General features: G+C 37.8%; 55 protein-coding genes and 1 pseudogene (1 of these 56 running past the window's edge). 19 read left to right on the top strand and 37 right to left on the bottom strand.

Features of this window, described 5'->3' with window-relative positions; genetic code table 11:
• The 4 genes in view from RM539_RS11830 to RM539_RS11815 are tightly spaced (each overlapping or abutting the next) and all read left to right on the top strand, a layout consistent with a single transcriptional unit that may run on beyond the window.
• On the top strand, positions 1–40 hold the 3' portion of the coding sequence (locus RM539_RS11830; RefSeq protein WP_311503611.1) for a class I SAM-dependent methyltransferase. It extends 683 nt beyond the left edge of the window; only the last 40 of its 723 coding nucleotides appear in the window; its start codon lies beyond the left edge, outside the window; it ends in the stop codon at positions 38–40.
• A complete protein-coding gene (locus RM539_RS11825) occupies positions 40–1095 on the top strand; it encodes an AIR synthase family protein (RefSeq protein WP_311503610.1) in 1056 nt (351 codons plus the stop codon). The genes RM539_RS11830 and RM539_RS11825 overlap by 1 nt, the downstream gene beginning before the upstream one ends.
• Complete coding sequence (locus RM539_RS11820) at positions 1095–1748, top strand: thiamine phosphate synthase (protein ID WP_311503609.1); 654 nt, start codon at positions 1095–1097, stop codon at positions 1746–1748. The genes RM539_RS11825 and RM539_RS11820 overlap by 1 nt, the downstream gene beginning before the upstream one ends.
• Complete coding sequence (locus RM539_RS11815) at positions 1745–2035, top strand: Trm112 family protein (protein ID WP_311503608.1); 291 nt, start codon at positions 1745–1747, stop codon at positions 2033–2035. Before RM539_RS11820 ends, RM539_RS11815 begins: the two co-directional genes overlap by 4 nt.
• 143 nt (positions 2036–2178) lie before the next feature.
• Here RM539_RS11815 and surE read toward each other — a convergent pair whose 3' ends face one another.
• Positions 2179–2904: a 5'/3'-nucleotidase SurE gene (gene surE, locus RM539_RS11810; protein WP_311503607.1), complete on the bottom strand. Its 726-nt coding sequence runs from the start codon at positions 2902–2904 to the stop codon at positions 2179–2181.
• Positions 2905–3127: 223 nt separating this feature from the next.
• On the opposite strand from surE, the gene RM539_RS11805 reads away from it, so the two are divergent.
• Positions 3128–4063, top strand: a complete 936-nt coding sequence (locus tag RM539_RS11805; RefSeq protein ID WP_311503606.1) for a diacylglycerol/lipid kinase family protein — start codon at positions 3128–3130, stop codon at positions 4061–4063.
• Between the two features lie 2 nt (positions 4064–4065).
• On the opposite strand, the gene RM539_RS11800 is transcribed toward RM539_RS11805, so the two are convergent.
• On the bottom strand, positions 4066–4959 hold the full coding sequence (locus RM539_RS11800) for a carbohydrate kinase family protein (RefSeq protein ID WP_311503728.1): 894 nt from the start codon (positions 4957–4959) through the stop codon (positions 4066–4068).
• Between the two features lie 179 nt (positions 4960–5138).
• Between RM539_RS11800 and RM539_RS11795 the strand changes: the two genes are divergently transcribed.
• The 4 genes from RM539_RS11795 (at position 5139) to mgrA (ending at position 8387) form a co-directional block, all read left to right on the top strand.
• On the top strand, positions 5139–5720 hold the full coding sequence (locus RM539_RS11795) for a VOC family protein (protein WP_311503605.1): 582 nt from the start codon (positions 5139–5141) through the stop codon (positions 5718–5720).
• A 129-nt stretch (positions 5721–5849) separates the two neighbouring features.
• Positions 5850–6491, top strand: coding sequence for a deoxyribose-phosphate aldolase (gene deoC / locus RM539_RS11790; protein WP_311503604.1), 642 nt, complete (start codon positions 5850–5852; stop codon positions 6489–6491).
• Between the two features lie 4 nt (positions 6492–6495).
• A complete protein-coding gene (deoD, locus tag RM539_RS11785; RefSeq protein ID WP_311503603.1) occupies positions 6496–7194 on the top strand; it encodes a purine-nucleoside phosphorylase in 699 nt (232 codons plus the stop codon).
• A 194-nt stretch (positions 7195–7388) separates the two neighbouring features.
• Positions 7389–8387 carry an L-glyceraldehyde 3-phosphate reductase gene (gene mgrA, locus RM539_RS11780; protein ID WP_311503602.1) on the top strand — a complete coding sequence of 333 codons (999 nt, stop codon included), beginning with the start codon at positions 7389–7391 and terminating at the stop codon, positions 8385–8387.
• Between the two features lie 178 nt (positions 8388–8565).
• On the opposite strand, the gene RM539_RS11775 is transcribed toward mgrA, so the two are convergent.
• The 24 genes from RM539_RS11775 to RM539_RS11660 all read right to left on the bottom strand — a co-directional run bounded on the left by RM539_RS11775 (position 8566) and on the right by RM539_RS11660 (position 33544).
• Positions 8566–9543 (bottom strand): type I phosphomannose isomerase catalytic subunit, encoded by a 978-nt coding sequence (locus tag RM539_RS11775; RefSeq protein ID WP_311503601.1) that lies wholly within the window; start codon positions 9541–9543, stop codon positions 8566–8568.
• 55 nt (positions 9544–9598) lie between these two features.
• Complete coding sequence (locus RM539_RS11770) at positions 9599–11212, bottom strand: ArnT family glycosyltransferase (RefSeq protein ID WP_311503600.1); 1614 nt, start codon at positions 11210–11212, stop codon at positions 9599–9601.
• Between the two features lie 132 nt (positions 11213–11344).
• The gene (gene hisIE, locus RM539_RS11765) at positions 11345–11962 is read right to left on the bottom strand and encodes a bifunctional phosphoribosyl-AMP cyclohydrolase/phosphoribosyl-ATP diphosphatase HisIE (protein ID WP_311503599.1); all 618 of its coding nucleotides are present in this window, start codon (positions 11960–11962) and stop codon (positions 11345–11347) included.
• A gap of 159 nt (positions 11963–12121) precedes the next feature.
• A complete protein-coding gene (hisF, locus tag RM539_RS11760) occupies positions 12122–12877 on the bottom strand; it encodes an imidazole glycerol phosphate synthase subunit HisF (protein ID WP_311503598.1) in 756 nt (251 codons plus the stop codon).
• 105 nt (positions 12878–12982) lie between these two features.
• Positions 12983–13717, bottom strand: coding sequence for a 1-(5-phosphoribosyl)-5-[(5-phosphoribosylamino)methylideneamino]imidazole-4-carboxamide isomerase (gene hisA / locus RM539_RS11755; protein ID WP_311503597.1), 735 nt, complete (start codon positions 13715–13717; stop codon positions 12983–12985).
• Positions 13718–13814: 97 nt separating this feature from the next.
• Complete coding sequence (gene hisH, locus RM539_RS11750; RefSeq protein ID WP_311503596.1) at positions 13815–14396, bottom strand: imidazole glycerol phosphate synthase subunit HisH; 582 nt, start codon at positions 14394–14396, stop codon at positions 13815–13817.
• A 66-nt stretch (positions 14397–14462) separates the two neighbouring features.
• Entirely contained in the window at positions 14463–15602 is a 1140-nt protein-coding gene (gene hisB / locus RM539_RS11745) for a bifunctional histidinol-phosphatase/imidazoleglycerol-phosphate dehydratase HisB (protein WP_311503595.1), read from the bottom strand.
• Positions 15603–15615: 13 nt separating this feature from the next.
• The gene (gene hisC / locus RM539_RS11740) at positions 15616–16662 is read right to left on the bottom strand and encodes a histidinol-phosphate transaminase (RefSeq protein ID WP_311503594.1); all 1047 of its coding nucleotides are present in this window, start codon (positions 16660–16662) and stop codon (positions 15616–15618) included.
• A gap of 38 nt (positions 16663–16700) precedes the next feature.
• Positions 16701–17984, bottom strand: coding sequence for a histidinol dehydrogenase (gene hisD / locus RM539_RS11735; protein WP_311503593.1), 1284 nt, complete (start codon positions 17982–17984; stop codon positions 16701–16703).
• 10 nt (positions 17985–17994) lie between these two features.
• On the bottom strand, positions 17995–18858 hold the full coding sequence (gene hisG, locus RM539_RS11730) for an ATP phosphoribosyltransferase (protein WP_311503592.1): 864 nt from the start codon (positions 18856–18858) through the stop codon (positions 17995–17997).
• 256 nt (positions 18859–19114) lie between these two features.
• Complete coding sequence (locus tag RM539_RS11725) at positions 19115–19933, bottom strand: prohibitin family protein (protein WP_311503591.1); 819 nt, start codon at positions 19931–19933, stop codon at positions 19115–19117.
• Positions 19934–19965: 32 nt separating this feature from the next.
• Positions 19966–20769, bottom strand: a complete 804-nt coding sequence (gene fabG, locus RM539_RS11720) for a 3-oxoacyl-ACP reductase FabG (protein WP_311503590.1) — start codon at positions 20767–20769, stop codon at positions 19966–19968.
• 10 nt (positions 20770–20779) lie between these two features.
• Positions 20780–22816 (bottom strand): VWA domain-containing protein, encoded by a 2037-nt coding sequence (locus tag RM539_RS11715; protein WP_311503589.1) that lies wholly within the window; start codon positions 22814–22816, stop codon positions 20780–20782.
• Positions 22817–22969: 153 nt separating this feature from the next.
• Entirely contained in the window at positions 22970–23716 is a 747-nt protein-coding gene (fabG, locus tag RM539_RS11710; RefSeq protein WP_311503588.1) for a 3-oxoacyl-[acyl-carrier-protein] reductase, read from the bottom strand.
• A gap of 134 nt (positions 23717–23850) precedes the next feature.
• Positions 23851–24726: a succinate--CoA ligase subunit alpha gene (gene sucD, locus RM539_RS11705; protein WP_311503587.1), complete on the bottom strand. Its 876-nt coding sequence runs from the start codon at positions 24724–24726 to the stop codon at positions 23851–23853.
• A gap of 187 nt (positions 24727–24913) precedes the next feature.
• The gene (locus RM539_RS11700) at positions 24914–26575 is read right to left on the bottom strand and encodes a M56 family metallopeptidase (protein WP_311503586.1); all 1662 of its coding nucleotides are present in this window, start codon (positions 26573–26575) and stop codon (positions 24914–24916) included.
• A complete protein-coding gene (locus tag RM539_RS11695) occupies positions 26572–26943 on the bottom strand; it encodes a BlaI/MecI/CopY family transcriptional regulator (protein WP_311503585.1) in 372 nt (123 codons plus the stop codon). Before RM539_RS11695 ends, RM539_RS11700 begins: the two co-directional genes overlap by 4 nt.
• A gap of 129 nt (positions 26944–27072) precedes the next feature.
• A complete protein-coding gene (locus RM539_RS11690; protein WP_311503584.1) occupies positions 27073–27441 on the bottom strand; it encodes a nuclear transport factor 2 family protein in 369 nt (122 codons plus the stop codon).
• A 5-nt stretch (positions 27442–27446) separates the two neighbouring features.
• Positions 27447–28376 (bottom strand): UDP-3-O-(3-hydroxymyristoyl)glucosamine N-acyltransferase, encoded by a 930-nt coding sequence (locus RM539_RS11685; protein WP_311503583.1) that lies wholly within the window; start codon positions 28374–28376, stop codon positions 27447–27449.
• A gap of 127 nt (positions 28377–28503) precedes the next feature.
• Complete coding sequence (efp, locus tag RM539_RS11680) at positions 28504–29070, bottom strand: elongation factor P (RefSeq protein ID WP_311503582.1); 567 nt, start codon at positions 29068–29070, stop codon at positions 28504–28506.
• Between the two features lie 6 nt (positions 29071–29076).
• Positions 29077–29862 carry an acyl-ACP--UDP-N-acetylglucosamine O-acyltransferase gene (lpxA, locus tag RM539_RS11675; RefSeq protein WP_311503581.1) on the bottom strand — a complete coding sequence of 262 codons (786 nt, stop codon included), beginning with the start codon at positions 29860–29862 and terminating at the stop codon, positions 29077–29079.
• 6 nt (positions 29863–29868) lie between these two features.
• Positions 29869–31269, bottom strand: coding sequence for a bifunctional UDP-3-O-[3-hydroxymyristoyl] N-acetylglucosamine deacetylase/3-hydroxyacyl-ACP dehydratase (locus tag RM539_RS11670; protein WP_311503580.1), 1401 nt, complete (start codon positions 31267–31269; stop codon positions 29869–29871).
• Positions 31262–32290 (bottom strand): UDP-3-O-(3-hydroxymyristoyl)glucosamine N-acyltransferase, encoded by a 1029-nt coding sequence (lpxD, locus tag RM539_RS11665; RefSeq protein ID WP_311503579.1) that lies wholly within the window; start codon positions 32288–32290, stop codon positions 31262–31264. Before lpxD ends, RM539_RS11670 begins: the two co-directional genes overlap by 8 nt.
• Before the next feature lie 24 nt (positions 32291–32314).
• The gene (locus RM539_RS11660; protein WP_311503578.1) at positions 32315–33544 is read right to left on the bottom strand and encodes an HD domain-containing protein; all 1230 of its coding nucleotides are present in this window, start codon (positions 33542–33544) and stop codon (positions 32315–32317) included.
• A gap of 234 nt (positions 33545–33778) precedes the next feature.
• Here RM539_RS11660 and porX point away from each other — a divergent pair, with 234 nt between their 5' ends.
• The 5 genes from porX (at position 33779) to RM539_RS11635 (ending at position 38575) form a co-directional block, all read left to right on the top strand.
• A complete protein-coding gene (gene porX / locus RM539_RS11655; protein WP_311503577.1) occupies positions 33779–35329 on the top strand; it encodes a T9SS response regulator signal transducer PorX in 1551 nt (516 codons plus the stop codon).
• Positions 35330–35466: 137 nt separating this feature from the next.
• Positions 35467–35871 (top strand): tRNA (adenosine(37)-N6)-threonylcarbamoyltransferase complex ATPase subunit type 1 TsaE, encoded by a 405-nt coding sequence (gene tsaE, locus RM539_RS11650; RefSeq protein ID WP_311503576.1) that lies wholly within the window; start codon positions 35467–35469, stop codon positions 35869–35871.
• A 356-nt stretch (positions 35872–36227) separates the two neighbouring features.
• A complete protein-coding gene (locus tag RM539_RS11645) occupies positions 36228–36836 on the top strand; it encodes a hypothetical protein (protein WP_311503575.1) in 609 nt (202 codons plus the stop codon).
• A gap of 63 nt (positions 36837–36899) precedes the next feature.
• Positions 36900–38102 (top strand): alanine dehydrogenase, encoded by a 1203-nt coding sequence (locus RM539_RS11640; RefSeq protein ID WP_311503574.1) that lies wholly within the window; start codon positions 36900–36902, stop codon positions 38100–38102.
• A 92-nt stretch (positions 38103–38194) separates the two neighbouring features.
• Positions 38195–38575, top strand: a complete 381-nt coding sequence (locus RM539_RS11635) for a hypothetical protein (RefSeq protein WP_311503573.1) — start codon at positions 38195–38197, stop codon at positions 38573–38575.
• 44 nt (positions 38576–38619) lie between these two features.
• Here the strand turns inward: RM539_RS11635 and bcp are convergent, their stop codons facing one another.
• Complete coding sequence (bcp, locus tag RM539_RS11630; RefSeq protein WP_311503572.1) at positions 38620–39069, bottom strand: thioredoxin-dependent thiol peroxidase; 450 nt, start codon at positions 39067–39069, stop codon at positions 38620–38622.
• 30 nt (positions 39070–39099) lie between these two features.
• Between bcp and RM539_RS11625 the strand changes: the two genes are divergently transcribed.
• Entirely contained in the window at positions 39100–39765 is a 666-nt protein-coding gene (locus RM539_RS11625) for an endonuclease III domain-containing protein (RefSeq protein WP_311503571.1), read from the top strand.
• A 53-nt stretch (positions 39766–39818) separates the two neighbouring features.
• Here RM539_RS11625 and RM539_RS11620 read toward each other — a convergent pair whose 3' ends face one another.
• Positions 39819–39971: a hypothetical protein gene (locus RM539_RS11620; RefSeq protein ID WP_311503570.1), complete on the bottom strand. Its 153-nt coding sequence runs from the start codon at positions 39969–39971 to the stop codon at positions 39819–39821.
• A gap of 55 nt (positions 39972–40026) precedes the next feature.
• Positions 40027–40614, bottom strand: a complete 588-nt coding sequence (locus tag RM539_RS11615; RefSeq protein WP_311503569.1) for an RNA polymerase sigma factor — start codon at positions 40612–40614, stop codon at positions 40027–40029.
• Positions 40615–40841: 227 nt separating this feature from the next.
• Between RM539_RS11615 and uvrA the strand changes: the two genes are divergently transcribed.
• Both uvrA and RM539_RS11605 read left to right on the top strand, forming a co-directional pair.
• Positions 40842–43628 (top strand): excinuclease ABC subunit UvrA, encoded by a 2787-nt coding sequence (gene uvrA / locus RM539_RS11610; protein ID WP_311503568.1) that lies wholly within the window; start codon positions 40842–40844, stop codon positions 43626–43628.
• Positions 43629–43852: 224 nt separating this feature from the next.
• Positions 43853–45034, top strand: coding sequence for a hypothetical protein (locus RM539_RS11605; protein WP_311503567.1), 1182 nt, complete (start codon positions 43853–43855; stop codon positions 45032–45034).
• Positions 45035–45112: 78 nt separating this feature from the next.
• Here the strand turns inward: RM539_RS11605 and RM539_RS11600 are convergent, their stop codons facing one another.
• The 4 genes from RM539_RS11600 to RM539_RS11585 all read right to left on the bottom strand — a co-directional run bounded on the left by RM539_RS11600 (position 45113) and on the right by RM539_RS11585 (position 50704).
• Complete coding sequence (locus RM539_RS11600) at positions 45113–46576, bottom strand: oligosaccharide flippase family protein (protein WP_311503566.1); 1464 nt, start codon at positions 46574–46576, stop codon at positions 45113–45115.
• A 3-nt stretch (positions 46577–46579) separates the two neighbouring features.
• Positions 46580–47866: a glycosyltransferase family 4 protein gene (locus RM539_RS11595; protein WP_311503565.1), complete on the bottom strand. Its 1287-nt coding sequence runs from the start codon at positions 47864–47866 to the stop codon at positions 46580–46582.
• A 3-nt stretch (positions 47867–47869) separates the two neighbouring features.
• Positions 47870–50296 carry a YfhO family protein gene (locus RM539_RS11590; protein ID WP_311503564.1) on the bottom strand — a complete coding sequence of 809 codons (2427 nt, stop codon included), beginning with the start codon at positions 50294–50296 and terminating at the stop codon, positions 47870–47872.
• Between the two features lie 135 nt (positions 50297–50431).
• Complete coding sequence (locus tag RM539_RS11585) at positions 50432–50704, bottom strand: DUF4834 family protein (protein WP_311503563.1); 273 nt, start codon at positions 50702–50704, stop codon at positions 50432–50434.
• Positions 50705–50810: 106 nt separating this feature from the next.
• On the opposite strand from RM539_RS11585, the gene RM539_RS11580 reads away from it, so the two are divergent.
• Entirely contained in the window at positions 50811–51770 is a 960-nt protein-coding gene (locus RM539_RS11580) for a transporter (protein ID WP_311503562.1), read from the top strand.
• Between the two features lie 128 nt (positions 51771–51898).
• Here RM539_RS11580 and capB read toward each other — a convergent pair whose 3' ends face one another.
• From capB to RM539_RS11565, 3 genes are all read right to left on the bottom strand, one after another.
• Complete coding sequence (capB, locus tag RM539_RS11575; protein ID WP_311503561.1) at positions 51899–53164, bottom strand: cysteate-C-fatty acyltransferase; 1266 nt, start codon at positions 53162–53164, stop codon at positions 51899–51901.
• 134 nt (positions 53165–53298) lie between these two features.
• Positions 53299–54339 (bottom strand): cysteate synthase, encoded by a 1041-nt coding sequence (gene capA, locus RM539_RS11570; RefSeq protein WP_311503560.1) that lies wholly within the window; start codon positions 54337–54339, stop codon positions 53299–53301.
• Between the two features lie 107 nt (positions 54340–54446).
• Positions 54447–56513, bottom strand: a complete 2067-nt coding sequence (locus RM539_RS11565; protein WP_311503559.1) for a S9 family peptidase — start codon at positions 56511–56513, stop codon at positions 54447–54449.
• Positions 56514–56638: 125 nt separating this feature from the next.
• Here RM539_RS11565 and RM539_RS11560 point away from each other — a divergent pair.
• Positions 56639–56961 (top strand): annotated as a pseudogene (locus tag RM539_RS11560) (YbaB/EbfC family nucleoid-associated protein).
• Between the two features lie 105 nt (positions 56962–57066).
• On the opposite strand, the gene RM539_RS11555 reads toward RM539_RS11560, so the two are convergent.
• Entirely contained in the window at positions 57067–57582 is a 516-nt protein-coding gene (locus RM539_RS11555; RefSeq protein WP_311503558.1) for a redoxin domain-containing protein, read from the bottom strand.
• Positions 57583–57671 lie beyond the last annotated feature (89 nt).

The following is a 57671-nucleotide window of genomic DNA, read 5'->3' as shown; positions in this document are numbered from 1 at the left end:
TTTCTTCGGACTATATGTGCAATTTAAAGATGTTGACTAATGAGTAAAGAAACCGGAAAAATTGACAATGATATTTTTAAAGAAGTTATTTTCGATAACTGTGGATTTCCACGAAAAGAGGTAAGCGTTGGCCCCGGCTTTGGTGTAGACGTTTCTTTGGTAGATTTACCCAATGGCCTGGCAATGGCTTCAACAAGTGACCCGCTTTCGCTCATTCCTTCTCTGGGGTTGGAAGAATCGGCATGGCTTTCGGTGCACCTTATGGCCAATGATATGGCTACTACAGGATTTGCGCCCATGTACGCACAGTTTGTATTGAATTTACCGGGGAATTTTCCGCAGAAAGATTTTAAAATTTACTGGGAATACATCCACAAATTCTGCCAGGAAATTGGAACTGCAATTACCGGTGGGCATACCGGATTTATTGAAGGCCAGAACTCCACCATCGCCGGTGGCGGTACTTTTACAACCATAGCTCCCAAAAAGGATATTTTGGTATCAAAAAATGCCGCGCCCGGGGATGTGATCCTGGTAACAAAAACCTGCGCAATTTCTTCGTCTTCCATCCTTGGGATGAGTTTTCCGGAGACCGTAAAGAATAAACTTGGCAAAGAAGTTTTTGAGGAAAGCTGCAGGATGTTTTATAAAACCTCTTCTTTAAAAGATGCACTTACTGCCGTAGGAGAAAATGAGAAACATAAAGATGTTACCGCCATGCACGATGTGACTGAAGGTGGCGTTTTAGGCGCTATTTACGAATTGGTAAAAGCATCTGGTAACGGTGCCAGTATTAATGATGACTTACTTCCCATAGCCCATACCCAGCAGGAAATTTGCAGGTTGTTTTCTATAGATCCGCGATATAGTATAGGCGCGGGCTCCATGATTATCACCTGTAAAAAGGGAACAGAAAAGGAGGTTATTAAAAGACTTGAAAAAGAAGATATTCCCTGTAAGGCGGTTGGTAAAATCACTAAAAAGGAAGAAGGAATTAAGTTGGTTGAAAATGGAGAAAGTAAGGGTTTGCCTTATTTTGAACAGGATCCATACTGGGCGGCATTTTTTAAAGCATATAATGAAAAATGGAAATAATGAAGAAGCAGAAGCAGAAAAGGCAAATCTCAGGAGGTGTTTACCTCGTGATCGATCCGTCTATGAATGAAGAAGAATTAATCCTGAAGCTGGAACAAGTTCTGAAAGAGAAAATAGCCGCGGTACAGATTTGGGATCATTTTTCAACTTCAGGAGATGAGCAGGTGAAACTGGTAAACCGCATTTCTGAAATTTGTCATGAAAGGGATGTTCCTGTTTTTTTGAATAACCAATGGGAACTTCTAAAAAAGACCAAAGCTGATGGGGTTCATTTTGACGAAATTCCTAAAGATTTCGAGAATATCAGAAATAATTCAGAAGAAAATGCGCTTTTCGGCTTAACCTGTAACAACGATCTATTTATTATAAAATGGGCAGAAGAGCATCATTTGGATTATATTTCCTTCTGCTCCGTTTTTCCTTCCCCAACAGATAATAGTTGTGAACTGGTAACGTTCGATGCTATTAAAAAAGCGAGGGGAATTACCGATATGCCTATATTTCTTGCGGGAGGAATTCAGCATTCTAATATTAGAGAATTAAAAGACCTAGATTTTGACGGCATAGCTGTAGTTTCAGGAATAATGAGCGCGGAAGATCCTGAAAGCTCCACCAAAGATTATTTATCTGAATTAAAAAAACTTAAAAAATGAAATTAGCGACCATAAATAAATTATGCTGCCCTTTTGATAAAAAAGAAATCGAACTCACAAGTATTTCAAAAGATCTGGAAGAGAATGTAATTGAAGGTTTTCTTACCTGCAATAATTGCAAACGCATCTATCCTATCATAAAAGGCATTCCAATAATGAATCCCGATGAATACCGGGAATTTAAACTGGAACAACCAATCCTTGAAAAATGGCAAAGTCATCTAAAAGGCAGGAAAATTGAAAATTTCAGGCTTGTGGAGGGTGAAAATTTCAAAATTAAGGAGTAAAAGTAGAAAACGAAAAGTGCTGAAGTTCTTAAAGCAAGATCTGTTTTTAAGAAATTTTTGAACAGAAATAGAAGCTTTGAAATAGTTGCTTAAGATACCTTCCCCAAAAAGGGAAGGTACCATTTTTTAAAAATAGATCATTTCTATTCTTTTCTTCTATTTAAGTAATTATGATCTGTGAGGTCGAGAATCATGGGTGTAATACTGGTTTTACCGTTCCTTATTGCCCATCGATCGGTTCCTTCTTCCACATTTTCAATTTGCACCACCGTAAACCAATAATGTTGCCTGCCCATTGGGTCTTTGTTAGCGATCACTTTGCCATCATAATGCCTAACAGACTGGTTGGTCCAGATGATTTCTCCTTCAGGAGAACGCGGGAAGTTTATATTCAGCAATTTTCGCTCGTCTTCATGCACAACTTCCTTTAAAGCATCAGAAACAAAAGGTTCCAGCGCTTCAAAATCTGGCTCATCTTCTCCTACCGAAACGCTCAATGCAATTCCCCTAATATCAAAAAGAACCGCCTGTCGTGCCGCAGAAAGGGTTCCCGAATGCCAGGCTGAATTCCCCAAATTTGAGCCTATATTGATTCCGGAAAGTACGAGGTCTATATCTTCAAATAGATGAGTCCCCAGTGCCACGCAATCGGCGGGAGTACCACTTACCCGATAGGCTTCAATTCCTTCAAAATGAATAGGAGACTTTTTATAAGTTATAGGTTTTCCGGAAGTAATCGCCTGTCCCATAGAAGATTGTTCCACATCAGGCGCCATTACAATCACCTCTCCATATTTTGCTGCTACTTTTGCCAGGCAGGCAAGCCCGGGACTGTAAATTCCGTCATCATTTGTTACCAGTATTCTCATAATATATTGATTTGTTTTTCTTTCCAATTAATTTACAAAAAACTGCTCTTCCCGCATCCTATACCTTGTAAAACAGCAAAAAATTATATTTCCTATAACAGGAGTCTAACAAATATTCTTAAAGATTTTATTGGATACTTTTATAAAATCATAACTTCTCGTTAATCAGCTTACCTGTACAATTATTGTGTTTATATTTATTTGGAAATGAAACCAGCCAACCATGAAGACTATACAAATTGTGCATAATCCAACTGCCGGGGATGGCAGTCATGATAAAGAAGAATTAATTAAAATTGTAGAAGACTCCGGCTACAAAGCCGACTATATTTCTACCAATTATGTATTTTGGAAGAAACATTTTAAGCCCCAGGACGCCGCTGCCATTCTACTTGCCGGAGGGGACGGGACTGTAAGAAAATTGGCAAAAAACCTTATTGCAATAAAGGACCTTCCAAAGCCGCTGCCTATTCATTTAATACCCCTAGGTACGGCTAACAATATTTCCAAAGTACTTCGGGTACCGCAAAATAAAGAGCAACATAAAATAAACCTGGAAAGGAAATTTACCACTTTTAGCTACGGGAAAATAAAAAGCACTGGAAAAAAGGATTTCTTTCTTGAGAGTTTCGGGTTTGGGATTTTCCCAAAACTTATTGCAGAAATGAAGAAACTTGAGACACCGGATAATCCAAAAGAAGAACTGCAGAAAACGCTGGAAGTACTGCTGGAAATCGTTAAAGGTTATAAGGCTAAAAATGCTAAAATTAAGACAGGTGGAATAACTATTAAAGGATCTTTTTTGCTGGTAGAGCTTATGAACATAAAGTTGATAGGACCAAACTTTAAACTGGCTCCCGCTGCCCATCCCGGAGATGATCATTTTGAACTTGTACTAATTCCGGAAGAAAAAAGAAAAGCGCTGGAAGTTTATTTAAGTAAATTAATAACAAACCAGGCTACCGATGAAGATCTTAATAAGTTAGTAACCGTACTCCCTGTTCAAAAAGTAAAAATGAAGTGGAGCGGATCTCAAGCACATGTTGATGATGTTCTTATTTCCAATTTTTTTGGTAAAAAATTCAAGATAAAATTAGCTGCAGATCATCTCCAATTTTTTACCGATATTCCTGAAGATTCTTCCGAAGAAAAAGAATAAAATTATTCGGGATTAATGAATTGCTCAATTTCTTGAGTTGAAAATTTTGGATTGGCTCCTTCTCTCCCCGCTACAAGAGCACCCACTGCACAGGCAAAATCCAAAGCTTTTTGTGGTTTCTCCCCCTGCAGCAGTTTTGCAATAAGAGAGGCCAGGAAAGAATCTCCCGCACCCACAGTGTCTTTTACCTTCATTTTAAAACCGCTGTTATAATATAATTTACCCTCATTTAGAAAAACTGCTCCATGACTCCCTTTAGTTACACAAATAGAAGAAGCCATAGTCTTTCCGGAAATAAAATCCAGGTTCTGCTCAAGGGAATTATATTTGGAGCCAAGCATTGCGGCGATTTCGAATAATTCGTCATCATTGAACTTGATAAAACCAGCCTGCTGAATAAGTTTAAACAAAACTCCTTCTTCGTAATGCGGCGGTCGCAAATTGATATCAAGAACTTTAAAATTTCCTTCAGGAAGAAGTTGAAAAAGTGTTTTTCTGCTAACCTCATCACGACATACCAGGCTTCCAAAAATAAAAGCATCTGCTTCCTTTACCAATTTCTTCATTTCTTCGGAAATTTCAATTTTATCCCAGGCAGCAGGATGTTTGATTTTATAAGTAGCCGAGCCCGATGAAGATAGATTTACCTGTACAATCCCGGTAGAAAAGCCTTCATCTTCAGAAATATTTCTTGTGCCAATTTTATTGTTCTTGAGATAATTGATCAATTTTTGCCCTTTTTCATCTTTTCCAGTTTTACTAATCATTTCAGTTTCAATTCCCATGCTGCTTAACCGGGAGGCAACATTCAAAGGCGCCCCGCCAATTCGCTCTTTATCCGGGAAAACATCCCACAAAATCTCCCCAAAACAAACCGCTTTTATGTCTTTCCTCATTTTCATATTTTAAAATTTTTACACAATTCCGCAGTGGAAATTATACATAAATTCCCGATTGATCTAAAAGAGAGGGCAAAACCATAAACTTAAATATACATTTGGAAAAACTTCACCTATAAAATTAGAAGATGTTGTCCCGGTAGGGACTTTTTGATTACCTTATAGTAAAAATCGCTATGACCATATTCTTTTACAAAATCAGCAATATTTTGTTTACAATGACTATAGGAAGGACACTTTTGGTGATTTTTAGCCTATATTTTATATCATGCAATAAAACACAAGAATCTTCAACTAATAAATATGATCAAAAACTTGGTCACATTGTCCTTCAGGTTTCGGACTTGCAGGAATCTCAAAAATTTTATGAAGATGTACTGGATATGACCACTCACGAAGAAGCGGTATATAACAATGCCAAAAGAATTTTTCTGAGTGCTACCGACAGTCATCACGAACTGGTTCTTAAAGAAGGATTGGAAGAAAAGATTCCAACAGATAAAAGATATCTACAGCAGCTGGCTATTCAGGTAAAAGACCATGAGGAGTTGGTGACGTATTATGAAAATCTGAAAAGCCGTAATATTCCAATGGAATTAAAAGATAACCGAATAAGCTGGTCCATCTATATTTATGACCCTGACAGTGTCTCCGTGGAAATTTACTGGGATGTTAGAAAGGAGCCATTTGGGGAACAAAAATTAAAAGGCATTCAGGATGAACTTACCCCTGAACTACTATTTAACCCTTCCTTTTAAATAGGTTAAATTTTAAGAATTAGATGCTGGGCATTTCATATTAATTAGAAGCATTATCTTCCTGAAAAATGATAATTCACAGCACTTAATTTGGAGGTTTTATTTAATATTACATTACAAAATAATATTATGCAATTAAATAACTATATAGACCATACAAATTTAAAGCCGGTGGCGAATCAGCAGGATATTATCAATCTTTGCAAAGAGGCTAAAGAACATCTGTTTTATGCCGTTTGTGTGAATGGCTGTTATGTAAAACTTGCCGGGGAAGCTTTAAAAGGGTCTAAAGTTAAAATAGCTGCTGTAATAGGTTTTCCTCTTGGTGCGATGGACACCGGGTCTAAAATTTTTGAAGCAAAGGAATGTATTGCCAACGGTGCCGATGAAATAGATATGGTAATTAATATTGGTGAGCTTAAAGACGGAAATTTGAAGTTTGTGGAAGATGAAATTTCAGAAATAAAAAAAGCAATAGGAACAAAAATCCTGAAGGTGATAATTGAAACCTGTTATTTAGATGACGATGAAAAAAGAGCCGCCTGTACCTGCGCATTAAAAGCAAGTGCCGATTTTGTAAAAACTTCCACAGGTTTTGGCAACGGTGGAGCTACTCCTGAAGATGTAAAAATAATGAAATCTATAGTTGGAGATAAAATGCAGATAAAAGCTTCCGGCGGAATAAAAGATCGTAAAACAGCAGAAAAATATATTGAACTGGGAGCAAGCCGCCTTGGCACCTCTTCAGGAATTTCTTTAATAACAACATAAGAGAATGAGTATTCACATTGAAGCCGAAAAAGGCGAAATTGCAGAAACAGTATTATTACCCGGAGATCCCCTGAGAGCAAAATGGATTGCCGATCATTTTCTGGAGAATCCGAAACAATATAACAACATCCGCGGAATGCTTGGTTTTACCGGAACCTACAACGGAAAGAAAGTTTCGGTACAAGGTACCGGAATGGGCATTCCTTCTACCCTTATTTACTGTCATGAACTCATTAATGAATATGGAGTTAAAAACCTCATTCGTGTAGGCTCGGCAGGATCTTACATGAAAAAGGTAAAAATTAATGATATTGTTGTGGCTATGGCAGCTTCCTCTACTTCAGGAATAAATGCAGCACGTTTTCCCGGAGCTAATTTCGCTCCAACGGCAAATTTTCAATTGTTTACCAAAGCTGTAAATTTTGCCGCCAGAGAGAAAATTAATATTCATGCAGGGAATATCCTTACATCTGATGCTTTTTATGAAGATGACGCTGAAGATTACAAGAAATGGGCAAAATTTGGTATTCTTTGTGTAGAAATGGAAACCGCTGGATTATATACTGTTGCCGCACAATATGGAGTTTCAGCTTTATCTTTATTAACTGTCTCAGACTCCATGGTTACAGGTGAAAGCCTTTCTTCGGAAGAACGGGAAAAGGCATTTTCTGAAATGATTAAAATTGCTTTAAATATTCTGTAATTTGTTGATCAAAGTCAGATGAATAACTACGTTTATTTACCCTATTTAATGTTTCAGGATGTTATTTGATAAACCCAACATACATAAAGTTGCTGAAATAATTTGCAGGAGTAAGAAATAATAGGCTTTTCAGGTAAGGCAAACTTATTTACTTAACTTTAGATTTCACAGAAACTAATCAGTAATTGCCAAATATGAAGAAATATACAGCCGATGAAAATCGTTATGAAAATATGCAATACCGCCGTTGCGGAAAAAGTGGAATAATGTTGCCGCTTATTTCGCTGGGGCTGTGGCATAATTTCGGGGACAAAGATAATTTCGATAATGCCAGGACTATTTTAAGAACGGCATTTGATAATGGAATTACCCATTTTGACCTTGCTAACAATTATGGGCCTCCCTATGGTTCCGCAGAAAAAAACTTTGAAAAAATCTTTAAGGAAGACTTTAAGCATTACCGCGATGAGTTGCTAATTTCAACAAAAGCAGGTTGGGATATGTGGCCTGGCCCTTACGGAAATTTTGGTTCAAGAAAATATCTTATTGCCAGCCTGGACCAATCCCTGCAAAGAATGGGATTGGATTATGTGGATATTTTTTATCATCACCGGCCAGATCCTGATACTCCGCTTGAAGAAACCATGGGCGCGCTGGACCAGATTGTAAGAGATGGTAAGGCTTTATATATAGGGATTTCTCAATATTCGGCAAAAGAAACCTCCAAGGCCGCCGAAATTCTCCGGGAGCAAAAAACGCCTTTCCTAATTCATCAGCCACGATATAACATGATGGATAGATGGGTTGAAGAGGGACTTCTAAACACGCTGGAACACGAAGGAATAGGCAGCATTGTTTTTTCTCCGCTGGAACAGGGAATTCTTACAAATAAATATTTGAACGGAATTCCTGAAGATTCCCGCGCAGCTACAGAAGGAAGTTATTTAAGCGAATCCCAAATTACAACAGAAGTAGTTGAACAGGTTCAAAAACTTAATGATATAGCTCAATCCAGGGGACAGAGCCTTGCACAAATGGCTGTAGCCTGGCTACTTAAAGACCAAAGAGTTACATCAGTTCTTGTTGGGGTAAGTAAAGTTTCTCAATTAGAAGATAACATAGGAGCACTGGAAAACCTGGAATTCAGCCAAAATGAGCTGGAAGAAATTGACAGGATTCTGAAGAAAGATTGAAAATTTTCTAAGAATTATCAAAAGAAAAGAGGCTGTTTAAAAGCTTTAAATAATTATTCTGAAGTGATTTCAAAATCTCAGAAATCTGATTTTGTACCTATCAAAACCTCTGAAACGGATTCAGGTTCACGAAAAATAAGTTTTTAAACAGCTTCTTAATTTAATATTATCCCGGGGATTAATTTATATACACTTCCAGAAGTTCACATTCTTTTGCCTGAATATGAACTTTTTCAATATTTGAAGGAATAAGAACGGTTTGTCCCTGCTGAATGTTTTCTACATTCCCATTGGTAGCAATTTCAGCCCTGCCGCTTACGCACATATAAATAACAAATGAATCGGTTTCACTATAGTCTTTATTTACCTTGCCAGCTACCGGTAAATAATTAGTTGTAAAATACTGGCACCGGGCAACGTTGGAAGATTCGTTCACCTTTTTGTCATAGGTTAGCTTAAAATCATCTTTTTTTTCAAAATCTATGGCATCTATAGCAAGGGCAGTATGCAGTTCCCTTGAATTACCCTCGGCATCTACCCTGTCCCAATCATAAATACGGTAAGTAATATCTGATGTTTGCTGAATTTCGGCAAGTAAAACACCGGCTCCAATTGCGTGGACTTTTCCGGTATTAATAAAGAAACTATCCCCTTTTTTGACTTCTTCAAAATTGAGAAGTTTAGTAATCTCATTGGCCTCCAAAGCTTCAAGGTATTCATCCCTGCTGATGGTTTCCTGAAAGCCTATATTAATTTTAGCATTTTCGTCTGCCTGCATGATGTACCACATCTCTGTTTTTCCGAAGGAATTATGACGTTTTTTAGCTAAACGATCATTTGGATGTAATTGCACGGAAAGTTCTGTTCTTGCATCTATAAATTTAATTAGCAGCGGAAAATCATCTCCAAATTGCTTATAAATTTTTTCTCCAAGAAATTTCCCTTTAAGTTCTTCTATAAGCTTCTTTAAAGAAGTACCACGAAGATCGCCATTTTCAACCACCGAAACATTATCGGCTACACCCGATATTTCCCAGCTTTCCCCCAAATTCTCTACAATGGAGTGTTTGTTCAGGATATCTTTTAGTTTATTTCCTCCCCAGATTTTCTCCTTCAGAATTGGGGTAAATTTCAGCGGGTAATCAGGCGTTTTCATTGTTTGATTCTTTTTAGGTCATTCAAATATAGTTTTTAATCTCTATAGATGAAAATCAATATTTTCTCAGTAAATAAAGGTCACGGTAAAGTCTTGATTTATGTGTGGAAGAAACCGGATTCATATCAAAGCTTTCCACTTTTTTTAATTCATATCCTGGAAATTCTTCTTCTAAAGTTTCTTTCATCCCCTCCTCTGCCAAAAGATAAAAAGCATTTGCCGGTGGTAAAGCTTCACCTTCTTCCAGAAGAGGAATGGACTGCCCATACTCCCAAATGATTTCCGGAGAGAACCCCCTGAATTCATACAGCAACAGATTCTCTTCTTCAAGAAAAGGTTTCACATTGGTGATGCTGTTGTAATTTTCATTAACCTGAATATATTTAGCCATAGGTAATCCAAACCAGATAATGCTTACCATAAATGCCACAGTTAGATAAAAGACCTTTTCAATATTTTTCCTGCGAAGATTAATCAAAATAATCAGCCCTATCCCGGTAAGAAATATTGCGGTAAGACCAAACCATACAGGAAAATCTGCGATAGCACTTCCGAAGTAAATATATCCTGCCACCGGAAAAGCAAGACCAATAAGAGCGATAAGGCCAAAATTAAAATAGACAATCCAAACCTCCTTTTTTGGCATCTTCAATCCAAAATTTCTAAAGAGATATTCTATATAAAAAGCAGTGTTTAATGCAAGCGGAATAAAAACAGGCAATAAATACCTCACTTTCTTTTCAGGAATAACAGATAATAGTAAAACTGAAGCGAGGGTCCAGAAAAGAGCAAATTTATAAGCTTTTTTATCAAAAACTTTGTTCTTCAGGTAAGGGTACAGCAGACTTATTAATGCCGGGATAGCCCAAATCCCGCTGTGCACAAAAAAGTTCCAATAGTAGTAGAAAGGCCGTACATTATAATCCAGCCATCTGCCGGTTTCCCTTTCGGTTATTTTGGCCACTGCCCGGGTGTCAAAAAGATAAACGTACAAATTCCACCAGCCTGAAATAATGATGGTAAGCAGCAACAAAAGCAATAAAGGTTTCCACCGCGTGCGCAGGGATTTAAATTTATAAACCCATCCAAAAGCAACTAGAAAAGGCAAAAGCAGGGCATAATGCGATACAGGACCCTTGCTCAAAAATGAAAATCCGAAAAATATTGCGGCAAAAATTACATTTCTGTATTGCTGCTCTTCTGAAGTAAAAAACAGGTAGAAAAAATAAATACCTGCCATCATAAAAGCGTGGGCAAATATATCCCACTGACCATTCCGGCCGGAAAATATGATATAAAAAGAGGTCATTAAAATGAGTGAAGCTATCCAGGCAAATTTTTTCTGTTTTGTCAGGCTTACTACAAGTCGATAGAAAAATAAAACCAATAGCAAAGTTGATAACGCAGCAGAAAGACGAAGTGCAAAAAGATTTTCCATACCGAAAACAGACATCGATAAAGCCGTCATCCAGGTTGGCAACGGCGGCTTCTCATACCGTGGTTCGGCATTCATCGTGGTAAAAATCCAGTTTCCTTCATTCAGCATTTCCCGGGCCGTAATGAAATTCCTGGCTTCCATGATGTTCACATAAACAGCATCCAGATTGATAAAAAAAATAGCAACACAAATTGCTGTCAATGGGAAAAGATAGTTACGCCTGAGTTTCATCTTTGCAGAATTATTTTGCGAACTTACACAAATGCTTTAAAACCTTAGTATTGGTCGAGACAAAACAAAAACCCATAAATATAAAATTTGCGGGGAAGGTTTAATTGCAATCTTAATGCAATAGGAAAACGTTTAATGCCGTTCTTCCAATACTTTTACCACGTCTTTTAAAGAATAGCCTTTAGCTTTAAGCAATATGAGATAATGAAAAAGTAAATCGGCACTTTCATTCAGAAATAATTTTTCATTATCATCTTTGGCTTCAATAACCGTTTCAACAGCTTCCTCCCCTACTTTCTGGGCAATTTTGTTGATGCCTTCATCAAAAAGGGAAACCACATAACTGGATTTATCTTCCCGCAATTCCGGCTCTACTTCGCTCATTCTTTTACGCTTTGCGATAATTCCTTCAAGTTGAGATAAAAATCCAAAATATGGATCATTTTCTTCTCCCCAGCAGGTGTCTGTTCCTTTATGGCAGGTAGGGCCTTCTGGATTAACGCTTACCAGCAAAGTATCATTATCACAATCATTTTTAATATCGACGAGATGAAGAAAATTTCCGCTCTCCTCACCTTTTGTCCATAAACGGTTTTTACTCCTGCTGAAAAAGGTCACTTTTTTAGTCTCGCTTGTCTTTAAAAAAGCTTCTTCATTCATATAGCCCAGCATAAGCACATTCTTTGTTGAAGCATCCTGAATGATGGCAGGAACGAGTCCGTCGTTGTTTTTATTAAAATCTATATTCATCTTATTTTTTTCTGCTATTAAATATCACAATTTTTTATCTCTTCTACCTACGGAAGCTTATGGACAATAAGCCTTATTAAAATTTTTTAGTTACCTATTTTCAATTTTTCTCCTATCCGAAGTCTTTTCCCTATTGTCTAATATCCAGGTTCTAACTTCCTAAAGTCTTACCGCAATTCCGTTATTTTTCAATTCCTCCTTTAAATCCTTAATTTCTACTTCTTTAAAATGAAAAACACTCGCAGCCAAAGCAGCATCAGCTTTTCCTTCTTTAAATGCCTCGGTAAAATGTTGCATATTTCCAGCACCGCCAGAAGCGATAATTGGGATATTTAAATCCGAAGATAATTTTGCCAGGGCAATATTGGCAAAACCATCTTTAGTGCCATCATTATTCATGGAAGTAAACAGAATCTCTCCTGCCCCACGTTTTTCCACTTCCTTTGCCCAATCAAAAAGGTCGAGCTCTGTAGGAACTTTTCCGCCAACCAAATGAACAATCCATTTCCCTTCAATCTGTTTTGCATCTATTGCAATGGTAATACACTGACTCCCGAACTTTTGCGCCAGTTCGTTGATAAGATCCGGGTTTTTTACTGCGGAAGAATTTATGGAAACCTTATCGGCGCCATTCTGAAGCAAAACATCTACGTCCTTTACGGAAGAAATTCCGCCGCCAACAGTAAACGGAATATTCACTTTTTCGGCTACTCGTAACACAAGATTTGCCAGGGTTTTTCTTCGCTCTTCGGTAGCTGAAATATCCAGAAAAACGAGTTCATCTGCACCAGATTCAGCATATTTCGCGGCAAGTTCCACAGGATCTCCCGCATCGCGTAGGTCTACGAAATTGATTCCTTTGACGGTTCGCCCGTTTTTTATATCGAGACAGGGAATTATTCTTTTCGTTAACAATAGTTCTAATTTTAAAGTATTAAAGTAGAAAGTATTCGCTTTAGTTCCTTTACATAACAAGCATTAATCAGCATTTTCAATTAGCACATTTTCAATATTCTAATGCTATTGATTCAAAATAAAATTTTCCAATTGTTTCAGGCTTATCCTTCCTTCATAAATAGCTTTTCCAATAATTGTCCCTTCACAGCCTATTTCTGCCAGTTTGGGAAGTTCATGAAATTCTGAAATCCCACCGGAAGCAATTAAATTCAGCTTTCCGATTTCTGAAATTTCTTCCAAAATCTTTCTATAGAGATCAAAAGAAGGTCCCTCCAGCATTCCGTCTTTAGAAATATCGGTACAAATTACATATTTCACGCCTTCCTGCTGGTATTCCTTCATAAAAGGAATCAGCTCCTTTTCCGATTCTTCCTGCCATCCGCTGATTGCTACCTTTTCATTATTGGCATCGGCACCCAGAATAATTTTTTCTGGCCCAAACTTCTGAAGCCAGTTTTTGAATGTTTCGGGATCTTTAACGGCAATACTACCACCGGTAACCTGATTCGCACCACATTCAAAAGCGGTTTCCAGGTCTTTATAAGATTTTAATCCACCGCCAAAATCAACTTTTAAAGATGTATTTGAAGCGATTTCTTCCAAAATCCTATGATTTACAATATGTTTTGACTTCGCTCCATCCAGATCTACCAGGTGAAGGTATTCAATCCCATGTGCTTCAAACTTTTTAGCAACTTCCAAAGGATGCTCATTGTAAATCTTTTTAGTATTATAATCACCTTTGGAAAGCCTTACGCATTTTCCTTCAATGATGTCTATTGCGGGAATGATTCTCATTCTTAGATGTTAGACTGCTTCGCTGCCAGATATTAGACCGCTACGCTATTAGATTTTCTATTTTTTTCTATTCCTGATGCTTTCTATTCTCTCCACTTCAAAGCTTCAAAAAGTTTTCCAGTATCTTCTCTCCGGCATTACTGCTTTTTTCAGGATGGAATTGGACTCCGTAAAAGTTGTTCTTTTTAATTGCTGAAGTATATTCCACACCATATTCGGTAGAAGCTATGGTTTCTTCACACTCCGGAATATAAAAGCTATGCACTAAATAGACATATTCCTGTTCTTTAATTCCTTCAAATAGTTCCGATTGCAGGTCATAAATCTGGTTCCAGCCTATCTGCGGCACCTTTTCTTTATCACTGAATTTCACCACCTGCGCATCAAAAATACCCAATCCGGTAGTATCGCCTTCTTCGCAATATTCACACATCAATTGCATTCCCAGGCAGATTCCCAGCACCGGCTGGTTCAGCTCAGGAATAACGTTATGCAAACCTGTAGATTTCAGCATTTTCATTGCGCTGCTGGCTTCTCCCACTCCCGGAAAAATCACTTTATCGGCAGCCTTTATTTCTTCAGCATTGCTGCTTAGAACAGCTTCAAAACCTAGGCGTTTCACGGCAAATTTGATGCTTTGTATATTTCCCGCGCCGTAATCTATAATTGCTATTTTCATATCCGGATATTAGATTTTAGACAGAGATTTTAAATTCTAACTTCTCAAGTCTTACCTCTTACTTCTCTAAAGCATTCCCTTTGTTGATGGCAAAATCATCTTTTCAGCATCACGCTTTACCGCCATTTTAATGGCTTTGGCAAAAGCTTTGAAAATCGCTTCAATTTTATGATGTTCGTTAGTACCCTCCGCTTTTACATTTAGATTGGCTTTTGCGCCATCGGTAAACGATTTAAAGAAATGATGAAACATTTCGGTGGGCATTTTTCCTACCATTTCGCGCTTAAATTCCGCTTCCCAAACCAGCCAGTTTCTGCCGCCAAAATCAATCGCCACCTGGGCCAGGCAATCGTCCATGGGAAGACAAAAACCATAACGCTCAATGCCCAATTTGTTTCCCAGAGCTTTGCTAAAAACTTCTCCCAGTGCAATTGCTGTATCCTCTATGGTATGATGCTCATCTACTTCAAGATCGCCATTAACTTTTATCTCAAGATCCATTTGACCGTGGCGGGCAATCTGGTCCAGCATATGGTCGAAAAAAGCAATTCCCGTCGATATTTGAGATTTTCCGGTACCGTCCAGGTTTAGTTTAATAAAAATATCAGTTTCATTAGTTTTACGACTTATTTCCGCAGTGCGGTCATTCAGCTTTAAAAACTCATAAATTTCTTTCCAGCTATTGGTTTTCAGGGCGATGCAAGCTTCCAGTTTTTCTTTCTTATTCTTCACTTCTTCCGCGCCCAAATCCTCATGAGTATCAATAAAAATTCCTTTCCCACCAAAGTTGAAAGCGAATTCAATATCGGTTAAACGGTCACCGATCATAATTGAATTTTTCAAGTTATAATCTTCATTATCCAGGTACTTTTCTTTTAAAAGGCCAATATTTGGTTTCCTTGTAGGTGCATTATCTTTAGCAAAAGTCCGGTCAATTAAAGCGTCAGAAAACTTTATTCCTTCATTTGCCAGGGTTTTGGTAATGAAATTCTGAATTGGCCAAAAAGCAGTTTCTGGGAAAGAATCGGTGCCCAAGCCATCCTGATTAGTGACCATTATCATCTCGTAATCCAGTTCTTTGGCAATTTTCGTAAGGTAATATAGAGCCTCGGGATAAAATTCCAGTTTATCGAGACTGTCGATTTGATAATCTTCCGGTTCGTGGATTAAAGTTCCGTCCCGATCTATAAAAAGTATTTTTTTCATTTTTCTGAAATCTTTAATTTAAGGCCTTTAAGGCTTGTAATAACTTTTCATTTTCTGCTTTTGTGCCTATTGTAAATCGCAAAGTATTTTCGCATAGTGGCTGAGTGGTACGATTGCGAATTACAATCCCTTGCTTAATCAATTCCTCATATCTTAGAGTTGCATCGTCCACTTTTACCAGCACAAAATTGGCATCTGAATGATAAATTTTTTCAACAAAATCTACTTCATCTAACACTTTAATTAATTCTCCTCTTTCCTTTAATATATCAGTTACTTCCGCATTAATTTTTACTGAATCCAAAACCCGTAATAGCGCCCGCTGCTGAGTAAGTTCGTTTACATTGTAAGGTGGTTTTATTTTGTTCAGAATCTGAATAATTTCTTCGGAAGCATAGCAAATTCCCAACCGTATTCCCGCCATTCCATAAGCTTTGGAAAGGGTTTGAGTAACCACCAGATTTGGATAACTCCCCAGTTTGGAAAGCCAGCTTTCTTTTTCAGAAAAATCAATATAAGCCTCATCAATAACCACTAATCCGCTGAAATTTTCAAGAATCTGCAACACGTTTTCTTCGGAAAAAGAATTGCCCGTAGGATTGTTGGGCGAACACAAAAAGATCATTTTAGTGTTTACATCTACTGCTTTCAAAATTTTCTCTACATCCGGTTCAAAAGAAGTGGTGAGTAAAATTTCCCTGTTTTCGATATTATTAATATTTGCCAGCACCTTATACATTCCGTAGGTTGGCGGCAAAGTGATTACATTATCCATTCCCGGCTCACAAAACGCCCTGAACAGCAAATCCAGCACTTCATCGCTTCCGTTTCCCAGTAAGATATTGGCACTGTTTACAGATTTTAACTTTGCCAATTCAGCTTTTAAGCTGCGCTGCTGCGGATCGGGATACCGGTTTACATCGGTTTGAAACGGATTTTCATTGGCATCCAGAAAAATCATTTCTGTCCCGGTACTTTGATATTCGTCCCTGGCCGAAGAATATGGTTTCAAGTCCTTTACATTAGGACGAACTAAATTATTTATATTGAAATTTTCCATTTCCAAATTTTCAAATTGGCACATCTTTAATCAGCACATTACTCCAGCTCTTTTAAACGTAAGCTAACTGCGTTTTTATGCGCCTGCAAACCTTCGGCTTCAGCCATTAATTCTATCGCCGGGCCAATATTCTTAATCCCTTCTTCTGATATTCTCTGAAAAGTCATACTCTTCATAAAACTATCCAAATTAACACCGCTATACTGCTTGGCGTAACCGTTAGTGGGTAGCGTATGGTTTGTCCCCGATGCATAATCTCCCGCACTTTCAGGGGTGTAATTTCCTATAAAGACAGAGCCCGCATTTTGCACATTTTCGGCATAGAAATCATTGTTACCGGTGCAAATAATAAAATGCTCAGGTCCGTATTCATTAATCATCTCCAAAGCATCATTTTCATTATCCAAATAAATAAGTTTCGAATTTGCTATAGCTTTTTCTGCAATTTCTTTCCTTGGAAGGTCCTTTAGCTGATTTTCGATCTCCTTTTCCACTTCATCTATCAGATTTTTTGAAGTAGAAACCAGAATCACCTGGCTGTCGGCTCCATGTTCTGCCTGGCTCAATAAATCTGAAGCAACAAAAGCAGCATTTGCAGTCTCATCTGCCACCACTAATAATTCTGATGGGCCCGCCGGCATATCTATAGCAACATTATGGCGTGTGGCCAGCTGTTTCGCTACAGTCACAAATTGATTTCCGGGGCCAAAAATCTTATAAACTTTAGGAATAGTTTCGGTTCCGAAAGTCATTCCCGCAATTGCCTGAATTCCGCCAACTTTATACATTCTGGTTACACCACATAGATCGGCCGCATATAAAATTGCCGGATGTACTTTCCCTTCCCTGTCTGGTGGTGTACACATTATAATTTCTTTGCACCCAGCCAAAGCCGCCGGTACAGCAAGCATCAGGATTGTGGAAAATAAAGGTGCCGTACCGCCGGGAATATATAATCCAACTTTTTGAATAGGACGCTTTTCCTGCCAGCATTTCACTCCCGGAGAAGTTTCCACGGAAATCCTCTCTGTTTTTTGTGCGGCGTGAAACTTCTCAATATTAGTTTTGGCCAAAAAGATAGCATCCTTTAATTCCTGAGAGATCCGGTTCCTGCTTTCATCAACTTCCATGGCGGTAACACGGGTTTCTTCAGGTCTAAAACCATCAAAAAGCTCTGTATATTTTGTAATGGCTGCATCCCCGTTTTTAACAACTTCAGAAAAAATCTGGCTGACAGTTTCTTCAATATCTTCCACAGTTTTCGTGGGCCGTTTGAGGATTTCCAGCCATTGGGAAGGATCAGGATTATATATTTTATTCATAAGCTGAATTTTAAATCACCATTTTTTCAATCGGTGCAACAAGAATTCCCTCCGCACCATTATTCTTCAGCTCATCAATAACTTCCCAAAATCGCTCTTCATTAATCACAGTATGAACAGAACTCCAGCCTTCTTCAGCTAAAGGAAGAACAGTTGGACTGCGCATTCCCGGTAAAAGCTTAATTATTTTTTCCAGGTTTTCATTAGGAGCATTCAGCAAAATATACTTTGAAGTCCGCGCATTAAGTACCGATTTAAACCTGAACTGAAGTTTTTCCAGAACCGCTTTCCTTTCCGCAGAAATTTCGGGAGAAATAGCCAAAACTGCTTCACTTTTCAGCATTACTTCCACCTCTTTCAAATTATTTTTAAAGAGCGTACTTCCACTGGAAACAATATCACAAATTCCGTCAGCAAGTCCAATATTCGGTGCAATTTCAACTGAGCCATTAATAATATGAAGTTCTGCCGTAATACCTTTCTTCTCCAGAAATTCATTTACCGTATTCGGGTAGGAAGTAGCAATCTTTTTACCGTCAAGATCTTCAATTCCCTTGTACTTCATCGATTTTGGAACCGCCAGGGATACGCGGCACTTCGAAAAACCCAGTTTTTCACCCTGAATAATATCCTTCCCCTTCTCAAGAAGCACATTTTCACCTATTATGGCTGCATCCACCACACCATCACGAAGATACTGCGGAATATCTCCATTCCTTAAATACATCACTTCCAGCGGGAAATTACGGGCAGAAGCTTTAAGCTGCTCTTTTCCATTATCTATAGAGATTCCAGCGTCTTTTAAGATTTTCAGGGAATCTTCATTAAGCCGTCCGGACTTTTGAATCGCTATTCTTAATTTTTCTGTACTCATAATCTTGTTTGGTGTTCTTTACTTTATTTTTCTGCAAAATTTCAACTTAAAAGGCAATTTTAAACAAACAAAAAACCCGTTTGATTAGCTCAAACGGGTTTTGAAATATGGTAAAATTACAACATACCAAATCTACCTCGCCTGAGCGCAGAAGTAAATATGATGGTGATGATGTAATTGCATTGCTTTCATAACTGTCACAAATCTAAACATTAATTTTAAAAAGCAAAACTGCTTTTTAAAATTTTATAAAAAATTATTGATTTCCGCCTAAAATTAAAGGCATCCCTCCTTCTCCGGCACCAATAATAACAGTTTTCGCATTATTGGAATTTGCGAGCTCCAGGGTTGCCTGGATTCCTTTTTCCTGTAAAACTTTATCGGTAAGAGACTCGCTTAAAATTTTATTGGCACGCGCTTTACCTTCAGCATCAATACGCTGGCGTTCTGCTTCCTGTTCGGCTTTTGTAAGGCGGAATTCATATTCCAGGGACTCCTGCTCCTGCCTTAGTTTTCGCTCAATCGCTTCTTTAATGGTTGGCGGAAGCGAAACATCACGAACCAGGACTTCGTTCACCTGCACATACTGCTCTTCAAGCAGCACACGGGTCTCCTCCTGTATTTCCTTTTGAATTGCTTCCCGTTTACTTGCATAAAGCTGCTCAGGGTCGTAACGACCAACAACAGCACGCGCTGCCGATCTCACCGCCGGCTGAAGCAAACGCTGAATATAAGCTTCTCCTTTTTCTTTATGTAATTTCCCAAGATCCTCATAGGATGGCTGGAACCAAACGGAGGCATCGAGCTTAATCTCCAAACCGTTTGAAGACAACACCTGCATCTTTTCGTCAAGTGACTGCTGGCGCACTTCATAAACAAAAACTTTATTCCAGGGAGCAACAATATGAAAACCTTCTCCCAATGGAGGCTCATCTGTAACAACACCACCTCCAAAAGTTTCATAGAGCACTCCGGCTTCACCGGAATCTATAGTCACAGTAGATTTGGCAAATAAAATAATAACAAATACGGCTACAATAAATAAAGGGATTGCAATTTTCGGTAATCTTTCCATTCGATATTTTTAAATTAAAATAAATTCTATTTTTAACCATTCCCAATAAACCCGGGGTAGAGTGACATTCCGCCATCTACAAAAATGGTAGTTCCATTTACATATTCAGATTTATCTGAAGCAAGCCATAAAGCAACTTCAGCCACATCTTCCGGTTCTCCCAATCGATTATAAGGAATAAGTTTCAGTAGCTCTTTTACCTGCTTTTCATCCTTCCATACATCTTCGTTAATGGCCGTTTTTATGGCTCCGGGAGCAATACTGTTTACACGGATTTGCTTATTGGCAACTTCCTGAGATAAAGTTCTCATAAACTCGGTTAATCCACCTTTGGCCGCGGCATAATTAATATGCCCCGCCCACGGAATTTCCTGGTGTACTGAACTCATAAAAATGATCTTTCCGGCAGATTTACTAATGCCTTCCACTACACCACGCTTCAGAAAATATCTTACTGCAAGACGGGAACATAAAAACGCGCCGGTAAGATTTGTCTTTATTACAAGCTCCCAGTCCTTTAAAGACATTTCATCCAGGGGTGCATCTTTCTGAATTCCGGCATTGCTTACCAGTATGTCCAGGTTATCATAAGTAGCAAACACTTTTTCAAACATTTCTTCTACAGATTTCTCGTCACCCACATCTGCCTGTATGGCAAAAGCCTCGCCACCTTCTTTCTTTATAGCTTCTACAGTAAAATTGGCGCCCTCTTCATCGCTATGGTAATTCACTGCCACCTTTGCCCCCGCTCTTCCAAGATAAATACAGATACCCTGTCCTAGTCCCGAACTACCTCCGGTTACAAGCGCAACCTGATCTTTTAAGCTCTTCTCCATAATTTGCAATTTAAATTAGTCCGATATATTTCCTGTAAAACCATTCGCCGGCAAGAAGTAAAACCAACAGGAACAACAAATAATACCAGTCGACCAAAGGTACTGTTTTTTCATGGCTTTTCTGTACCGGAACGAAGCGTTTGTCGCTGATCAAATCATTGATAAGACTTTCTGCGGAATTCGAAAAATACAGATTTGCATTGTTGTTATTTGCCAGGAATTCTAATTTTTCCAGATTAGCCGAAACAAACTGTTGTTCCACATTATAATCTACAATCCTAAAATTTCCTGTTTCTGAAATTGCTGAATTTTGAACCTTTACCGTAAACTGATATTCCCCCGGTTCCAAACTTCCTAAATCTACTTTATAATAATTATTTTGAAGCAGTAAAGGAGCTTCCACCACATCTCCGGTTTCTGTATTGGTAAAATTAATATCTAATTGTGCACCCGGATCAAACTGGTAATTTTCATCAAAATATTGAGCCGAAACTGCAATTTCACTATTCCCATAATAGAAAGATTCATATTCCACCCGTAGCCTGTCCCTTCTGGCTTGTGAGGATAAATTCTGAATTATCTTTCCGAAGAAATTATCGAACTCCTCAAAATTCTGATTTTCGACATAAGACTGGGCACGCCATTTCCAAATATTCTCCCCCAGAAGAAAACCTGATTTTGAAGAAGTCGCTTCAGAAATGCCTAATAATATCTCTCCGGTTTCCACTCCTTCTATTTGCTGAAACAAAAGTGGCTCGATGGAACTGGAAAGAATTTCCACTATTCCAAATTGATCCAGCAAAGGCGGGAAATCCTCAAAACCTATATCTTCAAACTGAAAATTATTAAAATTTGGATTGACCACGGCAAAAATTTCCTGTTCCTGAAAAGCTGCATCTTTTTGAAAAATATTCTGAAAATTGTTTAAAAAATTCCAGTCGGTTTCTGTACCGGTAATGACGAAATAATTCTGATTATCCTCTAAAATTTTTTCAAAAACAGAGTTAAAGCTCCTGTTTGGCTGATAAATTATAACTAATTGAAAATCTTCAATTTCCAAATTATCATCTTCTAAATATTTAATCTCGGCCTGACGTTGTTCATTAGCCTCAATAGATTTTTTAAGCGCTCCTAAATCTGGATGAGGCCTTGCGGAAAGAATAAGAGCTTTGGTGCGCTCATCGATTACTTCAACCGCAAATTTTTCGACATTGTTTAGCTGATTTTTTTCATTTTCCGCAGGAATAACTTCAGCTTCATAAGTGAGCAAACCCAAACTGGAAGCCGGCAAAGTGGCATTGATCACTGCGGAATTTTCTTCCGCAGAAAAATTGAGATTCTCTGTAAACAGGACATTTTCCCCTGAACGAATCTCAAATCTTGTTCTCACAGGTTCTTCTCCGGAATAATTTATAAAAGCTTCAACGGGAAAACGGTTATTCAGAAAAGCGTAACGATTTACATTTATAGCCGCCAAACTGAGATCGCTGTATTGGGTGGTATCTCCAATCACAACCGGAAAAAGGGAAATATTATCCGATGATTTAAAATAACTGAAATCGCGGCCAATGCTCTGGTTTCCGTCAGAAATTAAAAGAAGAGCGGCATTATTATTCTTATAAACTTGATCCAGCTGATCCAGCGCGGAATAAATATTGGTTTGGGGCTCATTAAAAGACAATTCCTCCTGCGTTGAAAGTTCTTTCCCAAAGCTGAATTCCTGCACCTGAAAGCGGGAATTTATTTCCTCATTTTCAGTAATTCGCTTCACATAATCCTGTACAGTACCGGCTTGCTGAAGATGTGCAATAGATTCCGAATTATCTACAGCAATCAATAATTCCGGTTTCTCAATTTCGTAGGTTACAGATCTAATTTTAGGATTAATAAGCAACAGCAGCAGCGCAAAAACCGTCAAGAACCGCAGGACGAAGAAGATGTAAACATTTCTACCCTTCCGTTTAGCCTTATACAGGTACTGAAAAAAAGCAAACCCCAGCGCAAAGATTACGGCCAGGGTTATATATAAAATATTGCTTATTATCATTTAAAGTACGAGGTTAGAAGTGAAAAGTAAAAGCACTATTCCCCATTAGATCTTATGGATCCAAGTATTCCATCCTTGAGTCCATTTTCTTCCATACATTTCTTCATTTCATTTTTTTTAAATTCGTACCTCTTAATTCAAAACTCTGTCTCCCTAAGTAAGCATTCCACCGTTTACGTGCAAAACCTGCCCGGTAACATAGGTACTTAAATCACTGCCAAGAAAAACACATGCGTTGGCGATATCTTCCGGCGTTCCACCTCTCTTAAGCGGAATAGAATCTCTCCAGCCTTCAACTACTTTCTCATCTAATTTATCGGTCATTTCGGTTTCAATAAAACCGGGAGCGATTACGTTGGTACGAATATTTCTGGAGCCTAATTCCAGGGCCATAGATTTAGAAAACCCAATGATCCCGGCTTTGGAAGCAGCATAATTAGCCTGTCCCGCATTTCCTTTTATACCAACCACTGAGCTCATATTAATTATACTTCCGTTTCTCTGCTTCAGCATCGTACGCTGTACCGCCTTGGTCATATTAAAAATAGACTTAAGATTCACCTCAATCACCTGGTCAAAATCTTCCTCGCTCATGCGCATCAGCAAGTTATCTTTAGTGATTCCGGCATTGTTCACAAGCACGTCTATAGCCCCAAAATCTTCGGCTACATTTTTTATTAATTCCTGGGCTTCCTCAAAGCTGGCGGCATTAGATTTATAGCCTTTGGCTTTAATGCCCATTTTTGAGAGTTCCTTCTCCAACTCTTCCGCAGCCTTAGCCGAAGAAGCATACGTAAAAGCAACATTGGCACCATGTTCAGCAAAAACTTTGGCTATACCTTTTCCAATCCCGCGGCTTCCCCCGGTAATGATTGTATTTTTTCCTTCTAATAATTTCATGTATGAGTTGATTAGATTGTTCTATTTATAAATTCAAATATAGCAAAAGCTAAAAGTCCTGATATAAAAAATCCTTCTGAAATGGCTGTTTTGGCAATTCTCAGAAGGATTTAATATATAGAGTATGAATGAAATTATCCTTTCAAAACTTCTGCTACGGTTTTCCCAATTTCAGCAGGAGAATCCACTACATGAATTCCATTCTCTTTAAGGATTGCTTTTTTGGCCTGTGCAGTATCTTCGCTTCCGCCAACAATTGCACCGGCGTGGCCCATAGTTCTACCTGCAGGTGCAGTTTCACCTGCGATAAAACCTACAACAGGTTTCTTATTACCATTTTCCTTAACCCATTTTGCAGCATCGGCTTCCAGTTGTCCGCCAATTTCACCAATCATTACAATACATTCGGTTTCAGGATCATTCATAAGCAATTCCACTGCTTCCTTAGTTGTGGTTCCAATAATTGGATCTCCACCAATACCAATAGCAGTAGTAATCCCAAGGCCTTGTTTTACAACCTGATCTGCAGCTTCATAAGTTAAAGTACCGGATTTTGAAACGATCCCCACTTTTCCTTTTTTGAAAACGAAACCGGGCATAATTCCCACCTTTGCTTCTTCCGGAGTGATTACACCAGGACAGTTAGGTCCAATCAAACGGCAATCTTTATGTTTTATATATTCTGAAGCTTTCACCATATCGGTAACCGGAATACCTTCAGTAATCGTAATAATTACCTTAATTCCCGCATCGGCAGCTTCCATAATAGCATCGGCAGCGAATGCCGGCGGAACAAATATTATGGAGACGTCTGCCCCTGTTTTTTCAACAGCTTCAGAAACTGTATTAAACACAGGTTTATCCAGATGCTGGCTTCCACCTTTACCCGGTGTAACCCCACCAACTACGTTAGTTCCATATTCTATCATTTGCCCTGCATGGAATGTACCTTCACTTCCGGTAAATCCCTGCACTATTATTTTCGAATCTTTATTTACTAAAACGCTCATAAATATGTATTGATTTTTGCAGTCACAAAAGTAGGTTTTTAAAAATAAAGTTTAAAGTCTTTTAAGAAGTTTATTGGCGAACCATGCCGAAAACGTGCTGGTTTAAAGCAAGTTTTTCAAGTAAAAAAGAAGAAGCCGGGAAATTTACCGGCTCTCTTTTTATTTTTAAATTTTTAACTCCACTTTTTTACCTGATGGAATCCCGAATAATCTTATAGACAGAATCTCTGCGTTTCTCCATCTGAATACGCCTTTGCTCAAATTCTTCCCTTCGCTCTTCCATTTTTGCACGCATTTCTTCACTTGTCTCCATCCTCTTTTGCATTTCTTTTTGTCTTTTCTGCAAATCTTTCTGTCTTTGTTCCATTTCTTTCTGCCGCTCCTGCATCAAAGCCATACGTCTTTCCATCATTTCTTCTATACGTACACTATCCTTCGAATAGTGCAGGCGCATTGCCTGAGACATTTTTCGATTTGAATAAATACTGTCAGGAACCGGTGGCGCGGGTGGTGCCGTTGCATTGGCATCTTCCATAGCAGGTGGTGGTGGCGGTGCCGGAAAATCTTTATGGGGCGACTCAGGAGGTGGCGATGGTAATAAACTACCTCCTTTAATTTTAGCAAATCGCGTTTCAAGATATTCCTTATTTAACTTTTGAAGAAAACCTTTTTCAGCATTTGAAATAGAAATATTAAGATTTGCATTCGCAATCTCTTCTTCAGTCCAGTCCCTGGTTAGGGAATTTAGCTTTTTTCTGAAATCCTCAAGTTTTGCCTTCTCGTCGTTTAGCAAAACACTCTCCCCACCAATTAATATGGAAATAGATTTTCTTTTTTGCTGAAAAGAGTTTTCTTGTTGCACCTGTTCTTTAAAATTAGACATAAAAGTACGATTATTAATAGTTTCACCTGAAGGAGGCTTTGCAACTATTTCATTATTAAAAAATAAAAGACAAAGTGCAATTACCGGCAGCAATAGGCTTAACCTTGCCGCCATTCTTTTTCCTGAAAATGGTTTTGAAATCATAAGTATTCGTTTTTTGACATGCCGACCCGGTTTTTCTATAAAAAATTTTTTACCGAAAATCGTCAGGCGGGTTAATGAATGATTGAATGCGCTCGACATGCCGGAGTGATGAGAGCCTGCCGAGTAATTGAGTAAAAGTTGTGAATATTCGAAGGCATCTGTATTGCTGCTGATTACCTCTTCATCTGCCAGAAATTCATGATTTATCTGAATGGACTTTTTAAAGAACAAAAACAACGGATTAAACCAGAAGATCACCTGCAAAAATTCAATTATTAATATGTCCCAGGAATGTTTTTGACTCACATGTGCCTGTTCATGTTTCAGAATTTCAGTGGAAATTTTATTTTCTTCAAAATCTTTTTTATTCAGAAAAATATACTTCAGGAAGGAATGCGGAGCGGTCTTAATTGGTAGTAAAACGTTGATGAATTTTCCTGAGACCACTTTTTCATTTAGGCTGATTTTATTTCCGAAGTGCATTAAATTCCGCAGAAACCTTATACCTAAAATTGCAAATCCAATTCCATAAACTGTCCATAATATTTCAGGAATAAAATCTGACACATTCCAAACGGAATGCTGAAAATTGCTATTTTCGGCATTCTGCATAATTACAGGAACAGCGTGATTTTTCGCCGGTATTTCTATAGCTTCCGTATGATAAGAAAAAGTAATTAAAGGAAGTATCATTGAGAAAAGAAGCGATCCTAAAAGATAAAACCTCTTAAAGTTATGTATTTTCTCGTTTTCCAGGGCTGTTTTATAAAAAGCAAACAGGAGCAGGAGACAAAGAGCCGATTTTAGAAGATAGATTATCATAATTTCTTCTTTTTAATTTGTTCATCTATAAGCTGTTTTAAATCTTTAAGTTCATTCTCACTTAAATTGGATTCTTTTGTGAAGAAAGATGCAAATTGTGATGCCGAATCATTAAAGAAATTTTTAATAAGGCCATTTACCTGCTTGGAAAAATAATCTTTCTTCCTTACCAACGGGAAATATTCCCGAGATCTTCCGTACTGTACATAATCTACAAACTTTTTATCCTGCATGCGCCTTAGTAAAGTTGCAACTGTAGTGGAGGCTGGTTTTGGCTGGGGATATGCCTCAATAAGATCTTTCATAAAGGCTTTTTCCTTCTTCCAAAGGATTTGCATAAGTTGTTCTTCTGAATTGGAGAGCTGCATCTTCTACAGTATTAAAGTTTACTCTACAAATGTAGAATAATATTTTAATTCTACAAACATAGAACATGTTTTTTATAAAAAACCCTGCTAAAATACAGCAGGGTTTTCATTCACTTAAACTTTTTTAACTTAATCGGCCAATTGACTTATTTGATGTCCGGATTTAAGTTTATCTTTTTCCAGCTTCCAAATTGCTATGAAATGTGCCAGGGGTATTTCTTCATCGGGATTTTCAATAGTATTTACATGATAGGTAAAATCAATTACCACTTCTTCACCTTCCTGTATAATTTTAGTCACATCAATACGAAGCGATTCATAAGACCCGCCCATTTCAGCGGCAAAAGCTGAAATATCATTATAGTTCATCAACCTTAAACCTGTACTGCTATTCCAGGTAAGTTCAGCATCAGGATGCAGGTAATTTTTAATTACATCAGGATCTGTATAAAAACATTCGTAAAACTTCTCAATAATCTCTTTACCCTGTTCACTCATTTCTGCTATTTAAATTTAGCGATTAAGTTAGGCAATTGTCTTAAAAGCGCCAACTCTTTTAATTTGGCACGGGACTCCATTGCAGGATTTCCTGTATAGATTTTTCCTTCTTTGGTAGATTTTGTAATTCCGGCCTGGCCCATTAACACACCTCCCTTTTTTACAACAATACCACTACGCATTCCTACCTGTCCCCAAACGGTGACTTCATCCTCAATTATTACAGCACCGGCAATTCCTACCTGCGAGGCAATAAGACATTTCCTGCCAATTACGGTATCATGGCCAATCTGGATCAAATTGTCCAGTTTTGTACCTTCGCCAATTGTAGTGTCTCCCGTTACGCCTTTGTCTATGGTACAATTTGCTCCTACATCAACATTGTCTTTAATAACCACTCTTCCACCCGATTTTAATTTATCAAAACCTTCCGGACGATTTTTATAATAGAAGGCGTCACCCCCTAAAACAGTACCTGAATGAATAGTTACATTATTACCAATTACGGTATTATCATAAATGCTAACATTAGCGTGAATAAGACAATTATCGCCAATTACAACGTTGTTCCCAATAAATACATTAGGCTGAATAATAGTGTTCTCCCCTATTTTTGCTGAAGAAGAAATGCTGTTTTCCGACTTCTGGAAGGGTTGAAAATATTCAGTAAGCTTATTGAAATCCCGAAACGGATCATCTGAAATCAACAAAGCCTTCCCTTCAGGGCAATCTACTTCTTTATTGATAAGAATTATCGTAGCAGCAGAATTTAATGCTTTATCATAATACTTTGGATGATCTACAAAAACAATATCACCCGGCGTTACCACATGAATCTCATTCATCCCTTCCACCGGAAAATTTTCATCTCCCGTATAATCACAGGAAAGAATTGTAGCAATCTGCTTAAGCGTATGTTTTTGCTGAAATTTCATAACAGACGGTAGTTGTTAGAGGTTAGACGTTAGTGGTTTTGAAAAGTAATCTTTAGCTTGAAAATTGCAATTTTTGGACATACTCCTTTACTTTTTCACTTTTTACTCTCTTACTATTCCCTAACAACTACTCCTTCATCCGTTCTTTGTACGTCCCTTTTTCGGTTTCAATTTTAATCTTATCTCCTTCGTTGATGAAAAGCGGTACGTTAACCTCTGCTCCTGTTTCTACGGTAGCAGGTTTTGTAGCATTTGTAGCTGTATTTCCCTTTACACCAGGTTCAGTATGTGTTATTTCAAGAACTACACTTGCGGGCATTTCGGTGGATAATGGTGCGTTATCTTCAGTATTAATTAAAACCGTAAGCACTTCACCTTCTTTTAAAAGCTGCGGCATATCCAGGGCATTTTCTGTTAACCTGATTTGGGTATAATCCTCTACATGCATAAAGTGATAAAACTCGCCATCCTGATAAAGAAACTGGTATTTATGAGTTTCCACCCGAACATCTTCAATTTTATGTCCTGCGGAAAAAGTATTATCAACCACTTTTCCGGTAGTAACACTTTTTAGTTTTGTACGAACAAAGGCCGGGCCTTTCCCTGGTTTTACATGAAGAAATTCAACAATTTTATATATATCGTGATTATAACGAATGCATAATCCTTTCCTGATATCACTTGTACTTGCCATTTTGTATTAATTTGAGCTGAAGTATCCTTTCATAATACCTCGTTGTGAGTTTTTAATAAATTCCAATATCTCATCCCTTTCTGCGCTTGCCTGCATTTCTGCTTCAATTATAGCAACAGCCTGGGAGTTATTATAGTTTTTCTGATAAAGAATACGGTAAATATCCTGTACTTCCCTGATTTTTTCAGTAGTAAAGCCTCTCCTTCTAAGGCCGATGGAATTAATCCCAACAAAAGAGAGTGGTTCCCTTCCTGCTTTTACATAAGGAGGCACATCTTTTCTAACCAGTGACCCTCCGGTAACGAAGGCATGGTTACCAATACTACAAAACTGCTGAATAGCCGTCATTCCTGCAAGAATTACATGCTCACCTACATTAATATGTCCTGCTAAAGTACTATTATTGGAAAAAATGCAATTATCGCCCACAATACAATCGTGCGCAATATGACAATAAGCCATTATCCAGCAATTTTTTCCAATTACGGTTTTCATCCTGTCTGAAGTACCGCGATTGATGGTGACACATTCCCTGATTGTGGTATTATCTCCAATTTCGGTCACCGTATCTTCATCATCAAATTTCTTATCCTGTGGAATAGCAGAAATTACTGCACCGGGAAATATATTACAGTTTTTGCCAATCCTGGCCCCTTCCATTATAGTTACGTTAGAACCAATCCAGGTTCCCTCCCCTATTACAACATTGTTATGAATTGTTGTAAAAGGTTCTATGACCACATTTTTGGCAATTTTGGCTCCCGGATGAACGTATGCTAAAGGTTGGTTCATAAATACTTATTTTGATTTTACAATTTGTGCCATTAAAATAGCCTCAGTGGTAATTTTTCCATTCACGTAGGCGTAGCCCTGCATCTGGCAAATGCCGCGGCGGATTGGAGCAAGAAGTTCAAGCTTGAAAATAAGTGTATCTCCCGGGACCACCTGTTGTTTAAAACGAACATTATCAATTTTCATAAAATAGGTAAGATAATTTTCGGGATCCGGCACCGATTTTAATGCCAGAATTCCGCCGGTTTGTGCCATAGCTTCTACCTGAAGAACGCCCGGCATTACCGGTTTCCCCGGAAAATGTCCCACAAAAAAAGGTTCATTCATGGTTACATTTTTCATTCCCACCACCGAACTTTCCGTTAATTCATAAATTTTATCCACAAGTAAGAACGGAGGACGATGCGGTAAAGTATTCATAATATCGTTTACATCCATAAGCGGCACCTGGGAAAAATCTATTTTAGGTGCATTATTTCTTTTATCGTCCTTTATTTTCTTGGCCAGTTTTTTCGCAAACTGGGTATTTACATAATGTCCGGGTTTATTGGCTATAACTTTTCCTTTAATTTTAGTTCCTACCAGGGCAAGATCCCCTAAAACATCAAGTAGTTTATGCCTTGCCGCTTCATTGGGATAATGTAAAGTTAAATTATCCAGTATCCCGTTAGGTTTAACAGCAATTTCATCCCTTTTAAAGGCTGCACGCAATTTTTGCAAAGTATCTTCTCCAATTTCCTTGTCCACATAAACAATAGCATTGTTAAGATCGCCACCCTTTATAAGTCCGCTACCAAGTAAAGCTTCAAGTTCATGAAGAAAACTAAAGGTTCGGGCATTCGCGATTTCGTCCTTAAATTCCCTTAGATGCGAGATTGACGCATTTTGGGTACCTAAAACTTCTGTATCAAAATCTACCATGGTGGTTACCTGGTACTCTTCCGCAGGCATTACAATAATTTCACTTCCGGATTTTTCGTCGTGATAGCAAACTACCTCATTTACCACATACTCTTTCCTTTCAGCACCCTGTTCTATCACTCCGGCTTTTTCCAGTGCCTCTACAAAGAATTTGGAAGAACCGTCCATAATTGGAGGTTCCGAAGCATTTAGCTCAATAACAAGATTATCAATTTCCAAGCCTACACAGGCCGCCAGGACATGTTCTGAAGTTTGAATTTTAACCCCGTTTTTTTCAAGATTTGTGCCTCGCTGGGTATTCACCACATAATTTACATCGGCCTCTATTACGGGACTTCCTTCCAGGTCTACTCTTTTAAAAACCAAACCGGTGTTTTCCTTAGCCGGTTTAAAAGTAAGAGTTACCTCCTTACCCGTATGCAGCCCCACTCCCTGCAGGGAGACATCATTCTCAATGGTTCTTTGCTTTGACACTTTTTCAGCCATTATTTTTTATTTTTTTTTCCAGTTGGTTTAGTTTATCCACTGTTTGGGACAAATTTTTAAAGTGTATGTAAGATTTATTATAATTACTATATCCTATTGCTGGAGATCCCTGCAAAATTTCATCATCTTTTATATTTCGCCCAACTCCCGATTGTGCCTGGATCTTAACACGATCTCCTATAGTAAGATGGCCAGAAATGCCTACCTGCCCTCCAATAAGGCAATTTTTGCCTATTTTAGTAGAGCCGGCAATTCCTGTTTGGGCCGCAATAGCTGTATGTTCTCCAATTTCCACATTATGGGCAATATGTATCTGGTTGTCCAGTTTCACTCCTTTTCGTAAAATTGTAGAACCCAGGGTTGCCCTGTCTATGGTTGTGGCGGCGCCCACATCTACATGATCTTCAATAACCACGTTGCCTATTTGCGGAACTTTGCTGTAAACGCCATTTTCATCTGGACTAAACCCAAAACCGTCCGCTCCTATCACAGAACCTCCGTGGATTGCACAGTTATTGCCAATTATAGTTTCTGAATACACCTTTACCCCGGCAAAAATGGTAACATCATTCCCGATTTTTACATTATCACCTATATAGGAGTTGGGGTAAATCTTTACATTATCGCCAATTTTTACCTTCTCCCCTATATATGAAAACGCGCCCAGGTAAAAATTTTCTCCATATTTGGCATTTTCTGAAATATAGCTGGGTTGTTCAATTCCGCTTTTATTAAGCTTTATTTCATTGTAATATGCCAGTAAGGTGGAAAACGCTTTATACGCATCTTTAACCTTAATAAGAGTAGTATTCACAGGCTGATCTACTTCAAAATCTTTATTTATAATAGTAATTGAAGCATTAGTCTTATATAAATAGGAGGTATATTTTGGGTTACTTAGAAAAGTAAGAGAACCTTCAGAACCTTCCTCAATCTTCGCCAATTCTGAAACTTCGGCTTCAGGATTCCCTTCCACTTCACCTTCCAGGATTTGCGCTATTTGTGCTGCTGTAAACTTCATTCTGGCAAAAGTAAAAAAAATGAGTCAATGTTTAGACTTTGGATAACAGATATAATATTTCACCACTGTTTTGGAGAGGGCTTTCAGATTTAGTTGGTCAGACACTTTAATAACATCATTAATTTTCCCGTTCTTGTGCAAAATGTTGATGTTATTTTTTTCCTTTTTATAAGCAAGATTGGTGATTTCTCCACTAAAGACAAAATATTCTGCCTCCCGCTCAGAAATATCGTGCTTCTGCTGAAGAGCTCTACTGTGCTTTTCAAGCTTTTGAACTGAAGGCCTTTTCTTCTTGATTTTCACCTTCAGCAAATCTCTGTGGATAATCATGCGGCAAAGGTTCCTGAGTACAAAATCTTTACAGCTCATCCACTCTTTCATAGCACAAACCACATCGTAATCATCTAAAGCGGCAAATTCTGCCAGTACTTCAGCATTAAAATTTTCCTTATTAATTTTCCTCTTCAGAAAATAATTAAGAGCTGCACTGGATTCAACCTTTTCTCCTTCATCAATTAATTCTTTGGCACGTCTTAAAACTCTTATCAATAACTGTTCAGCCACTAAACTGGTTTTATGAAGGTAAACCTGCCAATACATTAAACGGCGGGCTATCAGAAATTTTTCTACGGAATAAATACCTTTTTCTTCCACTACAAGTTCATCATTTACCACGTTTAGCATGGTGATGAGCCGCTCACTATTAATATTGCCTTCCGCAGCACCGGTATAAAAACTATCCCTTCTTAAATAATCCAGCCGGTCCATATCCATTTGACTGGAGATTAACTGGTTCATGAAATGGCGTTCATAATCTCCCTTAAACATTTGTATAGCCAGAGTTAAACTTTGGTTAAAGTCTTTATTCATTTCCTCCATAAAAAGAAGCGAAATGCATTCATGATCCACGCCCTCCACAATGCTGTGTTCCATTGTATGAGAGAAAGGGCCATGGCCAATATCGTGCAGTAAAATTGCAATTTGCAGTGCCTCTTCCTCTTCTGCAGAAATTCTAACTCCTTTATATGTAAGGATGCGCACAGCTTTCTGCATAAGATGCAGGCATCCAAGTGCGTGATGAAAGCGGGTATGGTGAGCCCCGGGATAAACAAGATAAGATAGTCCCATTTGAGAAATCCTGCGCAGCCTTTGAAAATAAGGATGCTCAATAATGTTGAAGATCCTCTGACTGGGAACTGTAATAAATCCGTAAATTGGATCGTTTAATATTTTGAGTTTGTTTTGTGAAGCCAAGCTTTTGAATTTGCTGGTAATTTAGGGCAATAAGAGGAAAAATTACTAAGTTAAAGGGAAAAATAGTGGAGAATGAAACTTAGAAAGAAATTTGTTTATAGCGTGCCAATGGCATTTAAAAATAGTAACCAGTAATTAGATAAGATAACACTGAATTTATAGCCTGAAGCCAGAAATCCTATTAAAAATAAACCGGAACAGAAATTTATAACCATTAATTGAAAAATTTAAACCATGAATAATATCAAGATACTTTGGGTAGATGACGAAATTGATTTACTAAAACCTCATATTATATTTCTGGAGTCCAGGGAGTATAATGTAAGTACTTGTAAGAGCGGCACTGAAGCCCTGGAGAAACTGGAGGAAGAAAGTTTTGATATTGTTTTTTTAGATGAAAACATGCCTGGTCTAACCGGATTGGAAACCCTTTCTGAAATAAAAGAAAAAAGCGAAAACCTTCCTATTGTGATGATCACCAAAAGTGAGGAAGAATTTATTATGGAAGAAGCTATAGGTTCTAAAATAGCCGATTACCTCATAAAACCAGTAAATCCCAATCAAATTCTGCTGAGCATCAAAAAAAATCTGGATCATTCCAGGCTGGTTTCAGAAAAAACCACTTCCAGTTATCAGCAGGAATTTCGAAAAATTGCTATGGATATGGGTCAGGTAAATACCTTTGAAGAATGGGCCGAAATGTACCAACGGCTTATTTACTGGGAGTTGCAACTGGAAAATATTGAAGACAGCAGTATGGGCGAAATCCTTGAATCCCAGAAACTGGAGGCTAACACACAGTTTTGTAAATTTATTGATAAGAATTATGCTTCCTGGTTTGATAAAGATGCCGAACCACCAATCATGTCCCATACCCTGTTTAAAAGAAAAGTGGTTCCAGAAATTAATAAAGACCAGCCTACTCTTTTAGTTGTAATTGACAATCTTAGGTATGACCAGTGGAAAGCCTTTGAGCCCATTGTAAGCAACTTTTATAAAAAAGAAAAGGAAATACCTTATTACAGTATTCTGCCTACAGCTACTCAATACGCGCGAAATGCCATCTTCTCAGGCCTTATGCCCAGCGAAATGGAAAAGCTTTTTCCTGAATACTGGAAAAACGACACAGATGAAGGCGGAAAAAATAATTATGAAGAAAATTTTCTGCACGAACAATTGAAGCGGCTCGGACTGGATTACAATTATGAATATCATAAAATAAGTAACCTGAAGGCAGGAAAGAGACTTGTAGAAAACTTTAAAACGCAAAAAAAGAACGACTTGACTGTAGTTGTTTACAATTTTGTTGATATGCTCTCACATTCTAAAACAGAAATGGAGGTTATAAAAGAACTGGCTTCTAATGATAAATCTTATCGTTCTCTTACCCAAAGCTGGTTCAGGAATTCCCCTCTCCTGGAAATAATCCAACAGGCACAACAAATGGGCTTCAAGCTAATTATCACTACAGATCATGGCACCATCAATGTAAAAAACCCTTCCAAAGTTATTGGCGATAAAGACACAAGTTTGAATTTAAGATATAAAACGGGAAAAAGTCTTACGTATGATAATAAGGATGTACTGGCAGCGGTAAATCCCAAAAGTATTCACCTGCCCACACTTACCATGAGTAGTTCCTTTATTTTTGCAAAAGGAGATCTCTTTTTTGCATATCCTAACAACTTCAACCATTATGTAGGATATTACAGAAACACCTATCAACACGGGGGAGTGAGCCTGGAGGAGATGATTATCCCCTACATAACATTATCTCCAAAATAGCATTTTGTCGACAAAACGCTATTTTTTACCGATGTAATACATCTGGACAAACCATACAAATATCTGATATTCAATATTATGTATATAATACCGATAAATTACATATATTTATCCTCCCGAATTCTGACTAATTAATAATGACGTTAACCTACGATCTGGATCAAATGGATATTGCCGCCAGGCATATCCTAACTAACACCAAAAGCAAAACATTGCTTTTTTATGGCGAAATGGGTGCAGGAAAAACCACTCTTATACGGGCACTTGTTCGTGTAATGGGCGCTGATGATTCCGCCTCCAGTCCAACCTTTTCTCTGGTTAACGAATACCATTCTCAAAAAGGGACAATATTTCATTTTGACTTTTACCGGATAGCGTCTGAGGCAGAAGCTTTGGATATTGGAATTGAAGATTATTTTGATTCCGATGCCTGGAAATTCATAGAATGGCCTCAAAAAATTGATAGCTTTATTCCTGAAAAATCGCAAAAAGTTGAAATTTCGATTAGAAACGAGAAATCCAGAATGTTAAAATTATATTAAAAAATATACAAAAAAGAGATGTCTTGCTAAAAAATTATTGTAAGAAAAAAATTACATATTGATAAATAAATTTAAGCGGGAAGAATATTATTTAACAAGTTAGCGAAAAATTAAAGAAGTTTATCTTACTTTTGAAAAGTAAAATTTTCATAAGTATAGTATTTTATTTCCCAAAAAAAAGCTGCAAAAGTACAACTAATATATTTAGAGGCAGGGCTTTAGGTTTTTTATAGGTTTGTATCAGAAACAAAACGAAATACCAACCTTAAAAACACAATTTATGAAAATTAAAGCAGTATTATTCGCAGCAGCAATTTTTGGAGCAAGCTTTTTTGTAACCTCAACTACAGATAACAATGATCAAGAAATCATCAAAAAGCAGGCAGTCGATACAAGGAAGATCAGGATTCCTACTAACGGGTAGTATCTTTGCATTAATTATTGCTTTTTCACCATATATTTTTTATTTATATGAAATTTTCCCAAACGGTCCTGTTTGGGAAAATTCTTTATTTACCTATGAAAGTAAATATTATCTTGATGTTGCTACTGCTGCATGGACTTTTCTAGGTAAATTAACTCCTTTACTTTTATTACTGATCTGGTTTTTTACCTGTAAGCACTGGTGGTATCATGTGATTCTGGTTCCAGCTAGTATGTATGCTTACCAATTAATTTCTGCAATTTATGAAGATATGTCTGCTACCGGAGGAGTTATTGACGCTAATCAATTAATTTACCTTGCACCATTTTTTATTATTATTCTCTCAATTGTTTATTTAATAAGAATTAAAATTTTTGATCGCATTTATGGCCTTGAAGATTTAAGCGAACTCGAGGAAACTGAAGTCTCTGTTTTTTCCCGTATTTCAGATAGAGAAAGAAGAGAAATTAAATCACTTCGGGAAGAGGATGAAACTCAACAAGAAGATTTATTAGTGGAAGATTACTACCGAAAACTCTGATACCGCTTCTTCTTATTTATTTTCCTAAATTAGTCGTACTTTAATTGTTATAGCAAAAGCAGTATGGCGAAACAACAGGTATCCCCTTTTACTAAAGAACAACTTATCCCCCAGGAGGAAACTCTTGAAATCCACAAGAACAAGGGCGAACTTTTTATAGGAATCCCCAAAGAAACGTCTTACCAGGAAAAAAGGATATGCCTTAGCCCCGATGCTGTTGCTGCAATTACCTCCAACGGGCATAGAGTACTTATTGAGTCTAATGCAGGAAGGTGGGGCCGCTTTAGTGACCGGGATTATAGTAATGCCGGAGCTGAAGTTACCAAAGACACCAAAAAAGTTTTCTCCTGCCCTACAATTTTAAAAATAGAACCGCCTTCCATGGCAGAGCTGGAAATGATAAATCCGCAAACGGTTTTAATTTCTGCCCTTCAAATAAAAACCCAGTGTAGGGAATATTTTCAAAAATTAGCTTCCAAACGTATCACAGCTCTTGGCTTTGAGTTTATTCGGGATGAAGATGGTTCTTATCCAATTGTAACGGCGCTGAGTGAAATTGCCGGTACGGCTTCTGTGCTTATTGCTTCAGAAATTATGAGTAATCATGCAAAGGGTAATGGGCTTATGTTTGGCAACATTAGTGGCGTTCCTCCAATAGAAGTGGTAATTCTGGGTGCCGGTACGGTAGGAGAATTTGCTGCCCGTTCTGCTTTGGGACTTGGAGCAAACATAAAAGTTTTTGACAGCTCTCTTACCAAATTAAGAAACATTCAGTCCAAACTGGGCCAGGCCTTTTACACTTCCACAATTCAGCCCAAAAATTTAAGTAAAGCACTTAAAAGGTGTGATGTGGTTATAGGTGCAGTTCGTGGTAAAGACAGATCTCCCGTTTTGATTACGGAAGATATGGTTTCTTCTATGAAACGTGGTGCTGTAATTATTGATGTGAGTATAGATATGGGTGGTTGCGTGGAAACCAGCGAAATTACTTCTCACGACAATCCCATTTTTGAAAAGCATGATGTAATTCATTATTGCGTGCCTAACATACCATCCAGGTACGCACGTACCTCTTCGCTTTCAATTAGTAATATTTTCACCCCGTACCTGCTGCATATAGCAGAAGAAGGCGGTTTAGAGAATACCCTTCGTTTTGATAAAGGATTAAGAAGTGGGTTGTATTTTTACCACGGAATTCTTACCAATAAATCTATAGCTGATTGGTTTGATCTCAATTATCGGGATATTAATTTGCTCATCTTTTAGAAGATACCGGCAACTTACCTGTAACTTTATTGCTTCTACCTTTAACATACGGAAGGAGTTTAATATTTTTGCTCACAATTCAAAAAAATTAAATGAAATTAATTCACAGGCTTGGCTTTTATGGCTTTGGACTCATACTTGGAATAATTATCTTGATGTTTTTTCTGGGAGGAAAAAGAACCTCCTGTGATTATTCTCCGAACGCACGGGTATTGAAAAACATCAGGATTAAAGAAAGGTCTTTTTCCGAAGATGCATTAATTTTTTTCAGAACAAGCGATTTGGATACGGCTGTGGTTTCTAATATACTTGAAAACGGAAATGTGGATTTTGGAAAAAGCGAGACTCAAAAAGATCCCTGCCATATTTATTATATTACGGGAGAATCTTCTAAGCTGGAGCAATTAGAACTACAAATAGAGAACTGTGACAGTACGGCCACAATTATGAATGCACACCATAGAGAAGAATAAAACAGTCGGAATAAATTCAATTTTTCCCGACTGCTTTAATGAGATTAGATTATCTGGGCTGAATGCTCCTTGGTTTTCACTTTTTGAATGACTTCTTCAATTTTACTATTTTCATCTATAATAAATGTGGTACGATGAATTCCTTCATATTCTTTCCCCATAAATTTTTTTGGCCCCCAAACGCCGTACGCGTTTATTACATCCTTATTTTCATCGGCTAATAATGGAAAAGGCAATTCATATTTATTCTTAAAGTTCTGCTGTCTCTTTTTGGAATCGGCACTAACTCCAAGGATAGCATATCCTTTTTTCTCAAAATTTTCCCAGTTATCTCTTAAATTACAGGCTTCTGCAGTACAGCCGGGCGTGCTTGCTTTGGGATAGAAAAACAAGACCAGTTTCTTTCCTTTAAAATCAGATAAGTTCAATTTATTACCATCCTGGTCTTCTGCTGAAAATTCAGGAGCTTTATCCCCTGCTTCTAATGTTATCATAATTTTTATTTTTGCTTAAAATTACAATTTATGAATAAACAGCAAAAGGTTGAATACGTTATAAAAACCCTGAATGAAATATATCCTGAAATTCCCATTCCTCTTGATCATAAAGACCCTTATACCTTACTTATTGCTGTTTTGCTTTCGGCACAGAGTACAGATGTAAAAGTGAACCAGATAACTCCTTTGCTTTTTGAAGTTGCCGATACTCCTTACAAAATGGTAAAACTTTCGGTTGAAGAAATAAAGGATATTATTAGACCCTGCGGACTTTCCCCCATGAAATCTAAAGGAATCCATGGCTTATCTGAAATTTTGATTGAAAAACATAATGGCGAAGTCCCTGCCAATTTTGATGCTTTGGAAGCACTTCCCGCCGTAGGCCATAAAACCGCGAGCGTGGTAATGTCCCAGGCATTTGGAGTCCCTGCTTTTCCCGTTGACACACATATTCACCGACTTATGTACAGGTGGAATCTTAGCAATGGCAAAAACGTAGCTCAAACCGAAAAAGATGCCAAAAGGCTTTTTCCGAAAGATCTCTGGAATAAACTACACCTTCAGATTATATGGTACGGGAGACAATTTTCCCCTGCCCGGGGTTGGGATCTCGAAAAGGATATTATCACCAAAACTATTGGCAGAAAAAGCGTAATTGCAGAATATCTGAAAAAGAAAACAAAGAAAAAGTAGATTTTCTGAAAACAAAAAAGACCTATCGGCTAATGAACAGGTCTTTTAAACAATCAATTAAGAAGTAAATTAAACTTCATAATTTTTCCATCTATCACACTTAAAGCTTTTGAATAATTCAAAAGAAACTCTACAGTTTCTTTCTCAGGCTTAAGGTTTTTCAAATTTTCTTCGGTTGAAGATTTTTTATAGTAAATTTTCCCCATTTAATTATTTTTTGAGTTTGTTTTTAATAAAACGCACCTTAAACGGGGATATTGTTTATTGATTTGTTAAAATTAAGTTACGTTTTTCAATCATTTTCCGAAGATTTATAAGGGCATAACGCATTCTACCCAAAGCAGTATTTATACTCACTCCGGTGCGTTCAGAAATTTCCTTAAAGCTCATATCTTTATAGATTCGCATGGTAAGTACTTCCAGTTGATCTTCGGGCAGCTCCTTTATTAGCTCCTGTACATCGTTTTCAATTTGATCTTTTATAATTTGGGTTTCAGCATTAAGACCGGTATCGCTTAATACTGAAAAAATATTAAAGTCGCCATTATTTTCAAATTTCGGCATCCTTTTGTTTCTTCGGAAGTGATCTATTACAAGATTATGGGCAATTCTCATCACCCACGGCAGAAATTTTCCTTCTTCATTATATTTACCACGTTTAAGTGTATTAATCACTTTTATAAAAGTTTCCTGAAAAACGTCTTCCGCGACATCGCGATCAAAGACTTTGGAGAAGATAAAACTGTAAATCCTTTGTTGGTGCCGGTTGATTAACCGGGAAAGAGCATGCTCATTACCTCGGATATATTCTTTTACGAGATAAGCATCGGTTATCTGTTGATTTGCCATTATAGTTACTTTTTTACAGGAACAAAAGTTCCCGTGGGTTAGGTTTTAGTTTAAAAGTAACTTTGTTTAATAGGCTTCAGAATTTATTATATGATGCCAAAGATAGTAACATAAATTTGAGAAATACAAATAAAAACTTAACTTTTTAACATTACTCTAAGGTTTGAGTAACTTTTTACACTGATGCTTATTGAGTACCTTTGCACTCTTATTTTAGAAATCTGAATATGAGTATTGACGTTGAAAAGGTAAATCCAAAACAAAATATAATTATTAAGGGTGCAAAACTGCATAATCTTAAAAATATAAATGTTGTTATCCCCCGTAATAAGCTTGTAGTTATAACAGGGCTCTCCGGTTCAGGAAAGTCCAGCCTCGCATTTGATACGCTTTATGCTGAAGGCCAACGCCGTTATGTGGAAAGCCTTTCGTCTTACGCCCGGCAATTCCTCGGGAGGCTTAACAAGCCAAAGGTAGATTATATAAAAGGCATAGCCCCGGCAATTGCCATAGAACAAAAAGTGAATTCTACCAATCCAAGATCTACCGTAGGAACATCTACTGAAATTTACGATTATCTTAAATTACTTTTTGCGCGTATAGGCAAAACCTACTCTCCCGTCTCGGGAAATGAGGTTAAAAAGAATACTGTTTCTGATGTTATAAAATACGTTAAATCCTTTGATAAAGGCGAAAAACTGCTCCTCCTCGCCCCTATTCATATTGAAAAAGGAAGGTCCCTGGAAAAGAAAATCAACGTTCTGGCCCAGCAGGGATACAGCCGGATTAAAATTGGCGATGCTGTAAAGCGTATAGATGAAGCCGATCTTAAAAATGCCAATCCTGAAGAAACATCTTTAGTGATAGACCGGATAATAACTAAGGATGAAGAAGATTTCTATAACCGACTGGCAGATGCCGTAGAAGCAGCATTTTTTGAAGGTAAAGGTGAGCTTTATATTCAGAAAATGAAAGATGGTGAAGCGCATCACTTCAGCAATAAATTTGAACTGGACGGCATGAGTTTTCCTGAGCCGAATGTGCATCTCTTCAGCTTTAATAATCCTTATGGTGCCTGCCCCAAATGTGAAGGATACGGAGATGTAATTGGAATTGATGAGGATCTGGTTATACCCAATACCGGATTATCCGTTTATGAAAATGCCATTTTCCCCTGGAGAGGTGACAGCATGAGCTGGTATCGCGATCAGCTGGTTAATAATTCCCATAAATTCGATTTTCCAATTCATAAACCATATTATGAATTAACTGATGAGCAAAAAGCACTGGTGTGGAATGGGAATGAATATTTTGAAGGGTTAAACCAGTTTTTTGAATTTTTAGAAAGCAAAGCCTATAAAATTCAGAACAGGGTAATGCTATCCCGTTACCGTGGAAAAACAACGTGTTCTGTTTGTAAAGGTAAAAGGCTAAGGCCGGAAGCTCATTACGTAAAAATTAGCGGACTCAATATTACAGATTTAGTGGAAAAACCACTGGACCAGGTAAGGGCATTTTTTCAAGAGCTGGAATTAAATGAATATGATGCAAAAATTGCTAAACGTCTTTTAACTGAAATCCGCAACCGACTAGAATTTTTATCAAATGTGGGGCTGGATTATCTTACATTAAACAGGAAATCCAATACCCTTTCGGGCGGGGAATCTCAGCGAATAAACCTGGCCACCAGCCTGGGGAGCAGCCTGGTGGGATCTATGTACATTCTTGACGAACCTTCCATTGGCCTGCACCCAAGGGATACAGAAAGATTAATTGGCGTGCTTAAGCATCTTCGGGATTTGGGAAATACTGTGATTGTGGTGGAGCATGATGAAGATATTATGAACGAAGCCGATGAAATTATTGATATTGGCCCTGAAGCCGGTACGAATGGAGGTGAAGTGGTGGCAACGGGAAACCTTCAGGAAATTTTAAAATCTGAATCTCTTACGGCAAAATATCTTAACGGGAACATGAATATTGATGTTCCGCAGAAAAGAAGAGTTTCCAAACAGCAAATTACCGTTGTTGGTGCCAGGGAGAATAACCTTAAAAATATTAATGTAACTTTTCCCTTGGGAATTTTTACAGCTATAACGGGGGTTTCAGGAAGTGGCAAAAGTACTTTGGTAAAGAAAATCCTTTATCCTGCTGTGCAAAAAGAATTGGGCGGCTATGGAGAAAAGGCAGGTCAGTTTACAGAAGTTAAAGGAAATTTCAAAAACCTGGGAAGCGTGGAGTTTATCGATCAAAATCCTATCGGCCGGTCATCGCGCTCCAATCCGGTAACTTATATTAAAGCTTATGATGATATCCGGAATTTATTTGCGAACCAGCGTTTATCATCAATAAGAAATTTTAAAGCCAAACATTTTTCTTTTAATGTAGATGGCGGTCGTTGCGATACCTGCAAAGGTGAAGGCGAGGTAACTATTGAAATGCAGTTTATGGCCGATGTTCATTTAGAATGTGAATCCTGTGACGGGAAGCGTTTTAAAAAAGAAGTGTTGGAAGTTACATTTGCCGAAAAAAATATTGATGATGTACTGAATATGACCATAGATGATGCTACGGCATTCTTCAGCGAAAACAATGAGGATAAAATTGTAAAAAAATTAAAGCCGCTTAAAGATGTGGGGCTGGGGTATGTGAAACTCGGTCAAAGTTCTTCCACTCTTTCCGGAGGGGAAGCCCAGCGGATTAAACTGGCTTCATTTCTGGTAAAAGGAAATACTAAAGTCAAAGCCCTTTTTATTTTTGATGAGCCAACCACCGGCTTACATTTTCATGATATTAAAAAGCTGCTGAAATCCTTTAATGCGCTTATTGAAAAAGGACATTCGGTGGTGGTTATTGAACATAATATGGATCTGGTGAAATGTGCCGATCATGTAATTGATCTCGGCCTGGAAGGAGGCCAAAAAGGAGGAAATCTGGTAGCCCAAGGCACTCCTGAAGAAGTATCAAAAAATAGAAAATCCTACACTGCTGAATATCTTTCGAAAAAATTATAAATAAAGGGATTTCTTGAAATTGACTATTCCCGAGGTCGAGCCGTAGAGGGAATTTTACCGATTAAAAAATAAAAACTTTTATATTTTATAGTATTGAAATTAAGTTATTTAACATCTATAAAAATTCCGAATTGCTCCATTAAAATGTTTTAATTAATTTTTCTGGCACGCACTTTGTTTTCTTTGCTTTGACTATTATTAGTCTTCACTTAAACTTAAGCACCATGAAAAATTTTACTTTTTTACTTACTTTATTTTTTGTGGGATTATCAGCTTCGGCTTCAACAGATAATACCGCTACCCGCCCCTACAATGATTCCTTTATCTTTGTTGAAAATGGTGTTGAATTTGCAATTTATCCCAATGGCGAATTTGATTTTTATTTTAACCCCGACTTCAGAAGAACAGGTGTTGTAAATATTGCCATTCCACATACTAACATCAGTTACAATTCGGGATTTAATTATGATCCTTTTGTACAATATGATGACTATGGTGCAGTAATTCAGATTGAAAATGTTCCGGTTTATTATGATTACTACGGAAGGATTATACAGGCAGGAGATGTTTTAATCGATTATAACTATTATGGTAAGATAGCACGAGTTGGAAACCTTATTATACATTACGACAGGCTTAAAAGAATTTCTCATTATTCCGGTTTTATAAACAGGTACAACAGAAGTTATATCCCAAGACCATGGCATTCTTATTATACCAGGCCGCATGCTAATATAAGTATCGTTTATAACCGTCCTTACAGAGCCTATTATCAGCCAAACCGTATTACCTACAATCAATACATAAGTTATTATAATAATCATTATGCCAGCAGCCCAAACAGGCAGCGGTTTAACAGACCAAAAGATAATAATATTGCATATACCCGCGGCCGTCATGTAACGGAACAAAGAAATGTACGATCTGAAATCAGAAGTTCAGGTTCAAGATCTAACAGGAATGTAGTGCAAAGAGAGAGTGTTTCTTCCTCCGGAAGCAGAACAGCTGCAACAAATAGCAAAAGCAATAACAGAACGAACAGCAGGATAGAAACTACGGCAGGGAGTAATAACAATAACCGGAATGAGATTAACAGCTCCAGAAGTTCTTCCTCAGGAACTGAAAGAAGCATTAATTCCAGAGGTAGTGAAGTGAGAAACAGTTCCGGGAGAACTTCAGCAGTTAGAGAAAGAGAGATTATTAATACCCGAAGCAGAAGCAACAGAACTCAACAGATTAACAAGGCAACTACTCCGGCTACAAGTAGAAGTACCACAACACGAAGTTCCTCTTCCCGCAGCTCTTCACGGACTGCTGCTCCAGCTACAAGAAGGAGCTCCGGAGAAAATTCAAATACTTCAGCTTCAGGGAGAAGTTCGGCACGAAATGTGAGAAGTAACAATTAGAATGTTCATAATTTAATTTTTGGTTGGTTAGTTGGAAAACCCCCTTGATGTTTAGAGACACCCTGGGGGTTTTCTCTTTTATAAACTTTTCAATTTCAGATATTTCCTTAGCAGGACATTAATATCTTCAGAAAATTCAAGCTTCACTGTTACCAGAAAATATATGGCACAAATAAGTATGGATTTAAGAATGATATTAAGAACCGGATGAAACGGAAAATCCCAAAAATAAAAAGCAACGCATAAAATACCCGTAAATAATAAAATAATCCAGGTAAGCCTGCTGAAAGGATATATATTGAATTTTTTGTGTACCAGAAAGATTTTAGCCGTATTGTAAATAAAGAAGGCTACAAAAGTGGCTATTGCAGCACCTTCAATTCCGTACAACGGAATGAAAATCAAATTTAATATAAAGGCAAGAACACTAAGTAAAACACCAATTCCCAGGACCAGCCGGTAATAATCGGAATTAAATAGAATACTGTTATTGCTGCCCAGCATATTATCATATAACTTCACCAAACTTATTAACAACACCACAATTACACTTAGTTCATATTCTTCGGGAATCATCTCATAAAGCTGCCCGAGATTGGTGATAATCAAAATAAAAATTATCGCGCTTATAATAAGCAGGTTTACAGAACTTCTTTTATATAAATCTTTTAAACCTTCTCTATCTTTTGTATTCAGGAAATTTGCGGTCATAGGATGAATAATCTGGTGCATGGCCTTCTGAGGCACTGAAATTACGGTTGCGATGTAAATCCCAATTCCGTAGATAGCCACATTTTCAATGGGCAGATAATATTCAATCATTACTTTATCCAGATCCAGCAAAACCATAGCTACGGATGAGGCAATCAGGATAAGTGCAGTATACTTTAATACCGGCATTAAATTCCGCGGAAATTTTATGCCTATTTCCGGCATGTATAGAACAAAAGCGTAAATGGCCATTGCTATAGAGCGAAAAACAAAAACCCCGGCAACGCAGTAAATAAAGGCGTTCACACTTATCCAGTCAAAGTAAACCGTTAAAAGCAGCATACTAATGCAAAACCGATGAAAAACTTCTTTCATGAAATTTCCAAAAACGCTCTTATAATAAATTTTGGACCAGGAAAAGAAAACCTCAAAGTATGCCGTTGCAACTGCAATCACAAAAATAAGCCAGATATAAGGCTGTACCAGCTCATTCCCATCTGAAAAGTACTCCAGGAGCAAATCGTAGCTCAAAAGGCCAACAACTCCAATAACTACTGAAACCATCAAAGGTAGCAGTAAAACCAGGTTAAAAAGCCGGTCCTGCTCTTCTTTGCTTTTGTAAGAAGTAAAAAATTTAATCAATGTACTATTTACTCCAAAAGCCAAAAATGGCCAGATTAGATTGGCCGCGGAAAGCAAAAAGCTCACCAGTCCGTAATACTCCTGCTCCAGGAAATAGGTAAAAAGAAATAGTGTATTTATCGCTCCAATCCCAAAGCCAAAATAGGTAGTGACCAGGTTCTTAAAAGATTGATTGATAATTATACCCATAACCTACATTTTCTTTAACAGCATGGCAAGTTGAGCAGTGATATTCCTGCGGTGATAGTGGTCAATATTTCGGGATATTGATTTTAGCCGGCCATGCTTATATTCGGAATATAGCTGAAGCAGGTAAATCTTTAAATTTTCTTTTTCTGAATAACCAAAAAAACTTCCTCCAGAGGTTTCTTCAAGAATTCTGCGAACGTCCCATTCCATTGGGCCCATTGCTAAAATTGGCCTTTTGGAAGCTATATATTCAAAAACCTTCCCGGCAATAATACCTTTGGTTTCTTCGCTGTCTATTTCAATTAAAAGCAACACCTGGCTACGACGCTGAATTTCTATTGCTTCGGAATGGGGTACGTATTTTTTGATCTGTAAGTATATTTCTAATCCTTCGGCTTTAATTGAATCCAGCACTTCTTCACTTACTGCACCAACTAATTTTAATTCAAAATCTTGCTGAAAATCCTGATTTTCCTTAATCAATTCACCAAAAGCTTTCCAAAGATTCTTAGGATTCCTGCCCGAAAGTAGTGAGCCAATATGGGCAAAAGTGAATTTTTTATCCAGCCGAACATTTTCCGTTGCAACTTCTGTATCGAAACCGTTGGTAATCACAGAAACAGGTTGACTGGTTTTAACTTCAAATTCTTTTTTTGTAGTAAAACTGGTAGTGATAATATGATTGGCTCCCTTTAACACCTCATTTTCCAATTTCAGATGTTTCTTCTGAGATTTAGCAGTTAATTTTAGTTTATCATGATAACCAATGTTCGTCCAGGGATCCCTGAAATCTGCCATCCATTTTACGCCAAATTCATTTTTTAGCTGAAGCCCTATAAGATGCAAACTGTGTGGTGGCCCTGTTGTAATAACCGTATCTATCTTTTCTTCTGCTAAAATTTCTTTTAGAAATTTCACTGAAGGCTTTATCCAGAATTTACGGGCATCGGGGATAAAAAAATTCCCTCTGATGTAGAGCATCATTTTCTGAAGAAAACTTTGCTTTTCCTCTTTGGAGATTATCCCGGAACTAATGGTTTGCGTATCCTTTTTGGAAAATATTCCGGCTACGGCATAAGGTTCAAATATCTTATATTTTAAAACCTTAATGTTCTGCGGAATCTCAGTCTTTAAACTTTTATCAATTAAAGGATAAGTAGGGTTCTCCGGCACATAAACAACTGGCTCAACATCAAATTCCTGCAGGTATTTTACAAATTTTAGCCAGCGCTGTACACCGGGACCACCTGCGGGAGGCCAGTAATATGTAATAATAAGAACCTTTTTCATTCACTATTTTTCTTCTTTTTCCTTGCGCAGACCGTAAAAAATTCCGCCTAAAACCACCAATCCTAAAATAATGGAACTCGCCAGGGCAATACTGCTTCCGGTTTCAATTACTTCAGGTTCAAATTTAAAAGTTATAGTATGATCCCCCGCTGGAATATTCATTGCTCTTAATACATAATTTGCCTGTACATGCGGCACTTCTTCCCCATCAATATATGCCTGCCATCCCGGCTGATAATAGCTTTCAGAAAAAACAGCCAGCTGATCTGTTTCCGAATAAGTTCTGTACACCAGTTCATTTGGCTGCTCACCGATTAACTGGATTTCAGCATCTGCATTAAAACCAATATTTTCACCCAGTATTTCTTTGAATTCATTATTTATTACAGCCGTATTCTGAAGATCTACTTCTTTTAGCGCCAGAATTTCTTCATTCGCAGAATCAACCCATTCTACATTTTCCACAAACCAGGCATTGCCAAAAGCATCAGGATTTTGCTGTGCCTGCACTCCTCCCTGCTCTGTAGGAACAATAAAATACTTAATATTGAGCATATTAAGCACTTCCATATTATTTTGGGAAACATAAAAATCAAAAATATCCTGCATTCTTCCCGGTTTCGCGCCGTGATATCCCCCTATGGAATTATGAAAATAGGAAGCACGACTACTGCTAAAGGTATTGCCTGAAAGGTCAAAAACCCTGTAGCGGGAAGTATCCTGAAGAATTTGCCTGTCGGCTTCTGTTTGCTGGAAAGGCTGTTCCATCTGCCTTGCCTGCACAAAATCTTCATTATTTACATAGCGGCGGTCTACACCTATTAAATCTACAAGAAAAAGAAGGGCAAATCCCGCTATCACCAGTTTATCAGAAATTTTATTCTTCAGATAAAGCACAATAATTCCTGCTGAAAGAATTACAAATATCAAACTTCTCAAGGTGTCTGAAGTAAAAATAGCTTTCCGGTCTTCTTTCAGGGCCCGTACAAATTCAATCCCCAATTGCTGAATTAAAGCTGAATCTCCTCCACCGCTAAAATCAAAAAATACCGATTTCATGAATAAAAACAGCACACATAATCCACCGGTAATAATAGTGGCCCATTTTAAAGCTTCAGTCTTAATTTCTTCCTTTTCAGTTTTGCTGAATAATTTATAAAGGCCGAATATTGCCAGTACCGGCACGCACAGCTCAATAATCACCTGGATAGAAGTTACTGCTCTGAATTTATTATAAAGCGGCACATAATTGATAAAAAATTCAGAAAGAAAAGCAAGGTTACTACCCCAGGAAAGCAACAGGGCTAAAATACTTGCTCCGGCAATCCACCATTTTAATCGTCCCCTAATCAGGAACAGCGCGAAAATAAAAAGGAAAAGCACGCTGGCACCAATATAAGCAGGCGCTCCTATAAAAGGCTGATTTCCCCAATAAGTCGGGGCATTTTCAGCAAAATCTGCAGCCTGTACAGGAGAAGCTCCCAATTTTATAAGTGCGTTATAAACTTCAGAATCCCTGCCAACATCTTCCTGGCTGGAACCTCCCATAAACCGTGGAATAAAAAGATTTAGGGTTTCAGCAATACCATAGCTGTAACTCGTGATGTATTCAAAATCTAATCCCGATGCGGTCTTGGAAGAGCCATCAGGATTAATGGTAAGGCCGGTATTACCACGGGTACTAGAGGCAGTATATTCCTGCGTTGCAAGAAGGTTAGTGGCATTGGCGCCAATAGCAAGAATTACGGCAACAACCATAATTCCAAGAGACTTAAAATAATGCGGAAGGATTTTTTTTCGGAAGGCGTCAATTAGGTAAGCAATCCCTAAACAAATTACCAGCAACAGCAAATAATAAGTCATCTGGAAGTGGTTTGCTCCAATTTCCAGCGCCATTGCAAGGGATAATAATATGAAACCAAGGATATACCTTGACCTGAAAATCAAAACAATTCCGCCTAATACAGCAGGCATATAAGCAATGGCATGGGCTTTAGCGTTATGGCCTACTCCAAGAATAATTATAAGGTAAGTGGAAAATCCAAAAGCCAGGGCTCCTAAAAAAGCCAGCTTATAATCCAGTTTAAGGCATAACAGAAGAATGTAAAAACCTATAAAATATAAAAACAAATAATCTGCGGGCCTGGGTAAAAACCGAAGTACAGAATCCAGTTTTTTAATGTAATTATGAGGATAATATGCTCCTAATTGATAGGTTGGCATACCGCCAAAAGCAGAATCTGTCCAATAAGGCTCTTCCCCGGTTTGCTTCCTGAAATCACTTTGCTCCTGAGCCATACCTATATATTGCACAATATCACTTTGGTAAATCTCTTTACCCTGAAGTACAGGATTAAAATAGGCTAAGGCAATAACAACAAAACCCGCCAGAACGAGCAGGTGCGGAAGAAATCTTTTCAATTTAACCATCAATCAGATTTTAGGTTTGAAAACTTATCCTGAATTCTATAAGTTTCAGAATTACGGCCAAATAACTGAACTCAAGGCCGTATACAAAATTTATTATGGTCCTGGTTCGACACTTAGACCAGTAATGGTCCGAAATTAATCAATTTCTTCGTAATCGATATACTCCCCAACGTTTTTGTTAGATTTACTGCCCTTGCGGGGCTTTTTATCAATACTTACTTTGCCTTTTTTCTCCTGTGATGGCTGCTGATATTGATTAAACTGATCCTGAAATTTCTTTCCCATTTTCTTCATAAAGTATTTCAGGAGCAAAGGTCCCAAAAGCCGGAATAATATTTTAAGTCCAAAGTACACCAACAATATTATTAGTATTGTTTTTAGTACCCCGGAAAATGATGCTTCGTACATGCTTAACATTTTTGCAAAAATAAAAAGATGCCAACAGAATTCTCATTTTTCTTGCCATAAAAAAATAATAAATTCTCCTATCTTTGGTTGTAATAAAAAAGCACTCATGCGAAAACTACTTGCCTGCCTTAGTCTGTTTGCCTTAACTTCACTAACAATTCATGCCCAGTATACTGAAACTATAAACTCTAACCGGCCCGGGGAATCCCAGGGTGGATATGCTGTTGGAAGAGGAGTTTTGCAACTGGAAGCCGGCCCTTATTATGGAAATGACGATCACTCCATCTATCAGGAAGAAACAGAAATTTTGGGGGCAGGTTACGGATTACGATACGGATTATTAACCGAAAATCTTGAAATTAACCTTTCCGGATCTTTCCAGGCCGAAACTACTACCGTAAGAATTGGCAATACTGATGAAGAGTTTAAAAGAAGTAATTTCCGGACCAATACTATAGGGGCAAAATATCTTATCTTTGATCCCCATAAAAATGCCGAAGAAGACAAACCCAACCTATACAGCTGGAAGGCCAATCAACGTTTTAAATGGAAAAAACTTATTCCCGCTATATCTATTTACGGAGGGGTAAATTTTTCATTTGGAGAGAACCCTTACTTATATGAAGGTGAAGGAAAATTTAGTCCGAAAGCTGTAATTATCACCCAGAATAACTGGGGCAGATGGGCTTTGGTTATGAATTTTATAGCAGATAAATTTACTGAAGAGTTTCCCACCTACGGGGCAATAGTTACAGTAACACACGCCCTTACCCCTAAGCTGGCACTTTTTGGAGAATACCAGGGCTACATCAGCGATATATATGCCGATGATATACTTAGAGGTGGGGGGGCTTATTTACTTACAGATGACCTTCAGGTAGATATTTCAGGATTGGTGAATTTTAAAGATACTCCGCAGCGATGGCAGGTTGCCGCCGGGGTTTCTTATCGTTTTGATTTTCATGACCAGGATGAAGTCCTGGAGGATTCTTACGACGGGCCGAGAGACAGAAGAAGGCAGCGAAGCGAAGACAGCGGCTACCAGCTTGAAGGGGACAGTAATTGATTCTCCACATTTTATTTAAACCCAACCTACTACAGGCCCTATCTTCTCAACCAATTTTTCACGTAAAGGCAAAAAAAGGTTCAGTTTTAATTAAACCGAACCTATTAATACTGTAATAACACTTTATCCTAACTTTTGTTAAGCATTGCTTCAGAAACTGCTGCAGAAAGCCTTTTGTATGTTCCGTTTTCCAGCCTTTCCCTTATCGCAGAAAAAGCGTCTAAAGTTTCTTCCACATCTTTTAAGGTGTGGGACGCAGTAGGAATCATTCGAAGTAATATAAGACCTTTTGGAACTACCGGATATACCACAATAGAGCAGAAAACACCATGGTTTTCCCTAAGGTCTTTTACCAGCGCCATAGCCTCAGGTATACTTCCCTTAAGATAAACCGGAGTTACACAACTTTGAGTGGTTCCAATATCAAATCCGCGGGATTTAAGGCCGTTTTGAAGTGCATTTACGTTTTCCCAAAGTTTTTCTTTAAGCTCAGGCATACTGCGTAGCATTTCCAATCGCTTTAAGGCACCAACCACCAGCTGCATTTGCAGGGATTTTGCAAACATTTGCGAGCGCAGATTATATTTAAGATAATCCATAATTTCTTTGTCACCGGCTATAAAAGCTCCTGTACTTGCCAGAGACTTGGCAAAAGTGGCAAAATATACATCTATCTCATCCTGAACGCCCTGCTCCTCTCCTGCCCCGGCACCAGTTTTACCAAGTGTTCCAAAACCATGTGCATCATCAACAAAAAGACGGAATTTATATTTTTTCTTTAATTCTACTATTTCTTTAAGCTTCCCCTGCTCTCCACGCATTCCAAAAACACCTTCGGAGATAAGTAAAATTCCTCCACCGGTTTGTTCTGCAATTTTAGTGGCGCGCTGTAAATTTTTCTCAATGCTCTCCATATCATTGTGCTTATAGGTAAAGCGTTGCCCAAGGTGGAGCCTCACCCCGTCAATGATACACGCATGAGCATCTACATCATATACAATAACATCAGATTTTGAAACCAGGGCATCTATGGTAGAAACCATTCCCTGATATCCAAAATTTAAAAGATAGGCAGATTGTTTATGTACAAAAGCAGCAAGTTCATCCTGTAACCTTTCATGAAGATCGGTATGGCCGCTCATCATTCTTGCTCCCATAGGATACGCAGAACCATACTGTTTGGCAGCTTCAGCATCTACTTTTCGTACTTCCGGATGATTGGCAAGCCCCAGATAATCATTAATACTCCAGGTAATCACTTCCTTCCCCCTAAACTTCATGCGGTTGGAGATTTCTCCTTCCAGTTTTGGAAACACAAAATATCCTTCTGCCTGTTCTGCCCATTTTCCCAGAGGGCCTTTGTCCTTGTATATTTTGTCAAATAAATCCTTCATTGATTCTTTTTTATACCAGCAACAAAAGTACTTAAAATCGGCACAAATGCCCAAAGTTATTTCTCCTGAAGCTTATAAAAAGAAAAAGCATCTCCTTTTGAAGATGCTTTTAATATTGCTGATATGCTTAAATTTTATTTTATAAATTCAATTTGTTGTGTGGCAATTTCATTTTTAGTATCAAAAAAGCCCTGCTCATTCATCCAGTCATCACTGTAAACCTTACTCATATAACGTGAGCCATGGTCAGAAAATATGGTTACTACCCTGCTGTTTTCTTCAAATTCGCCTTCTTCAGCCAATTGCTTAATCCCTTGCATGGCGGCACCACTGGTGTATCCAAGAAAAAGCCCTTCGGTTTTTGCAAGGTCCCTTGCCATATGGGCACTTTCCTCATCGGTTACTTTCACAAATTTATCAATCACATCAAAATCGGTAGCAGTTGGAATTAGATTTTTTCCTAAACCTTCAATACGGTATGGATAGATCTCTTCGGAATCAAACTCACGGGTTTCATGAAACTTCTTTAGAACAGAACCGTAGGCATCAATACCTATTATTTTAATATCAGAATTTTGCTCTTTCAAATATTTAGCCGTTCCCGAGATGGTACCTCCCGTTCCACTGCAGGCAATAAGATGGGTAATTTTGCCTTCTGTTTGCTTCCAGATTTCCGGGCCGGTAGTACGATAATGCGCTTCCATATTCAGCTCATTAAAGTACTGATTGATATAAACTGAATTTTTAGTTTCAGAATGAATTCTTTTCGCAACCTGGTAATAAGACCTTGGATCATCTGCATCAACATGGGCGGGACACACATAAACTTTGGCGCCCATAGTCTTAAGCATGTTAATCTTGTCTTTTGAAGCCTTGGAACTAACCGCAAGAATACATTCGTAACCTTTAATCACGCTCACCATAGCTATACTAAAACCGGTATTGCCCGATGTGGTTTCCACAATAGTACTACCAGGCTTAAGAATTCCTTTTCTTTCGGCTTCTTCAATTATATAGAGAGCAATACGGTCTTTGGCGGAGTTGCCGGGATTAAAAGCTTCTACCTTGGCGTAGAAATCACCTTTAAAACCTTTGGTTATTTTATTGATTTGAATGAGGGGTGTATTCCCAATAAGTTGCAATACATTATCATACACTTTCAACTCTTCTTTCATAAAACCAATTTATGTTACAGAAAATGGTTTTAAAAAACTTTCTTCCACTCTAAGAGCATAAAAATAAGGTCTTTTAAAACATTTCAAAGTTAAGGCAAAAATTTTAATTATAGTTCAATTCCTTCTAAATCCAGTAAAAACGCATATTCTTCGGCTACTTCTTTTAAAGCCTCAAATCTACCGGAAGCACCGCCATGTCCTGCATCCATATTAGTATGCAGCAACAGCACATTATTATCTGTCTTTAATTCCCTTAATTTTGCTATCCATTTTGCAGGTTCCCAATACTGCACCTGGGAATCATGTAATCCTGTAGTAATAAGCATGTTGGGATACTCCTGCGCCTTTACGTTATCATAAGGGGAGTAGGATTTCATGTATTCATAATAGCCTTTATTATTAGGGTTACCCCATTCATCATATTCTCCTGTTGTTAAAGGAATACTGTCATCTAACATTGTGGTCACCACATCCACAAAAGGCACTGCCGCAATTACTCCGTTATAAAGCTGCGGCGCAATATTTACCACCGCACCCATTAATAATCCCCCGGCAGAACCTCCCATAGCATAAAGATGTTCGGGAGAGGTGTAATTTTCCTGTATCAAATGTTTAGACACATCTATATAATCGGTAAAAGTGTTCATCTTATTGTAGAGCTTTCCATCTTCATACCAATTTCTTCCAAGATACTCTCCCCCACGAATGTGGGCAATGGCATAAATAAATCCCCTGTCCAGAAGGCTTAATCTTACCGAAGAAAAATATGGATCTATAGTAGAACCATATGAGCCATAGGCATACTGCAACAATGGATTTTTCCCTTCTCGCAGTATCCCCTTCCGGAATACCATGGTTACAGGGATTTTGGTACCATCTTCAGCAGTTGCCCATAAGCGTTCAGAACTATAATTGTTTTTATTAAAATTACCTCCCATTACTTCCTGCTCTTTCAATACAGTTTTCTCCTTGGTTTCCATATCAAAATCTATTACAGAAGTTGGGGTGGTAAGCGAGTTATAGGTGTACCGGAGCGTTTTGGTATTAAATGCAGGATTTATGGAAGTGTAGGCTGTATAGGTTTCATTATTAAACGGAAGATAATATTCTTCGCTATTGTCCCAGCGGATAATCCTGATTTTGTTCAATCCATTGTTCCGTTCACTTACCACCAGAAAATCTCTGAAGATATCGATATCTTCCAGCAGATAATCTTTTCGGTGAGGAATTACATCCACCCAGTTTTCCATGGTGGTTTGCGAAACCGGGGTTCTCATTAATTTAAAATTCGCGGCACCATCCTTATTTGTAACCACATAAAAATGGTCTTCAAAATGGGAAATACTATATTCCAGTCCTTTTATGCGTGGTTGAAAAACCCGGAATTCCCCTTCAGGATTATCGGCTTCAAGAATGCGATATTCCATGGTTAAAGTACTACCTGAACCTATTATAATATATTTTCTGGATTTCGACTTATACACATAAGTATTAAAGGTGTCGTCATCTTCCTGAAAAACAAGTACATCTTCAGCAGGATCGGTTCCCAGGATGTGCCTGTAAATTTGATAAGATCTTAAGGTTTGTTCATCTTTTTTAGTGTAATAAAGCGTTTTATTGTCATTCGCCCAGGTTGAACTCCCTGTTGTATTTTTAATTTCTTCGGAATAAAATTTTCCGGTTTCCAAATCTTTAATTCTGATAGTATATTTCCTGCGGCTAATGGTATCTACCGCGAAAGCGCACAATTTATTATCAGGGCTAATATTTAATCCTCCCAGCCGGTAATAATCGTAACCTTCAGCCATTTCATTAACGTCGAACAAGATCTCTTCAGGAACATTTAGATTCTCCTTTTTTCTGGAATAAACAGGATAATCCTTACCTGTTTCAAATCTGGTAAGATACCAGTAGCCGTTCAACTTATAGGGAACCGATTCATCATCTTCCTTAATGCGCCCCTTCATTTCTTCAAATAGCTTTTGCTGAAGCTCTTTGGTGTGAGCAGTCATTTTTTCAAAATACTCATTCTCCTTATCCAGATAATCAATAACTTCAGGGTTTTCACGGTTATTCATCCAATAATAATTATCTATCCTAACATCTCCGTGAATCTCAAGTTTTTTCTCTATTTTCCTGGCCTTAGGTGGCAAAAATTCTTTTCTCAAATCCATAAATTTTTAAGCATCCCGCAAATGTAAAACTTCCAAAGAAAATAATTAATAATGGCGGGAGAAGTTCCAGGGATAAAGAGGGATTTTACTAAATTTGTAAACAACTCAATTAAAAAAAGAAGATTATGTTTGGAGATATGATGGGTATGATGAACAAAATCAAGGAAACCCAGGAAAAGGTTGAAGCGACCAAGGAAAGGCTAAAAACCGTTCTTATTGATGAAGAGTCAAGTGACGGATTATTAAAAGTGACCATTACGGCCACACGTGAAATTAAAATCTATCTATTGCCGATGATTTACTTGAAGATAAAGAGCAACTTGAAGATTATTTAGTACTTACACTTAATAAGGCAATTGCGCGCGCATCTGAAGTAAATGAAAATGAACTTGGTGCAGTTGCCAAAGATGGCATGCCAGATATTCCCGGGCTGGATATGTTTAAGTAAACTGTAAACAAAATAAACCCCCCGATGTTGTTAAACAAATCGGGGGTTATTTTTTGATCTCCTCTTAACTCTTAATTTCCAACTTCTAACCTCCTATTTCATCTCTCACGCTTCACCACGTGCAGGGTAATCTTCTTCCAACACAAAATCTATAGCTTTTAACAACTCATCAAATTTTGGTCGCGCAAATGGCATTGACTGGATTGAAGAAGCATAAAGGCTGAAATCTGGTTTAATTAGAAATAGCCCCGGCTCAAAAAACACATCCGGCTCCTCCTCTTTTATTCCTTCTGAAATATATAAATCCCATTTCCGGGCATCTTCAGGAACCAAACCATAACCTATATTAAGGTTTCCAATATCCCATTTTTGAGCAGTTTCTTCGGCTCTTTCTTTTGAATCTCCACTCACGCAAATTACACTAACACCTTTATTTCTAAATTTGTCAATCTTAGTATTCAGTTCTTCCAGGTATTTCTTGCAAACCGGGCAATGTAAACCACGATAAAAAACAATCATCGTAAAATTTTCAGGTTTTTGATCTCTTAACTCCCATTGCATTCCGTTGGTGGTATCAACAATTAATCCGGGGACTTCTTTTCCTGGCAACGTATTTTTCATAATTTTTCTCTTTATAATTTCCTGACAAATTACCAATTTTGAAACCCCTATTTATTAAAAGGCAATTAATCTTCTGTTAAGCTTGCCCA

This window comes from Autumnicola musiva (genome assembly GCF_031846585.1).
Taxonomy (GTDB): domain Bacteria; phylum Bacteroidota; class Bacteroidia; order Flavobacteriales; family Flavobacteriaceae; genus Autumnicola; species Autumnicola musiva.
The sequence above is the reverse complement of the archived record's forward strand: the minus strand, read 5'-3'. Positions and strand labels throughout refer to the sequence as shown.

What these genes read in the sequence shown, in the direction of transcription:
- hisA (WP_311503597.1), bottom strand. Translation starts at nt 13,717, where the DNA reads ATGAGAATCATTCCCGCAATAGACATCATTGAAGGAAAATGCGTAAGG.
- RM539_RS11620 (WP_311503570.1), bottom strand. Translation starts at nt 39,971, where the DNA reads ATGGGGAAAATTTACTATAAAAAATCTTCAACCGAAGAAAATTTGAAA.
- RM539_RS11815 (WP_311503608.1), top strand. Translation starts at nt 1,745, where the DNA reads ATGAAATTAGCGACCATAAATAAATTATGCTGCCCTTTTGATAAAAAA.
- RM539_RS11600 (WP_311503566.1), bottom strand. Translation starts at nt 46,576, where the DNA reads ATGGGTATAATTATCAATCAATCTTTTAAGAACCTGGTCACTACCTAT.
- hisH (WP_311503596.1), bottom strand. Translation starts at nt 14,396, where the DNA reads ATGAAAATAGCAATTATAGATTACGGCGCGGGAAATATACAAAGCATC.
- efp (WP_311503582.1), bottom strand. Translation starts at nt 29,070, where the DNA reads ATGGCAAGTACAAGTGATATCAGGAAAGGATTATGCATTCGTTATAAT.
- lpxA (WP_311503581.1), bottom strand. Translation starts at nt 29,862, where the DNA reads ATGAACCAACCTTTAGCATACGTTCATCCGGGAGCCAAAATTGCCAAA.
- RM539_RS11615 (WP_311503569.1), bottom strand. Translation starts at nt 40,614, where the DNA reads ATGGCAAATCAACAGATAACCGATGCTTATCTCGTAAAAGAATATATC.
- RM539_RS11770 (WP_311503600.1), bottom strand. Translation starts at nt 11,212, where the DNA reads ATGAAACTCAGGCGTAACTATCTTTTCCCATTGACAGCAATTTGTGTT.
- hisG (WP_311503592.1), bottom strand. Translation starts at nt 18,858, where the DNA reads ATGAGTACAGAAAAATTAAGAATAGCGATTCAAAAGTCCGGACGGCTT.
- fabG (WP_311503588.1), bottom strand. Translation starts at nt 23,716, where the DNA reads ATGAAATTATTAGAAGGAAAAAATACAATCATTACCGGGGGAAGCCGC.
- RM539_RS11690 (WP_311503584.1), bottom strand. Translation starts at nt 27,441, where the DNA reads ATGAGTGAACAGGGTAAAGAGATTATTGAGAAGTTTTACGAATGTTTT.
- RM539_RS11645 (WP_311503575.1), top strand. Translation starts at nt 36,228, where the DNA reads ATGATCAAGAAATCATCAAAAAGCAGGCAGTCGATACAAGGAAGATCA.
- RM539_RS11640 (WP_311503574.1), top strand. Translation starts at nt 36,900, where the DNA reads ATGGCGAAACAACAGGTATCCCCTTTTACTAAAGAACAACTTATCCCC.
- RM539_RS11585 (WP_311503563.1), bottom strand. Translation starts at nt 50,704, where the DNA reads ATGTACGAAGCATCATTTTCCGGGGTACTAAAAACAATACTAATAATA.
- RM539_RS11805 (WP_311503606.1), top strand. Translation starts at nt 3,128, where the DNA reads ATGAAGACTATACAAATTGTGCATAATCCAACTGCCGGGGATGGCAGT.
- hisB (WP_311503595.1), bottom strand. Translation starts at nt 15,602, where the DNA reads ATGAAAAAAATACTTTTTATAGATCGGGACGGAACTTTAATCCACGAA.
- capA (WP_311503560.1), bottom strand. Translation starts at nt 54,339, where the DNA reads ATGAAAGAAGAGTTGAAAGTGTATGATAATGTATTGCAACTTATTGGG.
- bcp (WP_311503572.1), bottom strand. Translation starts at nt 39,069, where the DNA reads ATGATAACATTAGAAGCAGGGGATAAAGCTCCTGAATTTTCAGCAGAA.
- RM539_RS11700 (WP_311503586.1), bottom strand. Translation starts at nt 26,575, where the DNA reads ATGATAATCTATCTTCTAAAATCGGCTCTTTGTCTCCTGCTCCTGTTT.
- deoC (WP_311503604.1), top strand. Translation starts at nt 5,850, where the DNA reads ATGCAATTAAATAACTATATAGACCATACAAATTTAAAGCCGGTGGCG.
- uvrA (WP_311503568.1), top strand. Translation starts at nt 40,842, where the DNA reads ATGAGTATTGACGTTGAAAAGGTAAATCCAAAACAAAATATAATTATT.
- RM539_RS11820 (WP_311503609.1), top strand. Translation starts at nt 1,095, where the DNA reads ATGAAGAAGCAGAAGCAGAAAAGGCAAATCTCAGGAGGTGTTTACCTC.
- porX (WP_311503577.1), top strand. Translation starts at nt 33,779, where the DNA reads ATGAATAATATCAAGATACTTTGGGTAGATGACGAAATTGATTTACTA.
- hisIE (WP_311503599.1), bottom strand. Translation starts at nt 11,962, where the DNA reads ATGAATATAGATTTTAATAAAAACAACGACGGACTCGTTCCTGCCATC.
- RM539_RS11590 (WP_311503564.1), bottom strand. Translation starts at nt 50,296, where the DNA reads ATGGTTAAATTGAAAAGATTTCTTCCGCACCTGCTCGTTCTGGCGGGT.
- RM539_RS11605 (WP_311503567.1), top strand. Translation starts at nt 43,853, where the DNA reads ATGAAAAATTTTACTTTTTTACTTACTTTATTTTTTGTGGGATTATCA.
- RM539_RS11635 (WP_311503573.1), top strand. Translation starts at nt 38,195, where the DNA reads ATGAAATTAATTCACAGGCTTGGCTTTTATGGCTTTGGACTCATACTT.
- RM539_RS11565 (WP_311503559.1), bottom strand. Translation starts at nt 56,513, where the DNA reads ATGGATTTGAGAAAAGAATTTTTGCCACCTAAGGCCAGGAAAATAGAG.
- deoD (WP_311503603.1), top strand. Translation starts at nt 6,496, where the DNA reads ATGAGTATTCACATTGAAGCCGAAAAAGGCGAAATTGCAGAAACAGTA.
- sucD (WP_311503587.1), bottom strand. Translation starts at nt 24,726, where the DNA reads ATGAGCGTTTTAGTAAATAAAGATTCGAAAATAATAGTGCAGGGATTT.
- RM539_RS11595 (WP_311503565.1), bottom strand. Translation starts at nt 47,866, where the DNA reads ATGAAAAAGGTTCTTATTATTACATATTACTGGCCTCCCGCAGGTGGT.
- tsaE (WP_311503576.1), top strand. Translation starts at nt 35,467, where the DNA reads ATGACGTTAACCTACGATCTGGATCAAATGGATATTGCCGCCAGGCAT.
- fabG (WP_311503590.1), bottom strand. Translation starts at nt 20,769, where the DNA reads ATGGAGAAGAGCTTAAAAGATCAGGTTGCGCTTGTAACCGGAGGTAGT.
- RM539_RS11580 (WP_311503562.1), top strand. Translation starts at nt 50,811, where the DNA reads ATGCGAAAACTACTTGCCTGCCTTAGTCTGTTTGCCTTAACTTCACTA.
- RM539_RS11555 (WP_311503558.1), bottom strand. Translation starts at nt 57,582, where the DNA reads ATGAAAAATACGTTGCCAGGAAAAGAAGTCCCCGGATTAATTGTTGAT.
- mgrA (WP_311503602.1), top strand. Translation starts at nt 7,389, where the DNA reads ATGAAGAAATATACAGCCGATGAAAATCGTTATGAAAATATGCAATAC.
- RM539_RS11795 (WP_311503605.1), top strand. Translation starts at nt 5,139, where the DNA reads ATGACCATATTCTTTTACAAAATCAGCAATATTTTGTTTACAATGACT.
- RM539_RS11695 (WP_311503585.1), bottom strand. Translation starts at nt 26,943, where the DNA reads ATGCAGCTCTCCAATTCAGAAGAACAACTTATGCAAATCCTTTGGAAG.
- lpxD (WP_311503579.1), bottom strand. Translation starts at nt 32,290, where the DNA reads ATGAAGTTTACAGCAGCACAAATAGCGCAAATCCTGGAAGGTGAAGTG.
- RM539_RS11800 (WP_311503728.1), bottom strand. Translation starts at nt 4,959, where the DNA reads ATGAGGAAAGACATAAAAGCGGTTTGTTTTGGGGAGATTTTGTGGGAT.
- RM539_RS11775 (WP_311503601.1), bottom strand. Translation starts at nt 9,543, where the DNA reads ATGAAAACGCCTGATTACCCGCTGAAATTTACCCCAATTCTGAAGGAG.
- RM539_RS11725 (WP_311503591.1), bottom strand. Translation starts at nt 19,933, where the DNA reads ATGGAAAGATTACCGAAAATTGCAATCCCTTTATTTATTGTAGCCGTA.
- hisD (WP_311503593.1), bottom strand. Translation starts at nt 17,984, where the DNA reads ATGAATAAAATATATAATCCTGATCCTTCCCAATGGCTGGAAATCCTC.
- RM539_RS11825 (WP_311503610.1), top strand. Translation starts at nt 40, where the DNA reads ATGAGTAAAGAAACCGGAAAAATTGACAATGATATTTTTAAAGAAGTT.
- RM539_RS11715 (WP_311503589.1), bottom strand. Translation starts at nt 22,816, where the DNA reads ATGATAATAAGCAATATTTTATATATAACCCTGGCCGTAATCTTTGCG.
- hisC (WP_311503594.1), bottom strand. Translation starts at nt 16,662, where the DNA reads ATGGAAAATTTCAATATAAATAATTTAGTTCGTCCTAATGTAAAGGAC.
- surE (WP_311503607.1), bottom strand. Translation starts at nt 2,904, where the DNA reads ATGAGAATACTGGTAACAAATGATGACGGAATTTACAGTCCCGGGCTT.
- RM539_RS11625 (WP_311503571.1), top strand. Translation starts at nt 39,100, where the DNA reads ATGAATAAACAGCAAAAGGTTGAATACGTTATAAAAACCCTGAATGAA.
- RM539_RS11685 (WP_311503583.1), bottom strand. Translation starts at nt 28,376, where the DNA reads ATGAAATTTCAGCAAAAACATACGCTTAAGCAGATTGCTACAATTCTT.
- RM539_RS11670 (WP_311503580.1), bottom strand. Translation starts at nt 31,269, where the DNA reads ATGGCTGAAAAAGTGTCAAAGCAAAGAACCATTGAGAATGATGTCTCC.
- capB (WP_311503561.1), bottom strand. Translation starts at nt 53,164, where the DNA reads ATGAAGGATTTATTTGACAAAATATACAAGGACAAAGGCCCTCTGGGA.